We start from the raw sequence: 45000 nt of genomic DNA on the forward strand, positions 1-45000 counted from the left end.
GTGATTTTCCCCTAACTGACTTCAATCAACCCGCGCGGGTGAAGTGGCGCAGCTTGTCCGGATCGATATCAACACCCAACCCAGGACCCGAGGGCAACCGAATCTCGAAGTCCTTGATCTCGAGTTGGGTCTGCGTAAGCGTGTCGGCTAACACCCAGGGCCCTAGCAGTTCACATCCGAAGGGCATCGTCGGCAATGTGGCATACACATGGAGAGCAGCAGCGGTGCCGATTGATGAATCCAACATGGTGCCCCCATAGGACGCAATGCCCGAGGCTTCCGCGATCGCAGCGACCTTGAGGGTATTTGCCACCCCGCCCATGTTGCACAGCTTCAGCGAGAAGGCGTCGACGCAATGATGGCGCGCCAGTTCGAAGGCGGACGCCAGCGAGCTCAGGCTTTCATCGGCCAGGATGGCCACCCCGTTGTCGGCCGACAGGCGCCGAAGCGCATCGAAGTTGCTGCGTGCCACCGGCTGTTCGACCAGTTCGACACCGGCCGCCTCCAGGCGCGGAATCCACACCGATGCCGTGTTCTCATCCCAGGCCTGGTTGATATCGACCCGCACCGCAGCACGGTCACCGACGCGCTCGATAATCTTCTCGATATGGCGCAAATCATCTGCCGGGGAGCGCACGCCAAGCTTGATCTTGAACCGGTTGTGCCGGCGCCGCTCGATCATTTCCTCGGCGATTGCGATGTCCCGCTGCGTGTCGCCGCTCGCCAGGGTCCAGGCAATGGGGATGCCCTGCTGGATCGCGCCGCCGATCAAATCGCTCAGCGGCAGGTTCAGAGAGCGTGCCTTCAGATCATGCAGCGCAACGTCGATGGCCGCCTTGGCCGAATAGTTTCCGGTTACGGCGCGCTCCATTAAGTGCTGGAGCTCTCGCAGATTTGTCGCGTCCTTGCCGATCAGGAGCGGCGCCAAGTACGTTTCGATGATGACCTTGATGGTTTCAGCGCATTCGGAACTCCAAGTCGGCCCACCTACGCTGCTGCCCTCGCCGATGCCGACAAGCCCGCCCGCACGGATCTGCACGATCGCATAGCTCTGCTTCTGCACCGTGGTAAACGACATCTGGATGGGACGCGAAGCTGGGACGTCCACCAGCGTCACATCGATCGCTTCGATCTTCATGCCACTGTCTCCGTAGCCGACTTGCGTTGCTCGGCCTGCTCACGCTCGATTACGAAGTCCAGGGTCATGACCCGCACCCCGTCCTCGATCGTCTCGGGCGTAATCAGGTCGGGGGTGACGCCGTGACAGCAGTCATCGTCCACCCATTTGCCCCCTTCGAAGTAGTATTGCGTGGTCAACGGTTCGAAACCGTCCTTGCGCACCTTGAAGTGCACGTGCGCCGGACGCCAGGTATGGCTGCCCAGGTGGCCCAGCAGACGCCCAGTCGGCCCCTCGTAGGGGATCTGGTATGGCACTGGCATCGTGGTGCGCACGCGATAGTTGCCCTGGGAATCCGTCACGAGTTTTCCGCGGTAGTAGTCCACGGGGATGTTGTCGTGGATCCCGCTGTACAAGCCATCAGGCGTCGAGTGCCACACGTCGATGACAGCGCCAGCGAGCAACTCGCCCGTGTCCGAGCGCACCGTACCGCGAATGATCAGCGGTTTGTGGTCGTCGGTATCGTAGGTCTTGAGGACGCCTTCAACTACAGGAGCACCTTCCAGGAAGTACGGCCCCTGGATCGCAGGCGCAGAGGTCCGCGAGCGCTGCGCCTTGCCTTCGATGATGGTGCTGTTCAGGAAAACGTCCAGAAGCAGCGCGGTTTCCCGCGTCTGTGCGACCTCGGTGAGATAGTCGACACCCGCGCGGTATTCGGCTTCCGTGACGCGCTTGTCCAGCAAAATTTTGCGTACTGCCTCGACGATCGCGCCTGCGACCTCGGCAACTCGTTTATCCATGACTCGTCTCCTTTCAAGATCTCATGGTTGAAACACCGATGAGTTGGTGCTTCAAACATGAATGCTAAGATTCGCGTGTCATGCGGTCCAATACTTTTTTTAGCCTTTGCAATACGGGATCGGTATGGCTTAGCGGTGTTCACCCCTAGGGAAAACCAGAGGTCTTAAATGGAATTTCGGCAGCTTCGCTATTTCATCGCGGTCGCAGAAGAGGGAAATATCGGTGCTGCGGCAAGACGCCTGCATATTTCCCAGCCGCCCATTACCCGCCAAATACAGGCCCTGGAACAGGATCTCGGCGTGGTGCTGTTTGAACGCACGCACCGCGGCGTCGAATTGACGGCAGCGGGTACAACATTTTTAGAGGATGCCAGGCGCCTACTGCACGTTACCGAGATCTCAAGGGTGAGATCACGTGCAGCATCGCGCGGTGAAATCGGGGAATTGCGCGTCGCCTATTTCGGAACCGTCGTTTTGCATACGCTACCGCTGCTGCTGCGGCAACTCTTGTCGGTTGCTCCCTCGGCAACTGTGTCCTTGACGCAGATGAGCAAGAACCGCCAGATTGAAGCGCTGGACGCTGGCACCATCGATATCGGGTTCGGGCGTTTCTACCCCTATCAGGAGGGTGTAGTTGTCCGAAACGTAACCAATGAGAGGCTATTTCTGGGTGCGCAAAAGTCGCGCGCTCGCTCGTTTGGTGAGCAAGTTCATTGCAGCGCGCTTCGTAACGAGCCCTTGATCCTGTTCCCGCGAGAAGGACGCCCCAGTTTCGCAGCCGAAGTCATCGGCGTATTCAAAAACGCGCGAGTGGAGCCAAAGGTTGTCGCCATAGTTGAAGACGTCAATGCAGCCATGGCTCTGGCGTTGGCCGGCGTCGGCGTGACAATTGTTCCCGAGACAGTAGCCATGATTTCGTGGCCTGACTTCGGCTTCACTGAACTCGTGGGCTCCAAGGCCACTGTACCGGTCAGTTGTATCTACCGTCACGATCACATTGCGCCGATTCTGAAAACATTCTTGAACTTGCTACCTATTCGAGAATCGCAATAGATGCCAATCGTTAGGTTGTCGACCCCGCAATTCGGCATAACACTGGCCGTAAAGCGGGCATCAATCGCTGTACTCCAACTCTTACTGCGACATGGCTCACGCTAAAAGGAAGGCACGCGCAGCGAGGGCAATGCCCGACGCAATCAGCGCCGGGCCACCGCTATCAGTACTCCGAAGCCGACCAGCCGCCCGCCGAAGGCACGGTCGATCCAATGGCGGAAAGCCAGCAGACGATCGCGCACGGCACCGGCAGAGAAGCATAAGGCCACCAGGCTAAACCAGCCCATGTGCGCCGCAGCGATGAAAGCGCCATAGCCAATCTGCACTGCCAGCGGAGTGTCGGGCCGCACCACCTGCATAAACAGGCTGACGATGAATACCGTGGCTTTGGGGTTCAGCGTATTGGTCAGGAAACCGGTACGCAGCGCAGCGCCATCCGAGAGCGGTGCCATACGCTTTTCGGTCAGTGCGCCGCCAGCTTTCGTGCACAGCATTTTTATGCCGAGATAAATTAGATAGGCAGCACCGACCAGTTGATGGTGTTAAACAACCAAAGCGATTGCTGGATTAGCAGGCCCACGCCGATCAACGTATAGGTGATATGTACCAGTATGCCTAAGCCTATGCCCAATGCGGTCAGCACGCCCGCGCGGCGCGACAGCATCAAGCTATTGCGCGTAACCGTTGCAAAGTCCGGCCCAGGGCTGATGACGGCCAGCAAGGTGATTGTGACGACAGCTATTAATTCGGTCATTGGCGTATCCGGTCGGAAACAATGAAATTAAGGCAGATGATATTCAAAATCAACGTGAAGGAATATCGATCTTTCCGGCCAATAATGGAGAACTGAATTCGACATCTTCCGGTACGCGTCAGCCTTCCTAGCGGGTGCTACGCTGTTTCGAGGCTGCCGCCCACTTGGAGAATTCAGCCGTGCGATGGTCGAGTCGCATCTAACCCACGGCGCAGTCAACCGCGTGGCACGTTCACTCGAAAACGCATCGCGGTAGCGTGAGCAGCGTAGCCGGCGCGTCCTCCTGCACAAAGGGGGGCTCTGTTGCAAAAATCGTGAAGCTTGAGCATGCTTGGCGGAGATTGGACGGACGGAACGATGACGGATTTCAAGTGGCGCCATTTCCAGGGTGATGTGATCCTGTGGGCGGTGCGCTGGTATTGTCGCTATCCGATCAGCTATCGCGACCTTGAGGAAATGCTGGCGGAACGCGGCATTTCGGTCGACCATACGACGATCTATCGCTGGGTCCAGTGCTACGCCCCGGAGATGGAGAAGCGGCTGCGCTGGTTCTGGCGGCGTGGCTTTGATCCGAGCTGGCGCCTGGATGAAACCTACGTCAAGGTGCGGGGCAAGTGGACCTACCTGTACCGGGCAGTCGACAAGCGGGGCGACACGATCGATTTCTACCTGTCGCCGACCCGCAGCGCCAAGGCAGCGAAGCGGTTCCTGGGCAAGGCCCTGCGAGGCCTGAAGCACTGGGAAAAGCCTGCCACGCTCAATACCGACAAAGCGCCGAGCTATGGTGCAGCGATCACCGAATTGAAGCGCGAAGGAAAGCTGGACCGGGAGACGGCCCACCGGCAGGTGAAGTATCTCAATAACGTGATCGAGGCCGATCACGGAAAGCTCAAGATACTGATCAAGCCGGTGCGCGGTTTCAAATCGATCCCCACGGCCTATGCCACGATCAAGGGATTCGAAGTCATGCGAGCCCTGCGCAAAGGACAGGCTCGCCCCTGGTGCCTGCAGCCCGGCATCAGGGGCGAGGTGCGCCTTGTGGAGAGAGCTTTTGGCATTGGGCCCTCGGCGCTGACGGAGGCCATGGGCATGCTCAACCACCATTTCGCAGCAGCCGCCTGATCGGCGCAGAGCGACAGCCTACCTCTGACTGCCGCCAATCTTTGCAACAGAGCCCCCCTCCGAAACATTCTGCCTCTTGAAGTAATATTGGAAACAGGGGTCTTCATGCCATCCATCCGTAGCCTTGTGGCCGCGACTTTTGTCGCGTCCCTGTCCTTTGCGGCATCCGCCCAGGCGCAGGAGGTGGAGGATCACAGCAACCTCACGGTCGGCGTCGGCGCCGCCGTGATACCAAGCTATGAAGGGTCCGACGATTATCGCGTCATTCCCGTGCCGCAGCTGCGCGGCAAGGTGCATGATTTCGCGTTCTGGACGCGCGGGCCGGCCCTGTTCGTCGATGTCATCCCCAATCGCAGCGACGACGGCATCGATGTGCAGCTTGGCCCCGTGGTCGGCGCACGGTTCGATCGCACCAGCCGCAAGCGCACCAAGGACGACGCGGTCGCCGCGCTGGGCAAGCTCGACACCGCGATCGAGGTGGGCGGTTTCGTCGGCATCGGCAAGACCGGCGTCATCACCAGCGCCTATGACAATTTGTCGGCGCGCGTCACCATCACCAAGGATGTGGCCGGCGCGCATGACAGCATGATCGTGACGCCTGCGATCGAATATTTCACCCCCCTGTCGATCCGCAGCTTTGTCGGTCTGGGCGTGTCGGCCGATTATGTCGGCAAGAAATATGGCCGCTATTATTTCGACGTGACGCCCGATCAGGCGGTGGCGAGCGGGCTGCCGGCCTATGATCGCGCCGGCGACGGGTCGGGCTTTCGCAAGATCAACCTCAACCTGACCGGCGGCTATTCCCTGTCGGGTGACATCCGGCGGGGCTGGACGCTCTTTGCGCTTGGCGGCTATTCGCGCATGCTTGGCGATTATGCGGACTCGCCGGTGGTCGCGATTGCAGGGTCGAAGAATCAGTGGATCGGCGCAGTCGGGGTCGGCTACACCTTCTAAGCGCCATTCTGCCTTGTTCCTTGGGGGTGACGCCCCACATAAGGCGCTGTAAGGCAGCGGCCTTGACGGACCAAATTGGCAGGAGATGACGACGTGGCGACCCTGGGACTGAGCGACACCGAAAAGGCGGCGGTTGAGGCGTTTCGCCGCGATGTCGTCGATCCTTCGCGCACCAGCCTGGTCATTGTCGATTTCTGGGCGGAATGGTGCGGACCGTGCAAGCAGCTGACCCCGGTCATCGAAAAGGTCTGCGCCGACTATGCCGCCAAGGGCGTCAAGCTGGTCAAGGTCAATGTCGATGAAAATGGCTTTATCGCAAGCCAGTTTCGCGTGCAGTCCATACCCACGGTCTACGCCGTGTTTCAGGGTCAGCCAGTAGCCGATCTGTCGCAGGCGCGGACAGAAGGACAGTTCAAGCAATATCTCGACCAGTTGCTGGCCCAGCTGCCGATCGAATCCGATGAAAAGGCGCTGCAACAGGAAGTAGCACCGTTGATCGCCATGGGTGAGGAGATGCTCGCGGGCGGCGAACATGAGCGCGCCCTGTCGATCTTTTCCCAGATCGCGGAGATGGACCCGGACAATGCCGAGGTCATCAGCGGCCAGGCGCGCGCCCTGATCGCGCTTGGCCAGTTGGACGAAGCCGAAGCGCTGATCGCCAGCCTGTCGCCGGACGTGGCGAAGCATCCGGCCATCGATCAGGCCCGCGCGGCGATCGCGCTGAAGCGCGAAGCGCGACCGATGGCTGATCTGTCGGATCTGGAAGCCAAAGTCGCGGCCGATCCCGACGATCATCAGGCGCGGTTCGATCTTGCCGCGGGCCTGATGGGCAATGGCGACCGTGACGGCGCGGCCGACATGCTTCTGGAAAGCGTCCGACGCGACCGCGCCTGGAACGATGGCGCGGCGCGCGCGCAACTGGTCAAGATTTTCGAGGCGGTGGGCCTGGAAGATCCCTGGGTGGCGGCGCAACGGCGCAAGCTGTCGCAGATATTGTTCGCGTAACGGCGATGGCGGCGACGCGCGTCTCCATCTTTCCCTTGTCCGGGGCTTTGCTGCTGCCGGGCATGGACTTGCCGCTGCACATTTTCGAGCCGCGCTATCGCGCCCTTATCCACGACGCGATGGCGCGCGATCGCCGGATCGGCATGATCCAGCCGCGCGGCGAAGGCCCGGTGCCGACGCTCTATGATGTCGGGTGCCTGGGGCATGTGAGCCATATCGAGGCGCTGGAGGATGGCCGCTTCAACATCATCCTGACGGGACTTGCGCGCTTCCGGGTTCTGCGCGAGTTGCCGGTCGCGACGCAATTCCGCCAGATCGAGGCGGAGATAGAGCAGGCGCCGGACGAGGACGAAGTGCTGTCGGCCGTGGAGCGCGCGGCGCTGGAGCAGGAATCGCGGCGTTTTGCCGACATGCTGGGCTATGTCGTCGACTGGACGGCGGTGTCGCGGCTGGATGACGTCGCTCTGGTGAATGGCATCGCCCAGATCGCGCCCTTTGATCCTGCATCCAAACAGACGCTGCTGGAAGCCGACAGCCTGTCCGAACGATCGGAACGGATCATTCAGCTGATGCAGATCATCGGGCGGATCGAGCGCGACGGCGGCGCGACGTTGCAATGAACGATGCGACCGATGAGGCCCCGCCAATAGACCCATGGCTGCTGGGCAAGCTGGTCTGCCCGGTGACACGCACGCCACTGCGCTGGGATGGCGGGAGGCAGGCTCTCGTGTCAGACGCGGCCATGCTCGCCTTTCCCGTGCGCGATGGCGTGCCGGTGCTGGTGGCGCGGGAAGCGTCTGCGCTGTAAGGCGCGGTTAAGCAGCCGCTGTTAGGAGGTGCCTCGCGCCGAGCCGTCACAGCTGTTAGGGTGATCCCGATGTTCTTGCAATTGGCCCTTCTTGGTCTGGCGACCCCGCGCGTCGCGGCCGCAACGGCTGCTCCGCCAGCCGCCAACCCGGTCCCTCTGGTGGAAACCCGGGGATTGACCTGCGCCGATGAAAGCTCCGTTCGCGATATCGTGATTGATTTCACGGCGGGTCGCTGGCGCGAAGCCGGGCGCGAATGGAGCAAGATCGTCGCGCAGGACGATGCGACGATCACATTGGTCAAGCAGGGCGGCGGGCTGCTGAGCGACCTGCGCCGGGTGGAGCAGTTGGACCGTGCGACGCTGGTGCTGTCGACCGAACTGCACACGGGCCTGATCGACGAGAAGCGCGCCTATCATTGCCGCATCGTGCCGCCTTTCGATGCGGAACGACAGATTTAAGACAGCGCTACCTCATCGCAGCGCGGCGATACATTCGACTTCGAGCGGCGCTCCCAGCGCCAGGCCATTCGCGCCGAAGGCGCTGCGGGCGGGCAGGCGCTTGCCCTTGAAATAGGGCGGATAGGCCGCGTTGAACCGTGGCCAGTCCGTCATGTCGGCCAGCATCACCGTGCATTTGACGACGTCGCCATAATCCAGCCCGTTCGATGTCAGGATCGCGCCGATCGCGTCCATCGCGCCTTTGACGGCGGCATCGAATCCGTCGGTATGCCGATCCATGCCTTCAGGCACCTGACCGATCTGGCCGGACAGGAAAAGAAGGCCGCCCGCGGGCACGGCAGGCGAAAATGGCAATTGCGCCGGCATAGGCGGTGGGGCGGCGGCGGGCTGGGCCAAGGCCGGCGCAGCGGTGAACAGCAGAAGAGCGGTCATGGCAGTTTTCATGGTGATCTTTCCTTCAGGGGTCAGGCGCGGGGCAGGGCGCCGAGCAGCCGCTCGACATCGCGCATGTCGGTAAAGACCGATGGGGCGATCCGAAAATGATGGTCGTGCAGCGATAGGCGCACCTGCGCGCGCGTCAGGGGAGCGGCCAGCCTCTCCCGAGCGTCGGGCAGAAGGGCGGTGAGCAGAGGCGTGCGCGCGTCGGCCGGCGTGATGAGGCGATAGCCTTTGGCTGTCAGCCCTTCCCGCAACGCGCCGATCATCTGCTGCGCATGGGCCTGGATCGCCGGGACGCCGATGGTCGCGATATAATCAAGGCCATGGTCGATCGCGGGAATGACGGCCTGCGCATAGGTGCCAGTGCCGAAATGGCCGAGCGCGCCGGTCCGGTGGACATAGCTGGTGGGGGCTGGCCCCGGCGGGTCCATGGGATAGACATGGGTTTGTGGCGGCGACAGGCCGATCCCCGGCGCAGCGCCGGGCGCGGCAAAGCCATAATAGCCAAAGTCCGCCAAGCGAAGGTCATCCAGAACGCCGCGCCGGGCATAGAGAAAGCCCAGGCCAAAATCGCCCATCAGCCACTTATAGGTGGCGCAGGCGGCGAAATCGACGCCGCTGTCGTGCAGGTCGACCGGCACCGCGCCGGCGGCATGGATGATGTCGGCATAGACCAGCGCCCCGACCGCATGTGCGAGAGCGCAGACCGCCTTCAGATCATGCTGGAACCCGTTATAGGTCGACACGAGCGAGAGGCTGACCAGCCTGGTGCCAGGCGTGATCGCGCGGGCCATGTCCTCCAGCAAGATGCGCCCGTCGCGCGCCCGAACCCAGGTTACGTCGACGCCTTGTCTGGCCAATTCCTGATACATGGGGAAGGCGGCGTAGAAATGCAGCGTGTCGGTGACGATGCGGCCGCCAGCGCCGGGAAACCCCAGCGCGCGCAGCACGGCCTGTTCACCTGTGATGGTCGATTGCACCCACGTCACTTCATCGGGATCGGCGTTGACCAGCCGCGCGAAGCTGGCAATCGTGGCGGCGCGATCCACGGGCGGCGGCGCGGCAGGATCAAGCGTGCGGCCCGCGGCATAGGCATCCATCGCGCGCCGCGCGCCAAGGCTCATCGGGTGGATCGACGCGCTGTCCAGATAGGCAACAGGGGTCGGCGCGAAACTGGACTTGTCGGGCAGGGCGGGGGGACTGGCGGCGGCTGCCCTGACCGCTACCGGCGCCACGAGCGCAGCGCCGATCGCCTGCCGCCGGGACAGCGTCACGCCAGGACTTTGAGCAGGGCGGTCTTGAACGCCTGCATCTCCGCTGCCGTACCGATGGATACGCGCACCCAGTCGTCCATATGCTTGCGCGGCCCGCCGATGAAGATGCGATCGCGCGCCAGAGCGGCCGTCACATCGGCCCCCGGTCGACCGATATGGATCATCAGAAAGCTCGCTTCGCTGGGCAAGGTGCGCAGGCCCTGGGCCGCGCACCAGGCAATCAGGTCGTCGCGCACGGCCTTGTTCTGCGCCTTGCGCATGGGCACCAGATCGGCGTCGAGCAGGCTGGCTTCGGCTGCAATGATGGCGGGCATGGGGGTGATATTGACGCCATGGCGCGCCATTCCGTCCAGCAAATCCTTGCGCCCGGCGATCAGGCCGCAGCGCAGGCCTGCAAGGCCATAAATTTTGGAAAAGGTGCGCGTCACCAGCAAGTCCGCGCCCGATGCCACCAGGTCAAGGCAGCTTTGCGCGTCGCTGAACTGGATATAGGCTTCGTCTACCAAGAGGATGCTGCCCTTTGGCTTGTTGGCGAGCAGCCATTCGATGTCCGCGCGCGCCACCGGCAGGCCGGTCGGGTTATTGGGATTGCACAGATAATAAACGCCTGCACCGGGTGCGGCGGTCAGCAATGCCTTGAGGTCGGCCTTGAATTCGCCCGACAGCGGCACCGCGACCGATCGCGTCACGCTTTCATTGCCAAGGCCGAGAAATCCCTGATCGAATGTCGGTTCGAAATAGGCGATGGGTCGTTCAGGCGAGCTGTAGCTCAGTGCGACCGACCGCAGCGGCATGAAGGACCCTGGGTGGACCTGAACCTGATCGGCGGCGAGGCCATTTTGCCGGGCGAACAGGCTTTCCAGCTTGCCGGCAAAGGCCATGCCATAGCGCCCGGACAGCGGCGGCAATCCGGCCAGCGCCGCCAGCGCGGCGGGGCTGGGACCCACAGGATGTTCGTTGCTGTTGATATAGACGCCATCGGTCAGCGTGGCGATCATGCCGGCCGGATCGTCGGGCAGCGCAACCGCGCGGCCGCGTTGCGCGATAGCGGGCGCAGCGGACATGGCGCCCGCCGCCGCCACGGCGCCGCGCATCATCATTCGTCGGGACAGGGACATGGGCACCTTTCAATGGCCAAAAGCAAAAGGGCCGATCCATCGCTGGACCGGCCCTCTTTCGTGACGGCGTCAGAACTTGAAGTCGAGACGCGCGTAATAATAGCCGCCAGACGTTCCATAAGCGCCATGGCCATAATAGCTGTTCCAGGTGGTCGTGCCATTTTCATAGGGCGACTGACCCGGTAGCACGGTGACGCCGCTCAGCAGCTTGGGCTTTTCGGGCCGCTTGTCGAACAGGTTATTCGCACCGACCGAGAATTTCACGAAGTCGGTGAAGTCATAACCCAGCTCCAGATCGGTGATCCCGGTCGCCTTGACGACGCCGTCCCGCTCGATCGACTGGCCGTTCATCGCCGCCGCCGACAGGGCCGAACGAACGAGGATGCTGGTCTTGCCATAGAAGGTCTGACGCAGATTGGCCGAGAAGGGACCGGTCGAGAAGTTGATGTTGCCCACCACCTTATATTCGGGCGACGCGTCCTCGATATAGCTTTCCGACACGGCGCTGAACAGCGCAGTATTCTTGTTATCCGTGATCTTGGTCTTGTTGTAGTTGGCCGTCAGCGACAGGTCGAGCTTGCCGAAATCGAGCATCACCGGGTAACGGGCGGCGAAGTCGATGCCATAGGTTTCGGTGTCGATGAGGTTGGTGAAGCTCGCCACGCCCAGCGTCTGAAGGCCGGTGTCGAGCACGAGGCCGGTGGACGCGATCGCGGCAAGGATGCTTTCCGCGCCAGGGACGGGATTGCCGCCCTGGATGGCGGGCAGCGTCGCCGTGGCGGAAATGCGGTCCTTGATCTTGATATAATAGCCATCGATCGTGATCGCGAGCTTGGGCGTCGGGTGAATGACAATACCGGCCGAGAAGTTAGTGGACTTTTCAGGACGCAGAGAATTGAACCCGAGCAAGGTCGCTGCCGGCGAACCGGCGGGCAATTGCAGCACGGCGCTGGTGGGGCCGACATTCACCGTCGAGTAGAAGGATTCAGCCAGCGTCGGTGCGCGGAACCCGGTGGAGGCGGTGCCGCGGATCGCGAAGGCGTCCGAGAAATCGTATCGCGTCGTGATCTTGCCGATCGTCGTATCGCCAAAGTCGGTATAATCTTCATAGCGGCCGGCAATGTCGATGGTCCACTTGTCGATCGGTTCGGCGATCAGGTTGATATAGCCTGCGCGCGAACTGCGGCGATGCTTGCCGGCGTCGATGTCCTTGTAGCCGGGGAAGGACTGCACCCCTTCTGCCAAGGTGGAATAATAATCGCCCTGCATGATTTCATAGGTGTCGCGCCGATATTCGCCGCCAAAGGCCAGGGTCAGCGGATTGGCCATGCCCACGTCGAATTCCTTGCGAATGTCGAGCGTGGTGGTGAGCTGACTGAGCTTGAAGCCGCCGTCATAGGCGTCGCTCACCGTATTGGGCGTGATGGTGGGGTCCGTGAGAGAGGCGTTGTAATTGGCGATCCAGAGCGACCGGTGGGCCGATTCAATGGTCCAGATCTTGTTCTGGTCATAGCCGTAGGTGACGCTGAGGTCGTAATTCCAGTCAGAGCCGAATTCACCCTTTGCCCCAACGGTGAAGCTATATTCCTTCTGCTCCACTTTCTGCTGCGGCACCATGCCGAAAGTGCGGGTGTCGCCATAGCAGGTCGAAAGGTCGGTCGCGTCGGCGCAGATGCGGTTGGGCGGACGATAGCCCTGATAGGCATAGCCCACGCGCCGCGACACATCGCCGAAGCTGTAGAGTTCGACGCCGCCGAAATCATAGCCCATATTGTAGAAGAGAATGTTGAGCTGCGATTTTGCCTGCCCGCCGTTGATGCCGTTCAGATCAAGATCGGCCCAGGCGGGGTCGTAATAGTTGCTGGTCGACGGGAATTGTCCGGGATAGGTGCCGGCCGCGTTCACATAGGGATTGCCGTCAATGTCCGACATGATGACCTGACCCGTGCCGGTGGTCGTGTAATCCTGACGCCGGTGGAAGGCGGTGACGTTGAAAAAGCCGTCTTCGCCCAGTTTGAAGCCGACATTGCCCGATGCGGAGAAGAGCTCGCCTTCGCTGTTATAATATTGGCCGCCCGTCACCTTGAAGGTGCCGCCGTCGGACTGGTCCTTCAGGATCATGTTGATGGCGCCGGCGATCGCGTCGGTGCCGTACACTGCCGAGGCGCCGTCCTGCAGGATTTCGATGCGCGACACGGCGTCTGGCGGGATGAGGTCGATGCTGGGCGCCGCCGAACCCTGGAACGGGCCAGCGATCACCTGAAGAATGGCCGAACCGTGGCGACGCTTGCCATTCACCATGACCAGCGTGTGGTTCGGGCTGAGGCCGCGCAGACGAGCCGACAGCGAGAAGTTGGACATGTCCACGCCCTGCGTCTGGGCGGTGAAGCTGGGCACCAGCTGGGTGAGGGCCTGATTGAGGTTTGGCTGACCCACGCTCGAGAGCGCCTGTTCGCCCAGCACCGTGACGGGCGCGGCGCTGTCCGCTGCCTGCATGCCCACGGCGCGGGTCCCGGTGACGATGATGGCCGTGCCGTCGTCGGCCTGCGGTTCCTGCGGCGCTTCCTGCGCCAGCGCGCCGGCTGACCAGGACGACGCCAGGATAAGAGAAAGTTTGAACGCGGACAGTCTTGTCATTCATGCCCCCTGTTTTTGCAATGTCGATGACAAGGGGATGAACGAACGGTGTCAGCCGAGCCGCTATTGCAGCGCAGCATTTTCATCAAAGGTGGAGTCTGTGTCGCAAAAGACACAAGTGCCAATGCGAAGCTATTGGCTTTGCGTGAGTGGAGGCATTACCGCGCCAGAAAATTGATCTTCAAGGCAACTTTGCATCCGCTGACATGGAGGATTCCCATCGCAGCTTCGTCATTATAGTCTTACGCCTTGAAGATCAGGAGGCGAGCGCGTCATCGATCAGCGACCTGGCTTCCGCGCCTTCCCAGTCCATCGCGCCTATGACGCGCAGCATTTCCTTGCCCTGCGCGTCATAGAGGACGGTCGTGGGCAGGACGCCGGTCGCATAGGAAAAGCCGAAACGATTGTCCGGATCGGTATAGGCCTTGAGATGCGGCAGATCATGTTTGGCGAAAAATGCGCCCGCCGCCTTCGCGCCCTGCACATCCTGCGAAATGGTCAGCACGGCTAGGCCTTTGGCGCCGTGCGCAGCTGCAACACGGTCCAGCGTCGGCATTTCCGCGACGCAGGGCGCGCACCATGTCGCCCACAGATTAACCAGCATCGGTTTGCCGGCGAAATCCTGCAACGTCATGTCGCTGCCATCGGGCGCCTGAAACACGAAGTCGGGCGCGGCGGTGCCGGCCTTGCTTTTGTCGATCTTGTAGTTGAACGCCGCCTCGCCCTTCGGCTCTGCGGTTGCTTCGCCGGGCGTCGGCGCGACTTCGCCGCTGATGGCGGCATTGGCTTGCTCCTTGGGCGGCGATTGCCTATCGCATGCCGCCAGCAACGCAGGCAGGAGCAATATCATTAGCGCGCGGGACGACGACAGCATGGGTTCAGGCTCCAACAGCATGTGGGGCGGCCGCTTCGCTGCCGGCCCCGCTTCGATCATGCGCGAGATAAATGCCTCCATCCCATTCGACAAGCGACTGTGGAAACAGGATATCGCCGGGTCCAAGGCGCATGTGGCGATGCTGGCGCAGCAGGGAATCGTCACCCGGGCCGATGCGGAGACGATCAGCGCCGGGCTGGACACCATCGCCGCCGAATATGAGGCGAACGGGGTTCCGGTGAACCTTGACCTTGAAGACATCCATATGGTGACGGAATCGCGCCTCGCGGAACTGATCGGCCCGGTCGCCGGGCGATTGCACACCGCGCGCAGCCGCAATGACCAGGTGGCGACCGACTTTCGCCTGTGGGTGCGCGATGCCATTGACGAGGTGGAGGCGGGGCTGGTCGGCTTGCAGCGCGCTCTGGTCGCGCGGGCGCAGGACCATGCCGACGCCGTGATGCCCGGCTTTACCCATTTGCAGTCCGCGCAGCCGGTGACGCTCGGCCATCATCTGATGGCCTATTATGAGATGGTTCGCCGCGACCGCAGCCGCTTTGCCGATGCGCGCGCGCGCCTCAATGAATGTCCGCTGGGCGCGGCGGCGCTTGCCGGCACCGGCTTTCCCACCGATCGCCACATGACGGCGGCGGCCTTGGGCTTTGCCAGGCCGACGGACAACAGCCTGGACAGCGTGTCCGACCGCGATTTCGCGCTGGACTATCTGATGGCCGCGACCCAGGCGTCGCTGCACCTGTCACGGCTCGCGGAAGAATTCATCATCTGGGCGAGCCAGCCCTTCGGCTTCGTCAAGCTGCCCGACGCCTATTCGACCGGCAGCTCGATCATGCCACAAAAGCGCAATCCCGACGCCGCCGAACTGGTGCGCGGCCATGCCGGGCGCATCATGGGCTGCATGACCGCGCTCTGCGTCACGATGAAGGGGCTGCCGCTCGCTTATTCCAAGGATATGCAGGACGACAAACCGCCGGTGTTCGAGGCGCACGACCTGCTCGCGCTGTCGATCGCGGCGATGACGGGCATGGTGGAAACCGTGACGTTCCGCACCGACCGGATGCGCGGCCTGGCCGAAAGCGGTTTTGCGACCGCGACGGACCTTGCCGACTGGCTGGTGCGCGAAGGCGGCATTCCTTTCCGTGAGGCGCACCATATCACCGGTCGTGCGGTGGCGGCGGCGGAAGAGGCGGGCGTATCGCTCGACCAGTTGCCGCTCGAAAAGTTGCGCGCGATCGACGATCGGATCGACGATCGGGTCTATGCCGTGCTGACGGTCGACGCGTCCGTCGCCAGCCGCAAGAGCCATGGCGGCACCGCGCCCGACCAGGTGCGCGCCCGCATCGCGCAGGCCAAGGAGGAACTGGGATGAAGACGCTGCGCATCATCGCGGGCCTCGGCCTGACCATGCTGGCGCTTGCTGGCTGCGGCGGTCGTCAGCCCTTGAAGCCGGTCGAGGGGCAAAGGCTGCCCGCGGTGCCCGTTGGTGCGGCGACCGCGCCCACCAGCACGCAATTGCTGACGCCCTCCATCCAGGCGCGCCCGGAACGCAATGTCGAACTGCTCACCCAGTCGCGCGAGCGCACCGACGACGAATTCGATCTGCCGCCCGAAGCGCAGCCCAACTAGACCACAGGACCAGAGCGTGGACCATTTCTCTTATGTCGACGGCGCCATGCAGGTGGAGCAGGTGCCGATGGAAGCCATCGCCCAGGCGGTCGGCACCCCCGTCTATGTCTATTCCACGGCGACATTGGAGCGCCATGTCGGCGTGTTCCGCGATGGCCTGGCACAGCTTGATGATCCGCTGATCGCTTTTGCCGTCAAGGCGAACCCCAATGCGGCGGTGCTGGCGACGCTCGCGAAACTGGGGCTTGGGGCGGATGTCGTGTCGGGTGGCGAATTGCTGCGCGCGGTGGCGGCGGGCATTCCGGCGAGCCGCATCGTCTTTTCGGGCGTCGGCAAGACCGCCGAGGAAATGCGCTTGGCGCTGGACCATGGCATCTACCAGTTCAATCTGGAGAGCGAGCCGGAAGCCGAGATGCTCTCGCAGGTCGCGGCGTCCCTCGGCAAGCGCGCCCCGGTCGCCTTTCGCATCAATCCGGATGTGGATGCGGGCACCCATGCCAAGATTTCGACCGGCAAGTCGGAAAACAAGTTCGGCATTCCCTATGACCGCGCATTGGACAGCTATGCCGCCGCTCGCGATCTGCCCGGTCTGGATGTGCAGGGCGTCGCCGTGCATATCGGCAGTCAGCTGACCGACCTCGCCCCGCTGGAGGCCGCCTTCGTAAAGGTCGGCGCGCTGATCGACGCGCTGCGCGCAGCCGGCCATGACATTCGGACGGCGGATCTGGGCGGCGGTCTCGGCGTTCCTTATGACCCCGCCCAGCCGCTGCCGCCCAGCCCGGCGGACTATGGCGCGATGGTGTGCCGGGTGACGCAGGACTGGCCCGTCCGCCTCATGTTCGAGCCTGGCCGCGTGATCGTGGGCAACGCAGGCGTCCTCCTGTCGCGCGTCATTCGGGTGAAGCAGGGCGCGCAGGCGCCTTTTGTCATCGTCGACGCGGCGATGAACGACCTGATGCGCCCCAGCCTTTATGATGCCTGGCATGACATTCGGGCGGTGAAGCCATCGGGTGCGCGTGCGACCGCCAATGTCGTCGGCCCGGTGTGCGAAACCGGCGACACCTTCGCCATGCATCGCGACATGGACGTGGTGCAGGCGGACGATCTGGTCGCCTTCATGACCGCGGGCGCCTATGGCGCGACGATGGCGGGCACCTATAACAGCCGGCCGCTGACCCCCGAAGTGCTCGTATCGGGCGACAAATGGGCGGTGGTGCGCGACCGGCCGCCGCTGCGCGCGCTCATCGACGGCGATATCATTCCCGACTGGCTGGCGGATTGATGCACAGCCTGCCGGTCTTCCTGCGGCTGGCGGGGCGCCCGGTCATCCTGACGGGCGAGGGGGAGGCTGCGGAGGCCAAGCGCCGGCTGCTGGAACGCGCGGGCGCACGGATCGTCGATGAAGCAGATCAGGACGCGTGCGTTGCCATCGTTTCCGATGGTGATGAGGCCACCGCGAAGACGCTGCGGGCGCGGGGTATCCTGGTCAATGCGACCGACAATCCCGATCTGTGCGATTTCACGCTGCCCGCGATCGTCGATCGCGATCCAGTGCTGATCGCCATCGGCACCGGCGGCGCATCGGCGGGGCTGGCCAAGGCATTGCGGCAGCGGCTGGAGGCATTGCTGCCTGCCGGGATGGGCGCATTGGCGCGGACCTTGTTCGATGCACGCTCCGCAATTCGTGCGCGCTGGCCGGACGCCAGCGACCGGCGACGTGCGATTGACGCGGGGCTGTCGCCGGGCGGGTCGATCGATCCACTGGCGGAAGGCAGCGCCGACCGGCTGGAAGGCTGGTTGGCTGGGCCGGACAGGACGCACCTATCCCGGCTGGAAACGATCCGCCTGTCATCGCGCGATCCTGATGAGCTGACGCTGCGCGCGGCGCGTTTGCTGGGCGAGGCGGATCGCGTCTATTACCACGCTGATGTTCCAGGCGAAATCCTCGACCGCGCCCGTGCCGATGCGGCGCGCATCCGTGCCCCGCATCCGCCCGGCGAACCGGAACAGGGCCTGTCACTCTGGCTCGTTATGGCGGACTGACCGTCAGCGGGCGCTGAGGCGCGCGACTTCCGCCTGCAGCTGATGGACGGACACCATCAGACGCGCCCGGTCGAGCTCAACCTGCCGCAAAGCCTCGCGCGTTTCGCCCAGCTCCATCGCGCGCCGGGCAATGCGGGCATCGAGTTCGGCATATTGGCGCGACAGCAAGGCCATCCGATCAGCGCGCGCATGAGCCCGCCGCAGCCGGGCGTCGAGCATGTCGAAATCAAAGGGTTTGACGATATGGTCGTCTGCACCCGCATCCAGCGCCGCGATCATCCTTGCGCCGTCACCCGCGCCGCCGATCATCACGATGCAGACATGGCCGACGGGATGCGCCGCGCGGATTTTCTCCATGGTCGCGATCGCGGGCAGCAAGCGCAAATCCATGTCGATCAGGATGATGTCCGACGGCTGCGTCATCAGCGCCTTTTGCGCTGCAAACCCGTCGTCTACGGCGGTCACGTCATAATGGCGATGCGACAGCCGGCGGGCGATGACCGCGCGTGCGGTCGCATTTTCATCCACCAGCAACAGGCGCAGGCGACGGGGCGCTGCCTGGGTCGCAGTGCCCATCCGCGCGTCACGCTGAAAAAAGGACATGAAAAGGCTCCTGTTGCGGCACCCGGCTTTAGGCGGACCGCACCAAAAAATGCTTAACGCCTTGGTCCATTATTAAATTCATTTAATTGGCCTGCTTTCGGCCCCGGCCATAGCCTGCTCGCGCTTATCCAAGAGGAGGCTTGCATGCCCAACGTCGTTCCCCAGCTTGCGATTGAAGACATCGCCGACCTGTCCGATCCCATCAGTCCCTTTGCCCTGTCGGATGCGGGCGAGCTGGACATCAGCCTGATGGACGTTGTGATCGCCATCATCGACCAGCCGTGACGCTGGCAGCGCTCACCGCAAGCGCGCAGGCGGCGGGCAGCGCGCCGCTTGACGAAGCGGTGGCGCTGATCCGCCCGCTTCTGCTCGACATTGGCTGGTTTGGCGCGTGGCTGACGGATCAGATCGCACAGATGCGCGTCGATCCCCTGCACCTTCCCCCGGTTCGGGCCAGCAGCAACGGCGCAGTGCGGCATCTGGTGTTCGTGCGGACCGAACGCTTCTGGGTGACTGCGACCATCATCGACCTTTCAGCGCCGCCGTCCGACCGGCTGCATTTTTCCGGCCGTCATGCGCTCTGCCGTCCGCTCAACAAGGCGTTGCGAGGGGAGCTGTTCCAGCTTGAGGGGGTGCGCCCGGCACATATTCGGCCGATCGAGTGTCGGCCCGGCAAAATGCTCGAACTGGACGAGCGGCATCAGGCCTTGCGCCTGACGCCGGGCACCAGCGCGCTCATGATGCTACGCGCGCAGATCGCCCCGCGCGGCCCGGTCCTCGCGCGCACGATCGATCTCGTCAGCGGCGGGATGAGTGCGCAGGCGCAGGTGGATGAAGCGCATGCGCGAACGCTGATGCTGCTGTCGCTGCTCCGGATGCAGCGGCGGCGCGACGCTGCGCCGATGTTTGCCGCCGCGCTCGACGCGCCGCTGCCGGCACAAAGATGGGCCGTGATGCGGGAATATCTCGCGCTCGATACCGCGCAGGCGCTGGAGCCTCTTACCGTCATGGCGCGGGCCGACGCTGATGGGAAAGTGCAATCGCTGGCGCGGCAGACGCTGGCGCAACTGGAACAGCCGCAATGCCGCGCCTGATGGAGCCGGAGGACAACGGCTCAACCATCGATCTCGATGCGCTGGTCGACTGGTGCGAGAGCCCGGCCTTCGACCCCTCGTGCGAGGATGGGCTGGCGGCGGCCGCACCCATGCTCGCCGCCCTGGCGCGCAACCGCCACTTCCTGGCGGACGCTGCGATTGCGGAACTCAAGACGCGATGCGCGAGCCAGCGTCACCACAACCCCTATTCCGCCCAAGTCATGCTGTTGCGGCCCCCGGCGGGCAAATATGTGCTGCGCGCGGCCTTCTGGCCGGCGATGGGCGATCATGTCGTGCGCGCCAGCGGCACCGCGCCCTTTCTCTATCATGTGCCGCACGACCATGGCTTTGATTTCCTGACCGTGGGCTATCTGGGGCCGGGCTATGGATCGGACTATCATGACTATGACGCCGCCGGCGTCACAGGTTTTGAAGGTGAGGCCGTCAGGCTCCGGTGGGCAGGGCGCAGCTGGCTTCACGAAGGGCGGATGCTGCTTTATCGCGCGCATCGCGACATCCATAGCCAGCTTCCGCCCGAGCGCATGTCCATATCGCTCAACATCCTCGCCAGTCCGCCGGGCCAGGGCTGGCGGCGCCAATATCGCTTCGATACGGCGCGCGGCGTGATCGCGCAGTCGATGACGGTTGCGAGCGCGCAATTGCTGCTCGAACTCGCGATCGGCTGCGGGGACGACAATGCCATGGATCTGGCCGAAGCCTTTGTTTGCCAGCATCCGCACGACGCCATGCGTCTCACCGCCTGGAATGCCATGGGCGATGTGTTGGAAAGACGGGCGCGGCTAGAGCATCTTGAAGTCGGGGCGGGAAGTGACAGCCCGCTGGTGCGCGCGCGGGCGCGTTCCATGGTGGAAAACCTCCAGAATGGATAGGAAACGGTTTGTATTTGCCCTGCCGTGGCTGTCGGATGGGATCGGGCGCTAGACGACAGGGCGAATGTGGGCGGGCGCGTGGAATGTCATGGTGTGGGAAGCGATTTCGGCCCGGTCGCGCGCGCATTGAGCGCGCGGGGCGTCCACCTGGCGATGCGACACGCGCCGGGTCAGCCCCATGTCCGTGCGGGCGACGCCATGATCCTGTGGCAGCGGACGGACGATCCGCTCGCCCGCGCGCAAGCGCTCGACAGCGGCGCGCAGGACGTAGTTGGCCCATGGATGCATGAAGCAGAAGCGGCGGCACGCATCATCCGTCTGGCCCAGGGGCAGGACCCCAAATTGGTTCTGGGGGATCTCGTCATCGATCTGCTGGAGCGCCGTGTCGAGCGCGGCGGGCGGACCATAGCCTTGCTTGCCCGCGAATATGCGCTGCTGGTCCACCTCGCGCGCCATGCCGGGCAGCCGTTCAGTCGCGCCGAACTGCTGCGTGCTGTCTGGCGGCTGGACTTTGATCCGGGCACCAATAGCGTGGAAGTGCATATGTCGCGCTTGCGCGGCAAGCTGGACCGGGGCCATCATCAGCCCCTTCTGCGCACCGTCAGGGGGCGCGGCTATATGCTGGTCGCGGGTCTGGAATCAGGCGCATAGGCGCGCAGGAACAGGTCTACGGCAAAAGCGGCGTCCCGATCGATATCGTCCTGGTCAAAGTCAATGATCTGCCCCATCAACAGCCCATGATGCGTGCCGGCCATGCAAAGCGACATCAGCGCCCGCGCCGCGTCCAACGGATCAGCCTTGCGCAGCAATCCACGCTTCATGGCATTTTCCAGAAAGGCAGCGAGCACGGCACGCGTGTTACGGGGCGCCAATTCTGAAAAAATACGCGCAAGTTCCGGAAAACGCCCGCCTTCGGAAATGACGACCCGGTGGACGGCAATGACATCTGGGGACGTAACCTTTGACACCAGGCTGGTGCAGACATTTTCTAGGACGGTTTGAATGTCGGCTTGTTCATCCAGCAGTTGCGATAGCCGAGCGCGATAGGCCTGGGCCACGCGATCAATGACTGCCGCGAACAGCACATCCTTCGAAGGAAAATGCTTCCACAATGTGCCCTTCGAACCGCCGAGCGTCTGGGCGATGGCCGACATGGTCGTCCCCGCATAGCCCTGATCGAGGAAATAGCGGTGCGCAACTTGCAGAATCCTCTCCTGCCGCTCACGCTTGCGCGTCTCCCTGCGAGTGCAGGCGAGGGGGCTTCCACTCTCCGTCATAAAAACGTACCATATAGTACGGTAAGGTTGTTGACAAGCCAGTGCAACGGGCGCAAGGGCGATTTTCATACTATCTGGTACGGTTTGTTATGGCGTTGAGTCGCATGATCTTCTCCCCTCGCACGCTGCTCGCACTGGCGATGGCCATGCTGCTGGCGAGCTGCGCGGCGGTCCCCAAGCTCGGCCCGGAACCGGAGATTCGCACGGCCCAGAGCGTTGACGCCCGGCAGAGCCTGGCCGCGCCCGAAGCAGCATGGCCCGCCGATGACTGGTGGAACGCCTATGGCGATCCGCAACTGAGCGCCCTCATCGAGGAGGGGCTGAAGAACGCGCCGGACATGGCGATCGCCGCCGCGCGATTCCGGCAGGCGCAGGCCGTGGCGCAGCAGGCGGGGGCCGCGACGCTGCCGTCGGCCGATCTGGAGGCCAGCGCCAACGCCACGAAGCAGAGCTATAATATGGGTCTGCCCAAGGAATTCGTGCCGCAGGGATGGCTGGGCACAGGGCGGGTGGCGCTGGACCTGGGCCTGGATCTGGACCTGTGGGGCAAGAACAAGGCGGCGTTGGCCGCCGCGACGTCCGAAGCGCGGGCGGCCGAAATCGACGCGCGACAGGCGCGGCTGGCGCTCACCACCGGGATCGCCAACGCCTATGCCGATCTCGCCCGGCTATATGATGAGGCGGAGGTGCAGCAGCGCGCGCTCGACATTCGGATGGCCAGTCAGAAGCTGGCGGCAGAACGGCGAGCCAATGGATTGGAAACGCGGGGCAGCGTTCGCCAGGCCGATGCGACCGTGTCGGCGGCCAAGGCGCAGCTTGCCGGCGCCAAGGTCGCGATCGCGCTGCGCCAGCACCAGATCGCGGCCCTGATCGGCGCCGGGCCCGATCGCGGGCTTTCGATCACGCGGCCGGTCAAGGGTCGTCTGTCGCCACTCGGCCTGCCGGCGGACGTCACGACCAATCTTGTTGCACGCCGGCCGGATATCGCGGCTGCGCTGGCCCGGACGGAGGCTGCGGCGAAACGGATCAAGGTCGCGCGCGCTGATTTCTTTCCGGCCGTTCGGCTGGGCGCGCTGATCGGCGTGCAATCGCTCGGCTACAACACGGTGTTCACCGGCAATGGCGCACAGGGCGGGGCGTCGCCTTTTCTGGATACATTGTTCAAGAAGGATTCGATCTTCGGCAATGCCGGACCCGCGATCAGCCTGCCCTTGTTCCATGGCGGCGCATTGCGCGGGCAGTATCGGAGCGCCCGCGCCGTCTATGATCAGGCGGTGGCGACCTATGACAAAACGGTCCTGACCGCCTATCAGGAAGTCGCCGACGCCGTGACCAGTCGACGCGCGATCGAGCAGCGGCTGGCGGATGCCCGCGCCGCGCTCGCCGCTTCGCGCGACGCCTATGACGTGGCGCAGAAACGCTACAAGGGCGGGCTGTCTCCCTATCTCGACGTGCTCAATGTGGAGGACCAGCTGCTCTCCGCCCAGCGCGCAGTCTCCGATCTCGAAGCGAGCGCCTTCACGCTCGATATCGCTCTTATTCGTGCGCTGGGCGGCGGATTTACCCCCAGCGCTGCTTTGCCCAAGGACGACATCCATGGCTGACGCCGAAAACACCACCCCGACCAGCGAGCCGCAGGACGCGCAGCAGGACGCGCAGCAGATTGAGCGCAACAGCGCCCGGCGCACCTGGCTGATCCGGCTGGGCCTTGCCGTGCTGGTAGTCGGCCTACTCTGGGGCGCATGGTATATGCTGTTCGGTCGCAATCATGTCAGCACCGATAACGCCTATGTGAATGCGGAAATGGCGCAGGTGACGCCGCTCATCGGCGCGCAGGTGATCGACGTGCTGGTCAGCGACACGCAATCGGTCAAGAAGGGCGACATTCTGGTCAAGCTGGACCCGACCAACGCCAAAATCGCGGTTGCGCAGGCGGAAGCCGATCTGGCCGAAGCGCGCCGTCGTTTCCGCCAGACAGACGCCACGAGCGATTCGCTTGCTGCCCAGGTGGAGGCGCGCAGCGCCGATATCGTTCAGGCGCGCGCGCAGCTCGCCACCGCGCAGGCGGACCTGGAAAAGGCGCGCGTCGACTTGCAGCGCCGCGAGGCGCTGGTGGCCGATGGCGCGGTATCGGGGGATGAAGTCACTGCGGCCAGGACCGCCTATGCCAGCGCACAGGCTGCGCTGCGGCTGGCGCAGGCGGGCGTCAAGACGGCCGAGGCGACGCGCGGCGCGGCGACCGGCCAGCTGGAAGCCAATCAGGCGCTGGTGCGCGGTTCGACCGAAGACACCGATCCGGCGGTCCTCGCCGCGAAGGCGCGACTGGAGTCGGCCAGGCTGGACCTTGAACGCACGATCATCCGTGCCCCGATCGATGGCATCGTCACCAAACGGCAGGTGCAGGTCGGCCAGCGCGTCGCGCAGGGTAGCCCGATCATGTCCATCGTCCCGATTTCCCAGGTCTATGTCGACGCCAATTTCAAGGAAAAGCAGCTGCGCGGCGTCCGGGTCGGCATGCCTGCCAAGGTGACGTCCGACCTTTACGGTGATGACGTCGTCTACCATGGCAAGATTGTGGGCTTTTCCGGCGGCACGGGGTCTTCCATGTCGTTGATCCCCGCGCAGAATGCGACCGGTAACTGGATCAAGGTTGTGCAGCGCCTGCCGCTGCGGATCGAACTGGACCCCAAGGAACTGGCCGCGCATCCGCTGCGCGTCGGCCTCTCGATGGAAGTCGAGATCGACCTGGCGGCGGACTGAAGGGGGCGCGCGGCATGGCGGGCGACGACGATATCTTCTCGCGGCTGTCGCCGCGCACCCGGACGCTGGCGGGGCTGGTTCTGGCTCTGAGCAACCTGATGGTCGTGCTCGATCTGACCATCGCCAATGTGTCGGTGCCGCATATCGCCGGCAATCTTGGCATTTCCCCCGATCAGGGAACGTGGATCATCACATCCTATGCGGTGGCGGAGGCGATCTGCGTGCCGCTGACCGGCTGGCTGGCGCAACGCTTCGGTGTCGTGCGGGTCTTCACCCTGGCCATGGCTGGCTTCGGGCTATTTTCCGTGCTGTGCGGCCTGTCGACAACGCTTGGCATGCTGGTCGCCTGCCGCATTGGACAGGGTATTTGCGGCGGCCCGATCATGCCCATGTCCCAGACGCTGCTGATGCGCATCTTCCCGCCCGAAACGCGCAATCGCGCCATGGGCATGTGGGCGATGACGACGTTGATGGGGCCGGCGCTGGGGCCGATCGTCGGGGGATATATCAGCGACAATTGGAGCTGGCACTGGATTTTCTTCATCAACCTGCCGATCGCGGTGCTGTGTGTTTTTGCCGCGCAGGCTTTGCTGCGCCCGGTGGAAACCGAAACGGCCAAGGTGCGGATCGACAAGGTTGGCCTTGGCCTGCTCGTCTTCTGGATCAGCTGCCTGCAGATCATGCTGGATATCGGCCGCGATCATGACTGGTTCGCCGATCCCACGATCATCGCGCTGGCGATCATGGCCGGACTGGGTTTCTGCGTGTTCGTCATATGGGAGCTGACAGAAGAGCATCCGGTCGTCGACCTGCGGGTGTTTCGCCATGTGGGCTTCAGCTCGGCGCTGTTTACCCTGTCGCTGTGTTTCGGCTCCTATTTCGCCAGCATCGTCGTCATCCCGCAATGGCTTCAGATGTCGATGGGCTATACCGCGACCTGGGCCGGGATCGTAACGGCGTTGACCGCCATGGCGGCGCTTTTCACCGCGCCGATCGCCGCGCGAATGATGGCAAAGACGGACCCACGCCTGCTGATTTCCTGCGCCGTCGCCTGGATCGGGATCATGTCGCTGTGGCGCGCGCACTGGACCAGCGGCATCGACTTTTATGGCATGGCCTTGCCACAGTTCATTCAGGGCTTTGCCTTGCCCTTCTTCTTCATTCCGCTGACGACGCTCAGCCTGGGATCGGTGCTGCCCAGTGAAACTGCTTCGGCCGCTGGCCTCCAGAATTTCGTGCGCACGATGGCGACGGCAATCGCGACCTCCCTGGTGCTGACCGAATGGGGTGATTCCCAGCGCGTGTCGCGCGCCGAAATGACGCGCGTGCTTCAGCCTGAACAGACGCAGTCGCTGCTGTCATCGCTGGGTCTGTCGCCCGACCAGATCCGGCAGATGATCGCCAACATCGTCGAGCAGGAGGCGACGGTGATCGCCATCGACCGTGTCTTCTTCATTTCCGCGATCATCCTTTTCGTAGCGGCGGCGATCGTCTGGCTGGCGCCAAAGCCGGTGGGCGAGGTCGATACCTCGGCCGCGCACTGACCATCGGCTGCGGCGTCAGCCGCGCCACCGCCCAAAGATCGCGCCGTCCCGCAATATAGCGCGCGCCGCATTATGGCCGGGCGCGCCAGTGACGCCGCCTCCGGGATGGGTCCCGGCCCCGCACATGTAAAGGCCGCGCACCGGACCGCGATAGGCGCCATGTCCCAGCACCGGGCGCGCCGCCCACATCTGATCGAGCGTCAATGCCCCATGCATTATATCGCCGTCGACCAGCCCGAACGTGCGTTCGAGGTCGAGCGGGGAGAGTATCTGGCGGGCTATGACGCTGCCGGCGAAGCCGGGCGCATGGGCATCGACCGTCGCGATGATGGCGTCGGCCGCCTCGTCTCGCGCGTCGTCCCAACTGCGGCCGCCCGGCAGGTCGGGCGCGAACTGCTGGCAGAACAGGCTGGCGACATGGCACCCGGCGGGCGCCAGGCTGTCATCCACTGTTGAAGGGATCAGCATTTCGACGATGGGCGCGCGCGACCAGCCTTGGCGCTTCGCGTCCATGAAGGCGCGGCCCATATAATCCAGGCTGGGGGCAATGATGATGCCTGACCGATGATGCACGCCTTCCCCCGGCAGGCATCGAAAATCGGGCAGGGCGGACAGGGCGACATTCATCCGGAACGTGCCCGATCCCGTGCGGTAGCTTTTGATACGCCTGACAAAGTCTGCGGGAAGATCGCCCGGGTCCATCAGTCTTTCGTAGAGCAGTTTCGGTCCGACATTGGCGATGACCCTTTTGCCCATCACCGCCTCTCCGCTTTCCAGCCTCACGCCCACCGCCCGATCACCATCGACCAGCACGCGCGCGACGGGCGCGTCCAGACTGATCTCTACCCCCATCGCCTGCACGCTTCGCGCCATCGCCTGCGTGATGGATCCCATCCCGCCGACGACATGACCCCAGGCGCCCTTCTTCCCGTTCACTTCGCCAAAGACATGATGCAGCAGCACATAGGCGCTGCCGGGCGTATCGGGCGACGCATAGTTTCCCACGACGGCGTCGAAGCCGAAGGCGGCCTTGACCGGGTCGCACTCAAACCAGTTATCCAGGAAAGCGCGCGCCGATTTGGTGAACAGGTCCAGCACGTCGCGCTGCTGCTCGATCGAGAGCGCGGCAAAGCGCCGACCCTGGCGCAGCGCATCAATCATCATAGTCAGACCATCGCCGACATTGGGCGGGCAGGTCAGCACCATGTCACGCAGCACATCCGCCACCGTTTCCAGAGCGGCATAATAAGCGGGCAAGGCGTCGGCATCGCGCTGACTGAACTTCGCGAATTCCGCCTGCGTGCGCGCAAGGCCGCCGCCCAGCATCAGATATTGGTCGTCGGGCAAGGGCAGGAAATTGCTGACCGGCCGTTCGATGACGCGATAGCCCTGATCGGCCAGCCGCATGTCGCGAATGATCCTGGGATGAAGCAGGCTGACCGTATAGCTTGCGGTCGAATTGCGAAAGGCGGGATGAAATTCCTCGGTGACGGCGGCGCCGCCGACGATCGCGCGTCGTTCGAGGATGCGAACCCTGTAGCCCGCCCGCGCCAGGTAAAAGGCGCAGACCAGGCCATTATGTCCGCCCCCGATGATGACGGCGTCATAATATGCGCCCATGCCCCTTACTCCATCCTATAGCTTTACGACCGTATAACAGTCGTCTGTGCAAAGTCGATGCAGCTGTCGCCATCGGTGTCGGGATGGTCAGGCGGTGCGGTCCGGCTCCTCGCCCCAGTCCGCCAGGATGTTCGCCTCGCTCGCCGGCTTTTCCCAGGGGAAGACGAACCAGTCCTTCGTCACCGCGCGGTCGATCGTCTCTGCGCTATAGTCCACCCGCGCCCCGGACCGGCTGTTGTCGATCAGCACGGCCAGGCGCAGCACGGTCGCGTCCGCGTCACCCAGGGCGCGGCGCAGGCGCAGGATCGTGCGACCGGTGTCATTGATGTCGTCGACGATCAGCAACCGTTCGCCGGCCTGCGCCCGCGCCCGCAACGCTTCGAGCAGAGCGTCGGAGAAAGCCGGAACCTGCGCCGAAAGATCGACCGACAGCATCGGCCGTCCCAAGGCGTGGCTGAGCCATGTGGCCGGCGCCAGTCCGCCGCGCCCGATGCCCACGATCCAGTCCGGGCGCCATCCCGACGCGACCACGGCATTGGCCAACAGGTCGATCTGTGCCAGGAAGCGCTCCATGTCGATGTCGGTCAGGATAGGCTTCTGCATCGTCATCCCCTCACCATCGCCGCATCTTCGTCTCCCGCAACCTGCGCCCCGTAATGCCGCGCCAGCCAGGCGCAGGCGATGAGTTGAAGCTGGTGAAAGACCATGACCGGTAACAGGATCGGCCCCACCATCGCGGCGGGAAACAATACGCCGGCGATCGGCACGCCCGACGCCAGGCTCTTTTTGGACCCGCAAAATTGCAGCACGATCGCGTCCTCGCGCGACAGGCCGATCAGCCGACCCATGCCCCAACTCGTCAGCAGGATGATGAGCAGCAACCCGGTCGATACCGCGACCAGCATCACCAATTCATCCTGTGACACCGTCTGCCACAACCCTTCCACGACCGCAGCGGAGAAAGCGGCATAGACTACCAGCAGGATCGCCCCCCGGTCGACGCGCCCGATCTTGGCCCGGTGCCAGTCGATGAAGCCGCCGATCCACGGGCGCAGCATATGGCCGAGGACGAAGGGCAGCAGCAGTTGCAGCACGATCCCCTCCACGGCGGACAGGGACACGAGGTTTCCGCTTCCGGCTCGCTGCATCAGCAGCGCGACCAAGAGCGGCGTCACGACAATGCCCAGCAGGTTGGAGAAGGATGCGCTGACGACGGCGGCGGCGAGATTGCCGCGCGCGATCGCTGTAAAGGCGATGGAGGATTGGACCGTCGATGGCAGCAGGGTGAGGAACAGCAATCCGGGACGCATCGCTTCTGGCACAGGGCCGAACCTGCCAAGCAACCACCCCAAAATGGGAACGATGAGGAAGGTGGTCGCCAGCGTCGCGGCGTGAAGTTTCCACGCACGCGCGCCCTGCCAGATGGCGGCGCGCGACAATTTCGCTCCATGCAGAAAAAAAAGCAGGACAATGCCTGCGTCCGCCATGCCCTCGGCAATGCGCGCGCCCTGGCCGTGCGCGGGCAGGATGGACGCTAGGGCGACGGTCGCAATCAGCATCAGCAGGAACGGGTCAAGCGCCTGTCGTAATCGGTTCATCATCACATCTGGCACAAAGGGATCGGAGCGCAGGGGATAGACGCGCGCGCCAGACTGCGCCAACAATTTCCCCTTGGCACCAGACAAGGGAGAGGCCGGGCGTGAGCGAGCATGTAGCGATCATCGAACATGAGGGCGTGGTGGAAATCCATCTCGATCGCCCGGACAAGAAGAACGCCCTCACCGCTGCCATGTATCGAGCGATGATCGCAGCGCTGGGGGATGCCTCGACACGCGATGCGATTGGGGCGGTGCTGATCGCCGGCCGGGGGGACGCCTTTTGCGCGGGGAATGACCTTGCCGATTTCATGGCCGGTCCCGAAGGGGGGATGGCGGCATTCGACTTCATTCAGGCGATTGCGGCCTTCGACAAGCCGCTGGTTGCAGTGGTGCAGGGTTTGGCGGTGGGCGTCGGCACCACCATGCTCTTGCATTGCGACCTGATCTATGCCGCGCCTGACGCGCGTTTCATCATGCCCTTCGTCAATCTGGGCCTCGTGCCTGAAGCCGGCTCCAGCCTGCTTGTGCCCGCCATTCTGGGCCATGCCAAGGCGGCGGCGATGCTGATGCTGGGCGAGCCGCTGGATGCCGAGGCCGCGGACCGCGCGGGCCTGGTCACGGCTGTGGTGCCCGGCGACAGCCTGCTGGACCATGCCCGGACCAAGGCAGCCGCGCTGGTCGCCAAACCCCCCCAGGCTCTCGCCGCGACGCGCCGGCTGATGCGGGGCGACCCGGCGTCCCTCGCCAGCAGAATGGCGCAGGAGGCGGACCTGTTTCGACAGGCCATGGCCTCGCCCGAGGCACGGGAAGCCTTCACCGCCTTTTTCGAGAAACGCCCGCCGGTGTTCCGGCGGACCTGATCGCCGACAAGGCGGGCGGTTTCACCCGCGCTGTTCTTCGGGCCAATAGAGTCGCATGGGATTGTCGACGAGCAATTGATGCTGCAAGGCCTGCGTCGGCGCGATGCGGGGGATCATGTCGACGAGATGCCCGTCATCGGGAATGGCGTCCTGCATATTGGGATGGGGCCAGTCGGTTCCCCACAGCGCGCGGTCGGAATAGTCGGCAACCAGGGGCGCGACTGCCTCTGCAAACGCGTCCCACGGTGCGCCGGCTGGATCGAGACGATCGGGGCAGGTCGCCTTGAACCAGATATCCGGCCGGCTTTCCAGAAGCGCGCGAAACGCCCGCATGTCGCTGCCGTCCGGACCCTGCGTCACATCGGGGCGTCCCATATGATCGATGACGATCGGCACGGGTATGGCGTCCATGAACGGGCGCAATTCCTCAAGGATGTCCGCCTCGAAATAAATGACCACATGCCAGCCGTCGGGCAGTCGCCGGGCCACGTCGAGAAACTTTTCCTTGGGCGCGTCGTCGACCAGCCGCTTGAGGAAGTTGAACCGGATGCCGCGAATGCCGCCGTCGTGGAGTGCCGCCAGATCAGCCTCCGAAATGGCGGGGTCGACCACGGCGACGCCCCGCGCCTTCCCCTGCGACTGCGCGATGGCGTGGAGCGTGGCGGCATTGTCCGTGCCGTGGCAACTGGCCTGGACGATCACGTTTCGAGCGAACCCCAGATGATCGCGCAGCGCGAACAGCAAGTCAGGCCCGGCATCTTCGGGGAGATATTTGGCTTTGGCGCTGAAGGGGAATTGCGCCATCGGTCCAAAGACATGGCAATGGGCGTCGATCGCACCGGGAGGTGGCGTGTAACGTGGCGCGGACGGATTGCCATGCCAGCTGATAATTCTTTCGTTCATGCGAAAACCTCCCCATCCAGCAATTTGCGGGCGGTGCGCAGCATGGCCGCGCTGATGACGCTGCCGCTGTCATCCAGTTCCATGATGCAGCTTGTCTCTCCGCTGGGATGCTCGACCGACAAGGTCTTGCGATGGCCCTGCGCAAAAACCGCAACGTCGTTCGCCGGCGATCCTTCGATCAGGCACGCTGTCGCGACGCTCACGGCACCAAGCACGCCGATGGACGCATGCGCGCGATGCGGGATGAAGCTGCGCACCGTGATGGCGCCCCCGTTTCGGGGAGGGGCCACCAGCATCATCTTTGGCACCGACTTTTCCCTGACGTCGCCCAGGTTCATCCGTTCGCCAACCGCCAGGCGGATCGCTTCGATCCTGGCCTTGAGCGCGTCGTCCTTGTCCAGTGTTTCGCGGTCCTCATAGCCGGTCACGCCAACGTCCTGCGCCTTGATGACGACGCACGGCATGCCATTGTCGATCAGGGTCACGCGCACGCCATCTATGTCGTCGACGGCCTGGCCGGTCGGCAGCAAGGCGCCGCACGAAGATCCGGCGGTGTCGCGAAATTCGAGCGGTATGGGGGCGGCTGTCCCCGGCACGCCGTCGATCCGCGCGTCACCTTGATAGCGCACGGTGCCGCCAGGCGTCTGGACGGTGGCAATGGCGATCTGGCCGGTATTTTCCATGAAGATCGCGACGCGGGTTTCATCGCCTGTGGCTTCGACCAATTTGCGCTCGATTGCGAAGGGGCCAACGCCCGCCAGGATATTTCCGCAATTTTGCGCATCGCTCACAATCGCCTGATCGACGAAAACCTGCAGGAACAGATAATCGACATCGACCCCTTCGCGCCGGGACTTGCGGACCAGGGCGACCTTGCTGGTCAGCGGATCCGCGCCGCCCATGCCGTCAATCTGTCGCGGGTCGGGGGATCCCATGATGCGTAACAGGAACGCGTCTCGCGCGACTGTGTCTGCCGGCAGATCATCGGCCAGGAAATAGCCACCCCTGGACGTTCCGCCGCGCATCCACATGACGCGGGCGCTGCCGATCGGGTCAGACATATTTCAGGCCCATTTCCTCAAGCCGCGGGCGCATATCATAGATGTCGAGACCCAGTTCCCCCGCCGCCAGGCGGACGCGCTTGGCCTCTTCCGCTGCTTCGCGGGCCTTAGCCTTTTCCAGCACATGGGCCGCGTTCTGGCGCGGAACCACACACACGCCATCGTCATCCGCGATGATGACGTCGCCCGGCTGCACCAGCGCTCCGGCGCAGATGACCGGCACGTTGACAGATCCGATCGTGTTCTTGACCGTGCCTTGCGCATGGATCGCCTTTGACCAGACCGGGAAGTCCATCTGCGTCAGATCGCGCACGTCGCGTACGCCGGCATCGATGACAAGTCCGCGGCAACCGCGCGCTTTTGCCGACGTTGCCAGCAAGTCGCCGAAATAGCCATCCGTACAGGGGCTGGTGGGCGCCAGAACGAGAATGTCGCCTTCCTTGAGCTGTTCGATCGCCACATGCACCATCCAGTTGTCGCCCGGTGCCGCAGAGATGGTGACGGCGTTGCCGGCGATGCGGGCGCCGCTGTAGATTGGCCGCATATAGGCCGCGAGCAACCCGGTGCGCCCCTGCGCTTCGTGCACGGTGGCGACACCGCACTGGGCCAGCCCGTCGACCACGGACAGGTCTGCGCGATCAATATTCTGAACGACAATGCCGGACATGATCTTTCCTTCTCCCGATTGGGGCAGTGACATGGACAATGAAGCGGCGATGCTCAAATGCGATCTGGCGACAACGCATTAGTTTTTGCTAATCCTCTGTCATGAATCCGGACCAGTTCAATATCCGCCATTTGGCCGCGATGGCCGCGATCGTCGACCAGGGCAGCGTCAGCCTGGCGGCGCGCGCCGTCCATCTGACCCAGCCTGCCGTCACGCAGGGCATAGCCAAGCTCGAATCGCAATTAGGGGTGACTCTGTTCGAACGTCAGCCCGGGGGAATGACGGCGCTGGAGCCGGCGTTGAGGCTGAAGCCCCGGATCGATGTTGCGCTCCGGCTGATCGGCAGCAACCGCGTGACCGCGACGCAGATACGAGCCTTTGTGGCGCTCGCGCGGTCGGGCAGCTATGCGGCGGCCGCTTTGGCGACAGGGGTGGCGGAGCCATCCCTGCATCGGGCGGTAAGCGACCTGGGCTTGGCCCTGGGCAGCCGTCTGGTCGACCGGAGGGGCAGGGGCGTCATGCTTACGCGCGCCGGCACGACGCTGGCGCAGCGGCTGCGGTTGGCGCTGGCGGAATTACGGCAGGGACTGGATGATCTGGCCGATCTGAAGGGTGAGGAGGGCGGCCGCATCCTGATCGGCGCGATGCCCCTGTCCCGCGCGCGTCTCCTGCCCGATGCAATCGGACGGTTCCGCAATGATGCGCCTCAGGTGGCGATCAGCGTGCTGGAGGGGTCCTATGCCGAACTGGTCGGGCCTTTGCGCGACGGGGAAATCGACATGATGATCGGCGCGCTCCGCGATCCCACTCTGGCGCCTGACCTTGACCATCGGCCTTTGTTTCAGGATCGACTGACGATCATGGCGCGTCGCGGCCATCCGCTGGAAACAGGGTGGGACGCGGATGCGCTGCGTCGCTTACCCTGGATATTGCCGCCGGAGGGAACGCCTCTGCGCCAGTTGTGGCGGGCAATGTGGACCGAATTGGGCGGCCCGCTGCCTGTCGTCCCCATCGAATGCGGATCCGTCCTGACCATTCGGCAATTGCTGGTCGCGGGAGATTATCTGACCTTGTTGTCGCCCGATCAACTGGCGTTGGAGCTCGAAACCGGACTGGTATCGGATATTGGTCCGGCACCGGGATTGGTCAGTCGCACTATCGGCCTCACCAGCCGCAGTGACTGGCGACCGTCGCGATCGCAAAAGCAGTTCATGGTCGCGATCGAATCCGCAGTCTCAGCCCTGACTTCGTAAAATCTTATTACTTCTGACGGGATTCGATTGGATGGGGTCGGGCCAGTCGTCCACTATTGACCGCATGGAGCAGGACATTGGTCTGATTGGATTTGGCGAAGCGGGCAGCACCTTCGCTCGGGCGGGCGCTTGGGCCAAGCGCGCCCATGTTTTTGACATCAAGACCGACGATCCCCTTGCGCGCGCCGCGATGGTGAACGCCTATGAGGGCGCGGGCGTCATTGGCGCTGGTCAATTGCAAGAGGTCGTGCGCGGCAGGCGCTTGCTATTGTCACTGGTGACGGCGGACCAGGCGCTGGCCGTGGCGGTGGCGGCGGCGCAATCCTTGGCGCCCGGCGCGATATATTGTGACCTGAACAGTGTCGCGCCGCAGACTAAGCGGGATGCGTGCCAGGCAATCGAGTCGGCCGGCGGCCATTATGTCGACGTCGCCGTGATGGCGCCCGTCGATCCTGCGCGCCTGTCCGTGCCCTTGCTGTTGAGCGGGTCCAGGGCGGAACAGGCGCTGGAAGCGCTGAACGCTCTGGCTTTCACCAATATGCAGGTGGTCGGCCCGGATGTCGGGCGCGCTTCGTCGATCAAGATGATCCGGTCCGTGATGATCAAGGGGATGGAGGCATTGACGGCGGAATGCGTTCTCGCCGCCGCACAAGCCGATGTGCTGGAAGATGTCCTGGCTTCGCTGGACGCAAGCGAGAAGGCCAAGCCTTGGACGACGCGCGCCGACTATAATTTTGACCGGATGCTGGTGCATGGGACACGGCGCGCGGCCGAGATGGAGGAAGTGGTGCGCACGCTCGAGGGGCTGGGCATGGATGCCGAGATGACCCGTGGCACGGTTGCGCGACAACGAAGAATGGGCGCGCTTGGCGTGGCCACCCCGCCGGCGGGATTGTCGGCAAAGATCGGCTGCATCGCGGCCTGTGAACAGCAAAAAGGAAGAATGGATCAGCCATGAGCCTAATCATCGACTGCCATGGCCATTATACGGTTCTGCCCAAGGGGCATGATGCCTGGCGGGAAGAACAGAAAGCGGCGTTCAAGGCAGGCACGCCCTGTCCGCCCTATCCGCAGATCAGCGACGATGAAATATGCGAGACGATCGAGGCGAACCAGTTGCGTCTCATCAAGGAACGCGGCGCGGACCTGACCATCTTTTCGCCCCGTGCTTCGGCAATGGCACCCCATGTCGGCGACGCCGCTGTCGCGAAGGAATGGGCGATGCGGTGCAATGATCTGATCGCGCGGGTTGTCGGACTGTTTCCCGACACCTTTGTCGGCGTATGCATGCTGCCCCAGTCGCCAAAGGCGGACATGACGAACAGCATCGTTGAGCTGGAACGTTGCGTCACGGAACTGGGATTTATCGGCTGCAACCTCAATCCCGATCCGGGCGGCGGGCATTTCCAGCATCCGCCGCTGACCGATCGTTACTGGTATCCCTTCTACGAAAAGATGGTCGAACTGGACGTTCCGGCGATGATCCATGTGTCGGGCAGCTGCAATCCTGCCATGCACGCGACAGGCGGCTATTATATCGCGGCCGATACCGTCGCTTTCATGCAGTTGCTGGAAGGCGATCTGTTCAAGGACTTTCCGACGCTCCGTTTCATCATCCCGCATGGCGGCGGCGCGGTGCCCTATCATTGGGGGCGTTACCGGGGTCTGGCCGACATGCTCAAAAAGCCGGATCTGTCGACGCATCTGATGAACAACATCTTTTTCGACACCTGCGTTTATCATCAGCCCGGCATCAATCTGCTGGCCGACGTGATTGACAACAAGAATATATTGTTCGGATCGGAAATGGTCGGCGCGGTCCGTGGCATTGATCCCACGACCGGTCATTATTTCGACGACACCAAGCGCTATGTTGACGCACTCGACATCAGCGACGTGGAGAGGGCCGCCATTTTCGAAGGCAATGCCCGCCGCGTCTTCCCGCGGCTCGACGCGCGGCTCAAGGAGAAGGGATTATGACCAATTGGGTGACGAATGCGTGGTATGTTGCCGCGTGGGACAGCGAAGTCGACGTTGCGCCCTTGTCGCGCACGATCTGCGGCACGCCGGTGGTCCTCTATCGCAAGCTTGACCGGTCCGTCGTCGCCATGCGCGATGCCTGTCCGCATCGGTTGTTGCCCCTTTCGATGGGTATCCGCGAAGGGGATTCGATCCGCTGCAAATATCATGGCCTGAAATTGGGGCCGGACGGTGTCGCGGAAGAAATGCCGATGAAGAGCGAGGCGGTAAACCGCCGCATTTGCGCCGAAACCTTTGTTGTCGCCGAGCGTCACCGCTTCGTTTGGATTTGGGTTGGTGAGAAGGACAAGGCCGATCCGGCACTGATTCCCGATCTATGGCCCTGTTCATCGGAAGGCTGGACGTTCGATGGGGGCTATTATCCCGTCGCCTGCGACTATCGACTGATGATCGACAATCTGATGGACCTGACGCACGAAACCTATGTGCATTCCAGTTCCATCGGCCAGGTCGAGATTCTGGAAGCGCCGATCGAAACCCGTGTCGAAGGCGAGCGGGTGTTCGTGACCCGCTGGATGGCCGGCATTGATGCGCCGCCATTCTGGCGCGCGGCGCTGGGCAAGGAAGGTCCGGTGGATCGTTGGCAGATATGCCAGTTCATGCTGCCGGCATCTGTCATGATCGACGTCGGGGTCGCTCCGGTTGAAGCGGGCTCGACGCTGGAGGCGCATGATCAGGGCGCCCGTGGCATGGTGATTGATTTCATGACGCCCGAAACAGAAACCAGCCACCATTATTTCTGGGGCATGGCGCGCAATTTCATGATCCATGATCCTGGGTTCACGGCCCGGTTCAAGGCGGGACAAGGGGCTGTGTTCGCCGAGGACAAGGTCATTCTGGAAGCACAGCAGGATGCCATCAATCGCAATCCGGGGCTGAAGCTGAGCGCATATCGCATTGACGAAGGCGGCGTGCGATCCCGCCAGGTCATCAAGCGCAAGATTGCAGCTTCCGCCAAGGTGGAGGAACCGGTATGAGCGATCATCAGGATATCCACGCCTATCTCGCGGAGTTTGAGGATATCCCCGGCACCAGGGTCTTCACCGCCAAGCGCGCGCGGCAGGGCTATCATATCAACCAGTTCGCGATGAGCCTGATGAAGGCTGAAAATCGCGATCGCTTCAAGGCGGACGAGCGCGCCTATCTCGACGAATGGCCGCTCACCGAAGAGCAGAAGCAGGCCATTCTGGCGCGGGACTATAACAAGTGCCTCGATCTGGGCGGCAATGTCTATTTTCTCTCCAAGCTGTTTTCGACCGATGGCATTCCCTTCGCCGAAGCGGTCAGCACCATGACCGACATGAAATTCCCGGAATATCGGGAGATGATGATGAAGGGCGGTCGGTCGCCCGAAGGGCTTCGGTCCATCAAGGAGAAACGCTGATGGCCCGGATCACCGCAGGCTTGGCGTCGAGCCACGTGCCGCTGCTCGGCGTCGCATCTGATTTCGGCAAGGATCGCGATGACTATTTCGGCCCGATCTTTGCTGGCTATGACTGGACGCGCGAATGGGAAAAGGCGGAAAAGCCTGATGTCGTCATTCTGGTCTATAATGACCATGCGTCGGCGTTCGACATGAAGATCATCCCGACTTTCGCGATCGGGTGCGGAGAGCGCTACACGTCCGCCGACGAGGGGTGGGGGCCGCGCCCGGTGCCGGACGTGGAAGGGCATCCCGACCTGGCCTGGCACATCGCGCAGAGCCTGATCCTCGACGAATTTGACATGACCATCATCAACGAAATGGACGTGGACCATGGTCTGACCGTCCCGCTATCGATGATGTTCGACAAGCCAGCGGCCTGGCCATGCAAGGTCATTCCCCTGGCCGTCAACGTCGTCACCTATCCGCCGCCGTCGGGGAACCGATGCTGGGCGCTGGGTGAGGCGATCGCCAAGGCAGTGGCCAGCTTCCCGGAGGAACTGAATGTTCAGGTCTGGGGAACCGGCGGCATGAGCCACCAATTGCAGGGTGCGCGCGCTGGCCTCATCAATCGGGAATGGGATAATAAGTTTCTGGACGGTATGATCGGCGAGAGCGACCACCTGCGCTACATCCCGCATATCGAATATCTGCGCGAGACCGGCAGCGAGGGCATCGAAATGGTGATGTGGCTCATCATGCGGGGTGCGCTGGGCAAGAAGACGCGTCTGCTGCACCGCCATTATCATGTGCCCTGTTCGAACACGGCAATCGGGCATCTGGTGCTGCGACCCGACAATGGTGAGGGTTTCGACATGACCGGAAGCGCAGCTGCTGCGGCGGCATGACCGATTTTATTTCAGATATTACGGAGAAGACTATGCGTGTTGCCCTGGCTGGCGCCGGCGCTTTTGGCGAAAAGCATCTTGATGGCCTCAAAAATATCGACGGCGTCACCGTTACGTCTCTGGTCGGCCGCGAACTGGAGCCGACCAAGGCGGTGGCGCAGAAATATGGCATCGGCCATGTGACAACCGACCTCCATGAAACATTGAGCCGTGACGATGTCGACGCGGTGATCCTGTGCACGCCGACACAGATGCATGCCGCCCAGGCGATCGCCTGCATGGACGCGGGCAAGCATGTCGAGGTGGAGATTCCCTTGGCAGACAGCTGGGACGACGCGCAGGCGGTGCTGGCCAAGCAACGGGAAACCGGCCTTGTCTGCATGGTCGGTCATACCCGCCGTTTCAATCCATCGCACCAATTCGTCCACAACCGGATACAGGCGGGCGAGTTCAACGTGCAGCAGATGGACGTCCAGACCTATTTCTTCCGCCGCAAGAACATCAACGCAAAGGGGCAGCCGCGGTCATGGACCGATCATCTGCTTTGGCACCACGCCGCCCATACGGTCGACCTTTTTGCCTATCAGGCGGGCAAAATCGTCGAGGCGCACGCCATGCAGGGACCGATCCATGCGGATCTTGGTATCGCCATGGATATGTCAATCCAGCTGAAAAGCGAAACCGGCGCGATCTGCACCCTGTCCTTGAGCTTCAACAATGACGGCCCCCTCGGCACCTTTTTCCGCTATATCGGCGACAGCGCGACGTATATCGCGCGCTATGACGATCTGGTGAATGGCAAGGAAGAGCCGATTGACCTGGCTGGCGTGGCCGTTTCGAACAACGGCATCGAGTTGCAGGATCGCGAATTCATCAGCGCCATTCGGGAAGGGCGGGAGCCCAATAGTTCGGTGGCGCAGGTCTTCGATTGCTATCGCGTGCTCGGCGAATTGGAGCAGCAACTGGGCTAAGCCGTCCCCTCTACCCAACAGGGTCGTGGAAAGGGCGTGGCAGGGCAACCGTCCACGCCCTTTTCATGCGGAAATTGATTAGGAATGCAGCATCCGCATCCAGCGCGCGAAGTCCAGGCTGGCATCGCCATGGTCCCGAGCATCGGGTGCATACCAAAAATCAAGGCTGCGCTGGCGCGCCTTTCCAGGTGAAATACCGAAAGCCTTTTTGAAGGCACGACCGAATGCGGATTCGGTGGCAAAGCCACAATCGAGTGCAATTTCGCCGACTTTGCGGCGCCTATTGCCCGGATCAGACAGCGCGATAGCAGCAACGGCCAGACGGCGGCGGCGGATATGATCGGCGATGCCGCCAACCGGCTGAAACGTGCGATACAAGGTCGCCCGCGACATAGCCAGATCGCAAGCCAGGGAGGCCGGATCAAGCCTTGCGTCCCCCAGGCGCCGGTCTATCTCGCGCGATACACGCTGGAAAGGGGACGGCGTGATCCCCATGACGGGCGGCAGGCCAGGCGCCTGCCCCGCCAGCATGGTCGTCACCAGCGCGACAGTCGATCGCGCCGCCAACTGCCCGTCGGCGACGCCCAGCGAGGGCAGCCGGTCGACGAGGCTTGTCATATAGCTTCCCAACATGGCGGCCAGCGGGTTGTCCGCCGGCAGCACCAATCCGTGCAGGCGAGAAATGTCCTGCAGGGTCGGCGCGAAAAAGGCGCGCGGGACCAAAACCGAGATGTTGGAAAAATCGCTCGCCCGGGTCCGCAACCCATGAATGAGGTCGAAGATAACGATGTCGCCTGCGCGGACGGTGACGGATCGGTCAGCCGCCGATCCGGTAAAGCCGCCTCCGACATATAGCTGGACCAGCAGATGATCGAGGCCGCTGGCCGCGGCCAGCGCTGCATCCCGGTCAAAGGCCAGTGCAGATGATCGAAACCAGCCGACCATGATTGTTCCAAGATGCCATGCCGCAACGTCGAGCCGATAACATTCCGGATCGCCCAAGCACGTCAGTGAGAACACGTCCTGCACCGATTGCCCAAACGCCGTCAAAGCATCCGGGCCTGTCATGCTGTCCGTCGAAATTCGGAAGGTGGGCAGTGAGTCGCCTGACGGTTGCTGCATCGTCCAAGCTCATTTCTAAACGTGATTTAACCCTGTTTAGAGGCTCCTAACGCGTGTCGTGCAATTTGTCTCATTTTCATTGCCGTCTGTTTCACGCCTTGCCGCCGGCGTTGACACTATGCGCCGGCGCAGTCGATTGCCGCTGCGGATCATACGGTCAACCGTATGGAATAGTCAGACAGCCGCAGGCCGATGCCGGCGTCTGTTGCACATCGGGGGGGCGCCGCTGATCGAAGTGGTGCTCAAGGACTTCTGACGGCGGTACGGCGATGGCTGCGACCCCCATCGCCTGGCAGCCCGAAGCGGCGCTTGCCTGTGAGCTTTGGCTTCAGGCAAGCGCCGATATGACGCCGTCGCAGCGTGCCGGGCGCAGGATCAGGCCCCGCCGCCCGCCCGATCGGGTTCGCCGCGTCTTGCACGATAAGTCCGGGGCGGGCAGCCGATATGTCGGGTAAAGAAGCGCGAGAAATAGCCGGGGTCTTCAAAGCCGATGGCATATCCGATCTGCGCCACCGAAAGCTGGGAATAGAGCAGCAACCGCCGGGCTTCCAGCAGCGCGCGATCATCCAGCATCTGGCCCGGCGACGTCCCCGCCACGCAGGCACAGGCCTGTCGCAACGCTGTCAGGCTGGTGCCAAGCGCCTGCGCATGGGAAGCCATCGGCTCACGATAGCGAAACCGCTGCTCGACCCGCTCCCGCAATCGCGCGACCAGCGCAGCTTGTTTCTCGGTGCCGGGTCGCTGGCCGGCAACCATATCGCCATGGCGTAGCGCCAATACCATCAGTTGCAGCAACGCCGCTTCTATCGCGGCTTTCTGTCCTCGCCCTGCCCACCCCAGTTCGCGCGCCATGCGCTCGATCAACTGGCCAGCGGCGGCAGTGTCCGACTGGGCCAGGCTGACGGCGCGCGGGGTTTCAAAGAGGGGTGTCAGATCACTGTCACGGTCGATCAAATGACGTAAATAGGTGTCGGCGATCGTGGTGACGTGCCCTTCTGATTCCTGGTGCCAATCAAACCCATGGACGACCCTGGCCGGGATGAGCAGCAAGCAGGGCGCCATGAAACGCACCTGGGTGGACTCCGCCAACATCGCGCCCCCACCCTTCGCGATCAGGATGATATGGTTAAGGTCCCGATGCACATGGGGGCGGATCGTCCATTCGCTGGGTCGCGACCGATCGTCCAGGCTTTCGACATGAACAAAGCCCTCGCCCACATTACGCTGGGGTTCGCCATAAAGGTAGAAGCTGGGAACGGGAGACACGGTCATGTTGAACCGTCCATATTCCATGCCCATCATGTCCGGCAAGCCGGGGCATGGGCGGGCCTGAGCGTTCAGCAAGCCGTCATCTGCCATGGCTAGAAGCGCGCGCATCCGGACCCGCCCCACGTCTGTCGCGTTCGTTGTCGCACCCTTGGCTTGTCGACGCGGATATGGGAAAGGCACCGGCAACGTGGAGCGAATGACGGGAATATAGGCTTGCCAATCAACAGGATGACAATTGTCCATAGCGGCATCGCCTGTCTGGTCCTGGGACTGGCAGCGCCTTTGTCCGCCGCCGATCCGGCGCCATTCGAACTGACTGGACCGTCGCTGCGTATCAACGTTACGCGGGGGGAGAGAAGCTTGCCGATCGGCCAGGTGCCGAGCCTGTCCGAAGGGGACAGGCTTTCGATCCGTGCGGATTTGCCCGAAGATCAGGGCGCTCGTTTCATTTTGGTGTCGGCTTTTCTGCGCGGTGCGACCAATCCACCGCCCAAGGACTGGATCGCTTTTGCCGAGACATGGAAAAAGAAGGCACAGGATCGCGAACTGACGCTGACCGTGCCGAAGGGCGCGCGTCAGATGGTGCTGTTCCTCGTGCCCGATACGGGCGGGGCAGAAGGTACGTTGCGCGACGCGGTGCGCGGCAAGCCGGGTGAATTTGTGCGCGCCACGCAGGACCTCAATCAGGCTTCGCTGGACAGGTCACGGCTGGACAGCTTCATGGGAGCAATCCAGGCGCAGGAAAATACGCATCCGGAATATCTGCGCACGCTGGCCCCGGTCCTGGCGCGCAGCCTGTCGATGAAATTGAATGAGGACTGCTTGTCGAAGGTGATCGAAATGCAGGCTGCCTGCCTGCTCGACAACCGCGATTCACTGGTACTGGCCGATGTTCACAGCAGTTCCATGGCCGAAACCCTCACCGGAGCGCCTACCGACCTTGCCCTGCAACTCAGTGCGACCCGTGAGGCGGGTTATGGCTATTACAGCCCCTATATCGGGGTCGCCCGCGACATCGCACGCATTTTCGGCGCATTCAGCAACCCGGAATTCGATTATCTGCCGACTTTGAGCGTCCGCCGCAATGACGCGATCAGCCTGTTGCTGAATGCGGCGCCCTCTTTCCAGAAGCCAAAATCCGTAATGGTCGTCGCCATGCCGGCGATCGAGGCTGATAGCCCGCCGCGCCTGCGCAGCGGGGCGCAGGGGCCGGTCTGTGCTGCGCGGCCTGGCGCTATTCTCCCGGTGGAGGGCGCGCCGCTCATTTACTCCACTGATTATGCCCGTGACGTAAAGCTCGCGCTCAAGACGCCCTCGGGTGACGTCAAGGAATTGCCGGTGACCGCGCGGGCGGATCGGGGCGGCTACAGGCTTTCCGATGATAGCGCGCCGCAAGCTGCCCTGTCAGGTTCGTTTCGCGGGCACCTCTATGGTCAATGGGGTTTCGATCGGTTCGAGGGTCCGGATTTCACGGTACAATTTCCCGATACAAAAGGATGGACCGTGGATGGCGAAGCCCCGACCCTGGTGGCGGGGCGGGACAATCGTCTCACTCTCAAGGGGAGTGCTCCGGCTTGCGTCGAAAGCGTGACGATCCGCACGCCAGATGGGCCGTCGCAATCGCTTGGCTGGAAAGTGAAGGATGCGAATGCGATCGCGCTTACCCTGCCCTTGGCGGAACGCCGGGCCGGTCCGTTGCAGGTCGAAGTCAAATATGTGGGCATGTCCGACCCGTCCGTCCTGTCCTTGAAAAGCTATGCTGAGGCGAGCCGCCTGGATAGCCTCGTCATCCATGCAGGCGACCGATATGCGACGCTTGTTGGCCAGCGGCTGGATCAGGTGGAAAGCGTCACTGCTGGCGACCTTGTGCTGCGCCCTGACGATTTGACGCGGGCCGGCCAGTCCGATCGGCTTGTGGTAAAAGCAGGGGAAGGTCATCCGCTTCAGGCCGGCTATGCCCTGACCGCCCATGTAGCGTTACGTGATGGTCGCAAGCTCGACCTTTCAACGAAAGTCGCGCCGGCGCGGCCGGATATTCGCCTGATCGACCGGACGATCACGCCTGGTCCTGCTCGCGCCGGTAGCATGCCCCTGACAATCCTGGGTGACGCAGTATTGCCCGATGACGGGCAGATGACATTCTCGATCGCCGTAGGGGAGCAGACACGGCTCGCTCCAGATGATGTCCTGGAAATTGCGAGTCAGGATGGCGGCAATGCCATACGTCTGACAGCCGAAAATGGGTTGCAGTTGGAAGGCGCGCATATCCTTGTGGCGCGGCTTGATCCGCACGCGTTGCCTCCCGGGATGTTCGGGCCGCTTCAGGTCCGGTTGCGGCAAGATGCTCAGGCGAGCGATTGGCAGCCATTGGCGACGCTGGCGCGCATGCCACGCATTGAGGCAATCGACTGCGAAGACGGCGCGGCCGAATGCACGATCCGCGGGCGTGATTTGTTCCTGATAGATGCGATCGCAAGCGGCCCGGCCCTTGCGAATGCCGTGACAGTGGCACATGGCTATACCGGCTCTGTGGTCAAGGCCCCACGGCCCCAGGCCGGCAAACTCTATCTTCGCCTGCGGGACGCGCCTGAGGGATTAGCGGTCGTACCAACCGCCTAATCGTCCAAGTCTGTCGCCAGGGCGAAGCGTTCCGAGAGGACTTTTGCGCGCAGCCGGCTGTTGGATCGTCCCCATATCCTGCTGCTCGTGCCATGTCGCAATCGCTGTGATCGCCGCATCATCGTCTCCACAAATAGTCAGTGGAGAAGATGATATGAAAACGCAGGTCGCAATCGTCGGCGCTGGCCCGGCAGGGTTGCTGCTTGGGCATCTGCTTCGCGCCGAAGGCATCGATGTCGTCATCGTCGAGCGTGCGTCAGCCGATTATGTCCTGGGCCGCATCCGGGCAGGTGTGCTGGAACGCACGACCATTGATTTGATGGACAGGCTGGGCTTGGGCGCGCGCATGCACGCTGAAGGCTTGCTCCATGACGGCTTCCACCTTGCCGATGGCGAAAGGCTGATACGCATTGATATCGCTGCGCTCACCGGCAGGCAGGTCATGGTCTATGGCCAGACCGAAGTGACACGCGATCTG

At 63.0% G+C, this 45000-nt stretch carries 45 protein-coding genes and 1 pseudogene (1 of these 46 only partly in view); 28 read left to right on the forward strand and 18 right to left on the reverse strand.

Features of this window, described 5'->3' with window-relative positions; all coding sequences use genetic code 11:
- Window positions 1–25: 25 nt before the first annotated feature.
- Together RLDS_RS31395 and RLDS_RS31400 are read right to left on the reverse strand one after the other, a co-directional pair.
- Window positions 26–1138 carry a muconate cycloisomerase family protein gene (locus tag RLDS_RS31395; RefSeq protein ID WP_011489354.1) on the reverse strand — a complete coding sequence of 371 codons (1113 nt, stop codon included), beginning with the start codon at window positions 1136–1138 and terminating at the stop codon, window positions 26–28.
- Complete coding sequence (locus tag RLDS_RS31400; RefSeq protein ID WP_011489353.1) at window positions 1135–1917, reverse strand: chlorocatechol 1,2-dioxygenase; 783 nt, start codon at window positions 1915–1917, stop codon at window positions 1135–1137. The genes RLDS_RS31395 and RLDS_RS31400 overlap by 4 nt, the downstream gene beginning before the upstream one ends.
- A gap of 168 nt (window positions 1918–2085) precedes the next feature.
- Here RLDS_RS31400 and RLDS_RS31405 point away from each other — a divergent pair, with 168 nt between their 5' ends.
- Window positions 2086–2970 carry a LysR substrate-binding domain-containing protein gene (locus RLDS_RS31405; RefSeq protein WP_021224465.1) on the forward strand — a complete coding sequence of 295 codons (885 nt, stop codon included), beginning with the start codon at window positions 2086–2088 and terminating at the stop codon, window positions 2968–2970.
- Window positions 2971–3113: 143 nt separating this feature from the next.
- Here RLDS_RS31405 and RLDS_RS57370 read toward each other — a convergent pair.
- Window positions 3114–3724 (reverse strand): annotated as a pseudogene (locus RLDS_RS57370) (LysE family translocator).
- A gap of 357 nt (window positions 3725–4081) precedes the next feature.
- Here RLDS_RS57370 and RLDS_RS31415 point away from each other — a divergent pair.
- The 6 genes from RLDS_RS31415 to RLDS_RS31440 all read left to right on the forward strand — a co-directional run bounded on the left by RLDS_RS31415 (window position 4082) and on the right by RLDS_RS31440 (window position 8072).
- Entirely contained in the window at window positions 4082–4846 is a 765-nt protein-coding gene (locus RLDS_RS31415; protein ID WP_001389365.1) for an IS6-like element IS6100 family transposase, read from the forward strand.
- Between the two features lie 105 nt (window positions 4847–4951).
- Window positions 4952–5800, forward strand: coding sequence for a MipA/OmpV family protein (locus tag RLDS_RS31420; RefSeq protein ID WP_021224478.1), 849 nt, complete (start codon window positions 4952–4954; stop codon window positions 5798–5800).
- A 93-nt stretch (window positions 5801–5893) separates the two neighbouring features.
- Window positions 5894–6805, forward strand: a complete 912-nt coding sequence (locus tag RLDS_RS31425; RefSeq protein ID WP_021224479.1) for a tetratricopeptide repeat protein — start codon at window positions 5894–5896, stop codon at window positions 6803–6805.
- 5 nt (window positions 6806–6810) lie between these two features.
- The gene (locus tag RLDS_RS31430) at window positions 6811–7425 is read left to right on the forward strand and encodes an LON peptidase substrate-binding domain-containing protein (protein WP_021224480.1); all 615 of its coding nucleotides are present in this window, start codon (window positions 6811–6813) and stop codon (window positions 7423–7425) included.
- Window positions 7422–7613 (forward strand): Trm112 family protein, encoded by a 192-nt coding sequence (locus tag RLDS_RS31435; RefSeq protein WP_021224481.1) that lies wholly within the window; start codon window positions 7422–7424, stop codon window positions 7611–7613. Before RLDS_RS31430 ends, RLDS_RS31435 begins: the two co-directional genes overlap by 4 nt.
- 69 nt (window positions 7614–7682) lie before the next feature.
- On the forward strand, window positions 7683–8072 hold the full coding sequence (locus RLDS_RS31440) for a hypothetical protein (protein WP_021224482.1): 390 nt from the start codon (window positions 7683–7685) through the stop codon (window positions 8070–8072).
- 12 nt (window positions 8073–8084) lie between these two features.
- On the opposite strand, the gene RLDS_RS31445 is transcribed toward RLDS_RS31440, so the two are convergent.
- From RLDS_RS31445 to RLDS_RS31465, 5 genes are all read right to left on the reverse strand, one after another.
- Window positions 8085–8516 carry a RidA family protein gene (locus RLDS_RS31445; RefSeq protein WP_021224483.1) on the reverse strand — a complete coding sequence of 144 codons (432 nt, stop codon included), beginning with the start codon at window positions 8514–8516 and terminating at the stop codon, window positions 8085–8087.
- A gap of 20 nt (window positions 8517–8536) precedes the next feature.
- The gene (locus RLDS_RS31450) at window positions 8537–9784 is read right to left on the reverse strand and encodes an aminotransferase class V-fold PLP-dependent enzyme (protein WP_021224484.1); all 1248 of its coding nucleotides are present in this window, start codon (window positions 9782–9784) and stop codon (window positions 8537–8539) included.
- Window positions 9781–10902, reverse strand: coding sequence for an aminotransferase class I/II-fold pyridoxal phosphate-dependent enzyme (locus tag RLDS_RS31455; RefSeq protein WP_031297335.1), 1122 nt, complete (start codon window positions 10900–10902; stop codon window positions 9781–9783). The genes RLDS_RS31450 and RLDS_RS31455 overlap by 4 nt, the downstream gene beginning before the upstream one ends.
- Before the next feature lie 69 nt (window positions 10903–10971).
- Complete coding sequence (locus RLDS_RS31460) at window positions 10972–13539, reverse strand: TonB-dependent receptor plug domain-containing protein (protein WP_021224486.1); 2568 nt, start codon at window positions 13537–13539, stop codon at window positions 10972–10974.
- A 256-nt stretch (window positions 13540–13795) separates the two neighbouring features.
- Window positions 13796–14413, reverse strand: a complete 618-nt coding sequence (locus RLDS_RS31465) for a TlpA family protein disulfide reductase (RefSeq protein WP_236616783.1) — start codon at window positions 14411–14413, stop codon at window positions 13796–13798.
- Between the two features lie 19 nt (window positions 14414–14432).
- On the opposite strand from RLDS_RS31465, the gene argH reads away from it, so the two are divergent.
- Genes argH through RLDS_RS31485 form a run of 4 tightly spaced genes read left to right on the forward strand, consistent with a single transcriptional unit; the run spans window position 14433 to window position 18100 of the window.
- Window positions 14433–15800, forward strand: a complete 1368-nt coding sequence (gene argH, locus RLDS_RS31470; protein WP_021224488.1) for an argininosuccinate lyase — start codon at window positions 14433–14435, stop codon at window positions 15798–15800.
- A complete protein-coding gene (locus tag RLDS_RS31475) occupies window positions 15797–16057 on the forward strand; it encodes a hypothetical protein (RefSeq protein WP_021224489.1) in 261 nt (86 codons plus the stop codon). The genes argH and RLDS_RS31475 overlap by 4 nt, the downstream gene beginning before the upstream one ends.
- Before the next feature lie 16 nt (window positions 16058–16073).
- Window positions 16074–17339: a diaminopimelate decarboxylase gene (lysA, locus tag RLDS_RS31480; RefSeq protein ID WP_021224490.1), complete on the forward strand. Its 1266-nt coding sequence runs from the start codon at window positions 16074–16076 to the stop codon at window positions 17337–17339.
- On the forward strand, window positions 17339–18100 hold the full coding sequence (locus RLDS_RS31485) for a precorrin-2 dehydrogenase/sirohydrochlorin ferrochelatase family protein (protein ID WP_021224491.1): 762 nt from the start codon (window positions 17339–17341) through the stop codon (window positions 18098–18100). The genes lysA and RLDS_RS31485 overlap by 1 nt, the downstream gene beginning before the upstream one ends.
- A gap of 3 nt (window positions 18101–18103) precedes the next feature.
- On the opposite strand, the gene RLDS_RS31490 is transcribed toward RLDS_RS31485, so the two are convergent.
- A complete protein-coding gene (locus RLDS_RS31490) occupies window positions 18104–18703 on the reverse strand; it encodes a response regulator (protein WP_021224492.1) in 600 nt (199 codons plus the stop codon).
- 144 nt (window positions 18704–18847) lie between these two features.
- Between RLDS_RS31490 and RLDS_RS56450 the strand changes: the two genes are divergently transcribed.
- The 4 genes from RLDS_RS56450 to RLDS_RS31505 all read left to right on the forward strand — a co-directional run bounded on the left by RLDS_RS56450 (window position 18848) and on the right by RLDS_RS31505 (window position 21338).
- Complete coding sequence (locus RLDS_RS56450; protein WP_021224493.1) at window positions 18848–18988, forward strand: hypothetical protein; 141 nt, start codon at window positions 18848–18850, stop codon at window positions 18986–18988.
- On the forward strand, window positions 18985–19797 hold the full coding sequence (locus RLDS_RS31495) for a hypothetical protein (RefSeq protein ID WP_021224494.1): 813 nt from the start codon (window positions 18985–18987) through the stop codon (window positions 19795–19797). Before RLDS_RS56450 ends, RLDS_RS31495 begins: the two co-directional genes overlap by 4 nt.
- Window positions 19785–20687, forward strand: coding sequence for a hypothetical protein (locus RLDS_RS31500; protein WP_021224495.1), 903 nt, complete (start codon window positions 19785–19787; stop codon window positions 20685–20687). Before RLDS_RS31495 ends, RLDS_RS31500 begins: the two co-directional genes overlap by 13 nt.
- 93 nt (window positions 20688–20780) lie before the next feature.
- Window positions 20781–21338 (forward strand): winged helix-turn-helix domain-containing protein, encoded by a 558-nt coding sequence (locus RLDS_RS31505; RefSeq protein ID WP_031297337.1) that lies wholly within the window; start codon window positions 20781–20783, stop codon window positions 21336–21338.
- Here RLDS_RS31505 and RLDS_RS31510 read toward each other — a convergent pair.
- On the reverse strand, window positions 21302–22033 hold the full coding sequence (locus RLDS_RS31510; RefSeq protein WP_330217079.1) for a TetR/AcrR family transcriptional regulator: 732 nt from the start codon (window positions 22031–22033) through the stop codon (window positions 21302–21304). The two genes, RLDS_RS31505 and RLDS_RS31510, sit on opposite strands and share 37 nt — an antisense overlap.
- Window positions 22034–22053: 20 nt before the next feature.
- Between RLDS_RS31510 and RLDS_RS31515 the strand changes: the two genes are divergently transcribed.
- Genes RLDS_RS31515 through RLDS_RS31525 form a run of 3 tightly spaced genes read left to right on the forward strand, consistent with a single transcriptional unit; the run spans window position 22054 to window position 26268 of the window.
- On the forward strand, window positions 22054–23568 hold the full coding sequence (locus RLDS_RS31515; RefSeq protein WP_031297338.1) for an efflux transporter outer membrane subunit: 1515 nt from the start codon (window positions 22054–22056) through the stop codon (window positions 23566–23568).
- Window positions 23561–24724 (forward strand): EmrA/EmrK family multidrug efflux transporter periplasmic adaptor subunit, encoded by a 1164-nt coding sequence (locus RLDS_RS31520; RefSeq protein WP_021224499.1) that lies wholly within the window; start codon window positions 23561–23563, stop codon window positions 24722–24724. Before RLDS_RS31515 ends, RLDS_RS31520 begins: the two co-directional genes overlap by 8 nt.
- A gap of 14 nt (window positions 24725–24738) precedes the next feature.
- A complete protein-coding gene (locus RLDS_RS31525) occupies window positions 24739–26268 on the forward strand; it encodes a DHA2 family efflux MFS transporter permease subunit (RefSeq protein WP_021224500.1) in 1530 nt (509 codons plus the stop codon).
- Between the two features lie 15 nt (window positions 26269–26283).
- Here RLDS_RS31525 and RLDS_RS31530 read toward each other — a convergent pair whose 3' ends face one another.
- The 3 genes from RLDS_RS31530 to RLDS_RS31540 all read right to left on the reverse strand — a co-directional run bounded on the left by RLDS_RS31530 (window position 26284) and on the right by RLDS_RS31540 (window position 29486).
- Complete coding sequence (locus tag RLDS_RS31530; protein WP_021224501.1) at window positions 26284–27888, reverse strand: phytoene desaturase family protein; 1605 nt, start codon at window positions 27886–27888, stop codon at window positions 26284–26286.
- An 87-nt stretch (window positions 27889–27975) separates the two neighbouring features.
- Window positions 27976–28491 (reverse strand): phosphoribosyltransferase, encoded by a 516-nt coding sequence (locus RLDS_RS31535; RefSeq protein ID WP_031297340.1) that lies wholly within the window; start codon window positions 28489–28491, stop codon window positions 27976–27978.
- Between the two features lie 2 nt (window positions 28492–28493).
- Window positions 28494–29486: a bile acid:sodium symporter family protein gene (locus RLDS_RS31540; protein WP_031297341.1), complete on the reverse strand. Its 993-nt coding sequence runs from the start codon at window positions 29484–29486 to the stop codon at window positions 28494–28496.
- Between the two features lie 101 nt (window positions 29487–29587).
- Here RLDS_RS31540 and RLDS_RS31545 point away from each other — a divergent pair, with 101 nt between their 5' ends.
- Complete coding sequence (locus RLDS_RS31545) at window positions 29588–30346, forward strand: enoyl-CoA hydratase (RefSeq protein ID WP_021224504.1); 759 nt, start codon at window positions 29588–29590, stop codon at window positions 30344–30346.
- 21 nt (window positions 30347–30367) lie between these two features.
- Here RLDS_RS31545 and RLDS_RS31550 read toward each other — a convergent pair whose 3' ends face one another.
- The 3 genes from RLDS_RS31550 to ligK are packed head-to-tail and all read right to left on the reverse strand — an operon-like array spanning window position 30368 to window position 32977.
- The gene (locus RLDS_RS31550) at window positions 30368–31249 is read right to left on the reverse strand and encodes an amidohydrolase family protein (RefSeq protein WP_021224505.1); all 882 of its coding nucleotides are present in this window, start codon (window positions 31247–31249) and stop codon (window positions 30368–30370) included.
- Window positions 31246–32310: a 4-oxalomesaconate tautomerase gene (locus RLDS_RS31555; RefSeq protein ID WP_021224506.1), complete on the reverse strand. Its 1065-nt coding sequence runs from the start codon at window positions 32308–32310 to the stop codon at window positions 31246–31248. The genes RLDS_RS31550 and RLDS_RS31555 overlap by 4 nt, the downstream gene beginning before the upstream one ends.
- Window positions 32303–32977 (reverse strand): 4-carboxy-4-hydroxy-2-oxoadipate aldolase/oxaloacetate decarboxylase, encoded by a 675-nt coding sequence (gene ligK, locus RLDS_RS31560; protein WP_021224507.1) that lies wholly within the window; start codon window positions 32975–32977, stop codon window positions 32303–32305. Before ligK ends, RLDS_RS31555 begins: the two co-directional genes overlap by 8 nt.
- A gap of 101 nt (window positions 32978–33078) precedes the next feature.
- On the opposite strand from ligK, the gene RLDS_RS31565 reads away from it, so the two are divergent.
- The 7 genes from RLDS_RS31565 (at window position 33079) to RLDS_RS31595 (ending at window position 39512) form a co-directional block, all read left to right on the forward strand.
- Window positions 33079–34230 carry a LysR substrate-binding domain-containing protein gene (locus tag RLDS_RS31565; RefSeq protein WP_021224508.1) on the forward strand — a complete coding sequence of 384 codons (1152 nt, stop codon included), beginning with the start codon at window positions 33079–33081 and terminating at the stop codon, window positions 34228–34230.
- A 64-nt stretch (window positions 34231–34294) separates the two neighbouring features.
- Entirely contained in the window at window positions 34295–35188 is an 894-nt protein-coding gene (locus RLDS_RS31570; protein WP_021224509.1) for an NAD(P)-dependent oxidoreductase, read from the forward strand.
- Window positions 35185–36210: an amidohydrolase family protein gene (locus RLDS_RS31575; protein ID WP_021224510.1), complete on the forward strand. Its 1026-nt coding sequence runs from the start codon at window positions 35185–35187 to the stop codon at window positions 36208–36210. Before RLDS_RS31570 ends, RLDS_RS31575 begins: the two co-directional genes overlap by 4 nt.
- On the forward strand, window positions 36207–37247 hold the full coding sequence (locus tag RLDS_RS31580; protein WP_021224511.1) for a Rieske 2Fe-2S domain-containing protein: 1041 nt from the start codon (window positions 36207–36209) through the stop codon (window positions 37245–37247). Before RLDS_RS31575 ends, RLDS_RS31580 begins: the two co-directional genes overlap by 4 nt.
- Window positions 37244–37654, forward strand: a complete 411-nt coding sequence (gene ligA / locus RLDS_RS31585) for a protocatechuate 4,5-dioxygenase subunit alpha (RefSeq protein WP_021224512.1) — start codon at window positions 37244–37246, stop codon at window positions 37652–37654. Before RLDS_RS31580 ends, ligA begins: the two co-directional genes overlap by 4 nt.
- Window positions 37654–38541 (forward strand): class III extradiol dioxygenase subunit beta, encoded by an 888-nt coding sequence (locus RLDS_RS31590; RefSeq protein WP_021224513.1) that lies wholly within the window; start codon window positions 37654–37656, stop codon window positions 38539–38541. The genes ligA and RLDS_RS31590 overlap by 1 nt, the downstream gene beginning before the upstream one ends.
- A 32-nt stretch (window positions 38542–38573) precedes the next feature.
- Window positions 38574–39512 carry a Gfo/Idh/MocA family oxidoreductase gene (locus tag RLDS_RS31595; protein ID WP_021224514.1) on the forward strand — a complete coding sequence of 313 codons (939 nt, stop codon included), beginning with the start codon at window positions 38574–38576 and terminating at the stop codon, window positions 39510–39512.
- 78 nt (window positions 39513–39590) lie between these two features.
- Here the strand turns inward: RLDS_RS31595 and RLDS_RS31600 are convergent, their stop codons facing one another.
- Both RLDS_RS31600 and RLDS_RS31605 read right to left on the reverse strand, forming a co-directional pair.
- Window positions 39591–40634, reverse strand: a complete 1044-nt coding sequence (locus RLDS_RS31600; protein WP_021224515.1) for a helix-turn-helix domain-containing protein — start codon at window positions 40632–40634, stop codon at window positions 39591–39593.
- A gap of 375 nt (window positions 40635–41009) precedes the next feature.
- Window positions 41010–41906 (reverse strand): helix-turn-helix domain-containing protein, encoded by an 897-nt coding sequence (locus RLDS_RS31605; protein ID WP_031297350.1) that lies wholly within the window; start codon window positions 41904–41906, stop codon window positions 41010–41012.
- Window positions 41907–42131: 225 nt separating this feature from the next.
- On the opposite strand from RLDS_RS31605, the gene RLDS_RS31610 reads away from it, so the two are divergent.
- Window positions 42132–44522, forward strand: a complete 2391-nt coding sequence (locus RLDS_RS31610; RefSeq protein WP_021224517.1) for a hypothetical protein — start codon at window positions 42132–42134, stop codon at window positions 44520–44522.
- A 154-nt stretch (window positions 44523–44676) separates the two neighbouring features.
- On the forward strand, window positions 44677–45000 hold the start of the coding sequence (gene pobA, locus RLDS_RS31615; RefSeq protein ID WP_021224518.1) for a 4-hydroxybenzoate 3-monooxygenase. It continues 846 nt past the right edge of the window; 324 of the gene's 1170 nt are visible here — the first part of the coding sequence; the start codon lies at window positions 44677–44679; its stop codon lies beyond the right edge, outside the window.

It is taken from the genome of Sphingobium lactosutens DS20, from assembly GCF_000445105.1.
Classification (GTDB): Bacteria; Pseudomonadota; Alphaproteobacteria; order Sphingomonadales; family Sphingomonadaceae; genus Sphingobium; species Sphingobium lactosutens.

What these genes read in the sequence shown, in the direction of transcription:
- RLDS_RS31395 (WP_011489354.1), bottom strand. Translation starts at nt 1,138, where the DNA reads ATGAAGATCGAAGCGATCGATGTGACGCTGGTGGACGTCCCAGCTTCG.
- RLDS_RS31400 (WP_011489353.1), bottom strand. Translation starts at nt 1,917, where the DNA reads ATGGATAAACGAGTTGCCGAGGTCGCAGGCGCGATCGTCGAGGCAGTA.
- RLDS_RS31405 (WP_021224465.1), top strand. Translation starts at nt 2,086, where the DNA reads ATGGAATTTCGGCAGCTTCGCTATTTCATCGCGGTCGCAGAAGAGGGA.
- RLDS_RS31415 (WP_001389365.1), top strand. Translation starts at nt 4,082, where the DNA reads ATGACGGATTTCAAGTGGCGCCATTTCCAGGGTGATGTGATCCTGTGG.
- RLDS_RS31420 (WP_021224478.1), top strand. Translation starts at nt 4,952, where the DNA reads ATGCCATCCATCCGTAGCCTTGTGGCCGCGACTTTTGTCGCGTCCCTG.
- RLDS_RS31430 (WP_021224480.1), top strand. Translation starts at nt 6,811, where the DNA reads ATGGCGGCGACGCGCGTCTCCATCTTTCCCTTGTCCGGGGCTTTGCTG.
- RLDS_RS31435 (WP_021224481.1), top strand. Translation starts at nt 7,422, where the DNA reads ATGAACGATGCGACCGATGAGGCCCCGCCAATAGACCCATGGCTGCTG.
- RLDS_RS31440 (WP_021224482.1), top strand. Translation starts at nt 7,683, where the DNA reads ATGTTCTTGCAATTGGCCCTTCTTGGTCTGGCGACCCCGCGCGTCGCG.
- RLDS_RS31445 (WP_021224483.1), bottom strand. Translation starts at nt 8,516, where the DNA reads ATGAAAACTGCCATGACCGCTCTTCTGCTGTTCACCGCTGCGCCGGCC.
- RLDS_RS31455 (WP_031297335.1), bottom strand. Translation starts at nt 10,902, where the DNA reads ATGTCCCTGTCCCGACGAATGATGATGCGCGGCGCCGTGGCGGCGGCG.
- RLDS_RS31460 (WP_021224486.1), bottom strand. Translation starts at nt 13,539, where the DNA reads ATGACAAGACTGTCCGCGTTCAAACTTTCTCTTATCCTGGCGTCGTCC.
- RLDS_RS31465 (WP_236616783.1), bottom strand. Translation starts at nt 14,413, where the DNA reads ATGCTGTCGTCGTCCCGCGCGCTAATGATATTGCTCCTGCCTGCGTTG.
- argH (WP_021224488.1), top strand. Translation starts at nt 14,433, where the DNA reads ATGTGGGGCGGCCGCTTCGCTGCCGGCCCCGCTTCGATCATGCGCGAG.
- RLDS_RS31475 (WP_021224489.1), top strand. Translation starts at nt 15,797, where the DNA reads ATGAAGACGCTGCGCATCATCGCGGGCCTCGGCCTGACCATGCTGGCG.
- RLDS_RS31485 (WP_021224491.1), top strand. Translation starts at nt 17,339, where the DNA reads ATGCACAGCCTGCCGGTCTTCCTGCGGCTGGCGGGGCGCCCGGTCATC.
- RLDS_RS31490 (WP_021224492.1), bottom strand. Translation starts at nt 18,703, where the DNA reads ATGTCCTTTTTTCAGCGTGACGCGCGGATGGGCACTGCGACCCAGGCA.
- RLDS_RS56450 (WP_021224493.1), top strand. Translation starts at nt 18,848, where the DNA reads ATGCCCAACGTCGTTCCCCAGCTTGCGATTGAAGACATCGCCGACCTG.
- RLDS_RS31500 (WP_021224495.1), top strand. Translation starts at nt 19,785, where the DNA reads ATGCCGCGCCTGATGGAGCCGGAGGACAACGGCTCAACCATCGATCTC.
- RLDS_RS31510 (WP_330217079.1), bottom strand. Translation starts at nt 22,033, where the DNA reads ATGAAAATCGCCCTTGCGCCCGTTGCACTGGCTTGTCAACAACCTTAC.
- RLDS_RS31515 (WP_031297338.1), top strand. Translation starts at nt 22,054, where the DNA reads ATGGCGTTGAGTCGCATGATCTTCTCCCCTCGCACGCTGCTCGCACTG.
- RLDS_RS31520 (WP_021224499.1), top strand. Translation starts at nt 23,561, where the DNA reads ATGGCTGACGCCGAAAACACCACCCCGACCAGCGAGCCGCAGGACGCG.
- RLDS_RS31525 (WP_021224500.1), top strand. Translation starts at nt 24,739, where the DNA reads ATGGCGGGCGACGACGATATCTTCTCGCGGCTGTCGCCGCGCACCCGG.
- RLDS_RS31530 (WP_021224501.1), bottom strand. Translation starts at nt 27,888, where the DNA reads ATGGGCGCATATTATGACGCCGTCATCATCGGGGGCGGACATAATGGC.
- RLDS_RS31535 (WP_031297340.1), bottom strand. Translation starts at nt 28,491, where the DNA reads ATGCAGAAGCCTATCCTGACCGACATCGACATGGAGCGCTTCCTGGCA.
- RLDS_RS31540 (WP_031297341.1), bottom strand. Translation starts at nt 29,486, where the DNA reads ATGAACCGATTACGACAGGCGCTTGACCCGTTCCTGCTGATGCTGATT.
- RLDS_RS31550 (WP_021224505.1), bottom strand. Translation starts at nt 31,249, where the DNA reads ATGAACGAAAGAATTATCAGCTGGCATGGCAATCCGTCCGCGCCACGT.
- RLDS_RS31555 (WP_021224506.1), bottom strand. Translation starts at nt 32,310, where the DNA reads ATGTCTGACCCGATCGGCAGCGCCCGCGTCATGTGGATGCGCGGCGGA.
- ligK (WP_021224507.1), bottom strand. Translation starts at nt 32,977, where the DNA reads ATGTCCGGCATTGTCGTTCAGAATATTGATCGCGCAGACCTGTCCGTG.
- RLDS_RS31565 (WP_021224508.1), top strand. Translation starts at nt 33,079, where the DNA reads ATGAATCCGGACCAGTTCAATATCCGCCATTTGGCCGCGATGGCCGCG.
- RLDS_RS31570 (WP_021224509.1), top strand. Translation starts at nt 34,295, where the DNA reads ATGGAGCAGGACATTGGTCTGATTGGATTTGGCGAAGCGGGCAGCACC.
- RLDS_RS31575 (WP_021224510.1), top strand. Translation starts at nt 35,185, where the DNA reads ATGAGCCTAATCATCGACTGCCATGGCCATTATACGGTTCTGCCCAAG.
- RLDS_RS31580 (WP_021224511.1), top strand. Translation starts at nt 36,207, where the DNA reads ATGACCAATTGGGTGACGAATGCGTGGTATGTTGCCGCGTGGGACAGC.
- ligA (WP_021224512.1), top strand. Translation starts at nt 37,244, where the DNA reads ATGAGCGATCATCAGGATATCCACGCCTATCTCGCGGAGTTTGAGGAT.
- RLDS_RS31590 (WP_021224513.1), top strand. Translation starts at nt 37,654, where the DNA reads ATGGCCCGGATCACCGCAGGCTTGGCGTCGAGCCACGTGCCGCTGCTC.
- RLDS_RS31595 (WP_021224514.1), top strand. Translation starts at nt 38,574, where the DNA reads ATGCGTGTTGCCCTGGCTGGCGCCGGCGCTTTTGGCGAAAAGCATCTT.
- RLDS_RS31600 (WP_021224515.1), bottom strand. Translation starts at nt 40,634, where the DNA reads ATGCAGCAACCGTCAGGCGACTCACTGCCCACCTTCCGAATTTCGACG.
- RLDS_RS31605 (WP_031297350.1), bottom strand. Translation starts at nt 41,906, where the DNA reads ATGACCGTGTCTCCCGTTCCCAGCTTCTACCTTTATGGCGAACCCCAG.
- RLDS_RS31610 (WP_021224517.1), top strand. Translation starts at nt 42,132, where the DNA reads ATGACAATTGTCCATAGCGGCATCGCCTGTCTGGTCCTGGGACTGGCA.